The sequence below is a fragment of the Streptomyces sp. NPDC006309 genome (assembly GCF_040613095.1).
Lineage (GTDB): Bacteria > Actinomycetota > Actinomycetes > Streptomycetales > Streptomycetaceae > Streptomyces.
In genome coordinates this window covers 173,015-224,479 of sequence record NZ_JBEXRO010000010.1, presented here as the reverse complement: position 1 = coordinate 224,479, position 51,465 = coordinate 173,015, and the positions used below count along the sequence as shown (strand labels likewise).

Here is a 51,465-nt window from a genome sequence, read left to right as displayed (position 1 = left end):
GGGAGGCGACGGACCGGGAGGCGACGGACCGGGAGGCGACGGACCGGGAGGCGACGGACCGGGAGGCGACGGACCGGGAGGCGACGGACCGGGAGGCGACGGACCGGGAGCACCAGGCGGCGGCGACTTCTCCCCCGGCGAGCATCTGCAGTAAGTAGGATCACGTCTGTAGTTGCGGGAATCGCCTTCATACCGGCGAGGGCGGCCATGACGATGTCGCCGATTCGGCTCCGCCTGAGGCGATGTGTTGCAGGGCGCGCCAGCGCTCCGGCAGCCGGAGGGCCGCTCCGAACAGGCCCTGCATGCTGGCACACGCACCACAAACCACGTGATCAGAGGCGTCCGCGCCCTCGGAGAATGCGCTGCCGCCGAGCTCAAGCAGCCGCTCCTCGGCGACACAAAGAACGTGATGGCCGGTGTGTTCTCCGCGGCGACCGTGCAGTAGAGCTGCCGAGCGCCCTGTTCCCAGGCGAAATCCAGGGCGGTACGGAGGAGTACGGTCCCGAGACCGTCGCGCCGGCGATGGCTCGGAATCAGAATCAGCGGGCTGATCTTGACAGTTCCCTGCCGTTTGACCGCGAGGTGCAGGACACCCAATCGCTGCGCTCGCGGAGAGCCGTCCGACCAGAGGACGAAAGTTCGCTGCGCCACTGAGAAATGGCCGTAGCTGTCGGTTCCCGCGGCGAGATGAGCGTCGAGGACCCTGTCCGCGTGCGCCTCGTGATCCCCGTCGTAGAAAGGGTCGAGACTTGACGCGAAAATGCTTCTCAAGAATTCCCGGTCGTCTTCGGTCGCGAGCGCTACGACGGGACCAGACGGACAGGGTGAGGCTTCGTCGCTGAATGCATTACTGGTGAGGATTGTCATCGAACATCAACCTTGTTTGGTCGGGCAATGTAAGACGCATTCGGGTGATCTCCGGGACGCGTGAGCGGCGCGTCAGGCGGGTCGTTCGCCCTGTTCGCGGCGGGGGTCCTGCTGTCACTGGAAGAGTCGGCCGTAGGCGGAGGCCTTCATGACGGGTCCTCCGTCACCAGTTCGAAGGCGTCCAGGACCCCGTTCATCCGGTCCTCCACGATCTGACGGGACGGGCCGACGATCTGCACGTAACCGGCGGAGGCGTGGGAGGCCCGCTGATCCGGCAGGTCGTCGCCGCTCGCCACGTTCATCCGGCCGCGCGAGGAGGCCGGTCCGCCGCCGGAGCCGCCGCGCAAGCAGGAGATCCGGATGCGTCTGCACGGCGGGCGTACCGGGGTGCGGGCCGTCACCTGTACGCAGTTGGAGCTGACCGGGCTGATGAAGCCCTTCTCCCTGGAGATCTTCTACGGCGAGCGGGTGGCGGTGCTCGGCTCCAACGGGTCGGGCAAGTCGCACTTCCTGCGGCTGCTGGCCGGGGAGGACGTGGCGCACACGGGCACGGTGAAGCTGGGCGCACGTGTGGTACCGGGGCATTTCGCCCAGACCCATGCGCATCCCGAACTGATCGGGCGCACCCTGGTGGACATCTTGTGGACCGAGCACACCCGGGACCGGGGCGCGGCCATGTCGGCGCTCCGCCGCTACGAACTGGACCGGCAGGGCGACCAGGCCTTCGACCGGCTCTCCGGCGGGCAGCAGGCGCGCTTCCAGATCCTGCTGCTGGAACTGCAGGGAACCACCGCCCTCCTGCTGGACGAGCCGACCGACAACCTGGACCTGGAGTCGGCGGAGGCATTGCAGGAGGGGCTGGAGGCGTACGAGGGGACGGTCCTGGCGGTCACCCACGACCGCTGGTTCGCCCGATCCTTCGACCGCTTCCTGGTGTTCGGCAGCGACGGCCGGGTACGGGAGACGCCGGAGCCGGTGTGGGACGAGCGCCGCGTGGAGCGAGCACGCTGACGGAGCGCGATGCGGCGCTGTTCAGTCGATGCGGAACTCGTTGCCCTCGATGTCCAGCATCGGGAGGCAGACTCGTTCTCCCCGTAAGCGTACAGCGTCTGCACGTGGGTCGCACCGAGCGCGACCAGTCGCGCGCACTCGGCTTCGAGCGCGGCGAGGCGCTCGTCCCCCACGAGCCCGGTGCCAACCCGGACATCGAGATGCACCCGGTTCTTGACGACCTTCCCCTCCGGGACGCGCTGGAAGTACAGGCGCGGGCCCACGCCCGAGGGATCACTGCAGGCGGACCATGCGTCCCGCTTCTCAGCAGGCAGGGTGCGGTCGTGCTCCTCCCAGGTGGTGAACCCCTTGGGTGGCGGCGGCATGACGTAGCCCAGCCCTTCGCACCAGAAGCGGGCGAGGCGCCCGGGTTCTGCGCAGTCAAAGGTGACTTGGAACGTCCTGATCTCTGGCATCGGCGCACCGTACCGCGTACCACGGGGACCCTGCCGCTCGTTGTCCCGGGCGGATCCGTCCGCCACGGCTGAGCGGGGCCGGCGCCGCCGGTTTCCGTGAAGGGGCCGCCCCGGGTTCGTCCGGGGCGGCCCCTTCTCTTGGAGAGAGGCTGGCAGAAATACAAGGTCCACGAGACGACCGAGGCGGTCGTCGGCGCGGTCACCGGCTCCCTCTCGCCCGCATGTCCCGGTGACCGTGATCAAGGCCACGGACTCGCACGTCACCTGAAGTTTCGCGCGCTGAGGCAGGGAATACGCACAGGAGCGCCACATCGGCCCCACACGGTCTTTCGAAGGCGCCGTTAGCGTTACATGCTCGATCCCTCGTGCAAAACCGTCAGGAAGAAGCGGATGGACTACTGCTCCTCGTGCCGTCGGCACCTCAATGGAGCCCTGGTGTGCCCGGGTTGCGGCGCTTACGCCCCGGACATAGCGCCGTTGACCTCAGGCGGCCGCACCGTCCCGGCCCCGGCCGCCATAGCGCTCTGGCCGGAGGCGGCGGCGACAGCGGGAGCCGACGCGTACGGCGCCTGCGACGACGCCGGCAGTGTTTTCGAGGACGTCGGCGGTGATGTCGAGGGCGCCGCCAGTGAGGCCGAGGGGCCCTCACCCTCACCGCAGGGGCGGGCTGGCCGGCGCCGACAGCGGGCCCGCTGGAAGAAGAACCAGCGTCGAGCCGTGGTCGCGACCGCCGTCGCGCTCGTCGGCGGCGGTCTGACCGTGGCCTCGATGGAGGGCAGTTCCGGCCATCGCGCCCAGGCGTCGACTGCCGACAACCTCTCGAGCATGGGGACCGATGAGCAGTCGGTGGATCAGACCGCCGAGCTCCCGCCGGCCGGCACGGGCAAGCACCGCAAGCCATCCTCCACGAACTCCCGGTCCTCCACGACCGGCACCTCGCAGCGGCGTTCCGAGGCCGTCGCGACCCACACGGACTCGGCGAGGGCGCGGCAGCCGGTGGCCGCTGCCTCACAGACGAGGTCGGGGGCTGCCGCACAGCCGGCCGCGTCCGTACCATCCGCCGACACCCGTTCCGCGCACACGACGACTGCCGGCACCGATACGTCGGCGGCCCAGTCGTCCGAGCCGACGGCCACCGGCGGCACGAGGTCGGGAACCCCTCCAACTTCAAGCGGGTCGGGAACTTCAGGCACGTCAAGCACGTCGGATGCGTCGTCTCCAGGATCTTCGGGGACGTCCCAGTCGAACTCCGCACCGGCGGCGACCTCCCCGTCGGGGATCTGTGTGCTCGGGCTGATCTGCGTGAGCTGATCCCCCTCCCAGGTCAACTGGTCACTTCCGCACGAACTGGCCCGGACAGTGAGCGGGCGTCGTCCCGCGCACTGTCCAGCCCCAACGACTCCCAGCGGACGGTGGCGCAAGGCTCCCACCCGGCGATGGTCTGCCAGAAGGCCTCGCCAAGGGAGCCGAGGCTCGGACGTCCGCGGCGACTTTCTCGAGCTACCCCCGCGGGCGGGACAACGGAACAGGTGCCGTGTATGCGAACTGAGCTGCCGAGCTACCGCGGTCTGAGGGGGAACCCGTCCACCAACCTGGTGTTTTCGACGTAGAACGAGTGGGTTCGGCCCAGCTGGCCGTACGCGGCCCTCGGTCGCAACCGCATACCGCATGCTCGCCGAGGACGCCGACGGCATGGCCTGAACATCACACACAGCTACTTTGCAGGTCTGTCCGAGATAGGAGTCCGGGGCCGCCCTGGCGGTGTTCGCCGGCGCTGTCGTGACGACTCTTGTGCGTCCGGACTCACGCGGTGCCGTCGGCCTTCGTGCGTTGTCATGCGCCGACGAGACCACGGAAAGCGGAGAGCAGATCAGTGAGAGGATTGCGAGGGTGACGGCAAGAACCAGTGACATCGAAAAGGCAGCCGATGTGCTGCGCGCCGGAGGCCTGGTGGCCTTCCCGACCGAAACCGTCTACGGCCTGGGCGCCAACGCCGAGGATCCCGCCGCGGTCGCGCGTATCTTCCAGGTCAAGGGGCGCCCGCCCTCCCACCCCCTGATCGTCCACATCGGCGGTGCGGAGCAGCTGGGCGACTGGGTCGAGGACGTGCCCGCGACCGCGCGCCTGCTGGCCGAACGCTTCTGGCCGGGGCCGCTGACGCTGGTCCTGCGGCGCGGTCGCCGGGTGCCCCTGGAGGCGACGGGCGGCCTTGAGACGGTGGCCGTGCGCGTGCCCGACCACCCCGTCGCACTCGCGCTGCTGTCGGCCTTCGGCGGCGGTGTGACGGCCCCGTCCGCCAACCGCTTTGGCTCGGTCAGCCCCACCACGGCGGACCACGTCCGTGCCGAGCTCGGCGATGCCGTCGACTTGGTACTGGACGGCGGGCCCTGCGAGGTCGGCATCGAATCGACCATCGTCGACGTCACGGGCGATGCCCCGAGCATCCTTCGGCCCGGCGGGGTGACGCGCGAGGACCTCGAAGCGGCGCTGGGGTATCCGCTTGCGATCCCTACGGCGAGCCGGGTCCGGGTTCCGGGCCAGCATCCGTCCCACTACGCGCCGCGGGCGCGGGTCGTCCTCGTCGAGCCCGAGAAGGTCGTCGTCGAAGCGGAACTCGCGCAGGAGCTGGGGCACCAGGTCGGCGTCTGTCTTCCTGCCACCTTCGCCGACGCTCCGGTGAAGGCGCACGCGGTGGTGGCGGTCCCCGGTTCGATGGCCGCCTACGCGCGCGGGCTGTACGGGTTCCTGCGCGAGCTCGACCAGCAAGGGTGCGGCCTCATCGTCGCGTCCTTGCCGGTCGAGGAGGGGCTGGGACTCGCGATCGCCAACCGGCTCCGCCGCGCCGCCGGACCCCGGCCCTCCGCCACTGGCAACGCCCCTCGACAGTGATCACGATTCCCCACCCGTGGCACCCCTTGCAGTCCGCGGCATGGGTCAGGTCGGCGCGAGGTACGGGACAGGCAGCGGTGACCGGCTCCGTAGTGGGCCATGCGCGGCCTGACGCGGCTGTGCGACAGCCAGCGGAGCTCCGGTCACGATGCGGAGTCGGCGGTGACGTCGAGGCCGCGGGTGGTGACCAGGTGGGCGCTGCCGTCGGACAGCCGGTAGGACAGGCCCACCACGGCGGTCTGTCCGGTCTTCACCTGGTCGGCGAGCACCCGGGAGCGCTCCAGCAGCAGGTCGACGGTGTGCCGGGTGTGCTCGGCGATGATGTTGCTGTCCTGGGTGAGGCCGGCGGAGCGGGCGGCCAGCACGCTGGGCGTGACCCGCTCGATGACATCCCGTACGTACCCGGGCGCGGCCACCCCGTCCTCCACGGCGGCGCGGGTGGCCGCGACCGCACCGCATGAGTCGTGGCCGAGGACCACTACCAAAGGGCAGTTCAGCACGCTCGCCCCGTACTCGATGCTGCCCAGTACCTCCGGCCCGGTGACGTGGCCCGCGGTGCGGACGACGAACAGGTCACCGAGCCCTTGGTCGAAGATGATCTCTGCGGCCAGGCGGGAGTCGGAGCAGCCGAACAGCACCGCGAAGGGGTTCTGGGCCTGTGCGGTCTCGGAGCGGCGTGCGGCGTCCTGGTTGGGGTGCTCCGGTGTTCCTGAGACGAACCGCTGGTTGCCGGCCAGCAGCATCTCAAAGGCTTGCGCGGGAGTCAGTATCGGGGTGTCAGTCATGGCCGCAGACTACGACCAGGCCCAGGTCACCGCGCCAGGAGGGGTGAGCCCCGACGCTGCCCGCCGGCAGTCCCAGACGCCGGGCGAGGGCGGCCTCAGCCCGGACCCTCAACGCGCGGCGGAGCCACTCACCCCGGTGCAGCTGTACGCGCTGCCCGTTGATCCGCTCCACAGCGGGACCTCCTCGCTGATCAGCCCCTGGCCGACCAACGACCACCGCCCATCGAGGGTGCGATCCCCGCCACCCGAACGTACGACACACTTCCGGCGTACTCCGGCTGACCTTTCAGGGCTTCAAGATCATCCGTTGGCCCATTTGTTTCACAGCTGTGCCGTAGCGGGCAGGAACCGCACCAGCGAAGATGCCCACCGTGACCACGGACCAGAAGCTCGCTCCCCTCCGCTCGACACACTCAACACCCGTGGTGTTCGGCGCGGGAGCGGCCATCGGCGTGCTGGGCGGGATGATCGGGCTCGGCGGCGCGGAGTTCCGCCTGCCGCTGCTGATCAGCCTTTTCGGGTTTGCCGCGCTCTCAGCCGTCATCTTGAACAAGGCGATGAGCCTGGTCGTGGTCTTGGAGGCGGCTGCGAGATCGGCTCGCTCGCCAGCGAACTCGCCGACAGCGATCAGTCGGCGCGGGCCAGCCTCGTCTCTGCCTTCGAGCGGTGGGAAGGCCCCATCAGGTCGGGACTCGCACGCATGCAGGCACGCGGCGAGCTGAGCGAGCGCGCCGATACCGCCGCGCATTCGTCACTACGCCACGGCGGCTTGGTCCGACACGAACGTCTTTTGCCCGTGGCGTTCCCGATGCTCTTGTGGCCCGAATCACCCGCGCGTCGGTAGCGACGTCGCGCGGGCGCGCGAAGCATTGACGCGGCAGCCCAGAGGCGGCATCCCCCGAACGGTCGGGATCGGAAACCCATCCGTGCACCCTGACTGCGACGTATTACTGGAGGACAGGCCGCTGAACCGGCGGCTTCTCAACCAGCCGAGGGAAGGAGGCGAGCCCGTGATGACGGATGAGGAGTTCGAGAAGCTGATTGCGCAAGCCCGTCAGGAAGCGGAGCGAACCAGGCTGCCCTCATCCCAGGCGGAGGACACGCCGTACGCGATGCTCGCCCGGCACGCCGAGTTCGGAGCCTGCGCGCATTGAAGGTCCCGCGGGCGGTGAAAACCTCACATGAGGTGTGGCCCATGCGGGTGACAGGGGTCCGCCGGAGCAATCCGTGCAGGTCCGGCAGACGGATCAGCATACGAGGGCCGCGAACGGCGCGGCCCAGGGCTGTCGCAAGCAGCGGCAGCTCAACGTATCTGTCTGTGAGGTAGTTCCATGCTTCGTGCGATCAAAAGCGTCTCTCTGCTGGTCGCTGTCGGCGGCGCCGTACTGGGCGGCTCCGTTGTGGCGGCAGCCGACAGCGGAGCGCAAGCGGTCGCAGCGCACTCACCCGGTGTGCTGTCCGGCAACGTTGTGCAGGTTCCCGTCCATGTGCCGGTCAACGTCTGTGGCAACACGGTCAATGTGATCGGGCTGCTCAACCCGGCATTCGGGAACGCGTGCGTCAACGGCTCCCAGCACGCAGGTGTCCGGAAGTAGTCGTTCAGCCGCCGTCCGCCTCCGGGCGGGCGGCGGCCATTGCGTGGCACGTGCGGGACGGTCGTGCGGTTTGGCGACCAATCCGCCCGGCTGCCGGTGACAGATTCTCTTCGTGTGCTCTCACGGCCGGCTGTGGCATTGACGACCCAGGTCACCAGGCCCTTGAGGACCCAGCGGAGGGAGGGGCATGCCGGACTCGGATCGCCCGGAGAACCCCCAGATCCGGGCCGATGGCACGAGAGAGGTCTGGCACACAGCCGAGTGCCCTGAGCTGGCTGTGCGCCGCATCCTCACAGACGACAGGATGTGCCGCGCGGCAGAAGCCCGGGTGCAGGGGCTGGAGGCTTTCTCCGCAGCCGTGCAGCGCCTGCATACGGCAGTGATCAGCTTCGGCGGCGATCCCGCTGCCCGTACCGTTCGTCACCGCCATGTTGGAGTTCGTCGAGGGCCAGGCGCAGAACACCGGCCGACCGGTCCCTGTGACCCGGTGGGCGGAGATTTTGGACGAGTCCTTTGCCGGTTCCTCGGCGTGATCGCTCCGAGTCCGTGCCGGGTCGGCGCACCTCGCGTCTTCTCAGGCAGGAAGCGACATCAGTACCAGCGGTGAGGACGTCGGCTTGAAGAGCCGCGCGGCCGTCATGGCCAGGATCCGTTGTCCGACACGAGCGAGAACCCCGGCGGGGGTTCTCGCTCCGTGGCGCTCGAGGTCGAGCTGGCCTTTGAGGGTGTCGTTCACCGACTCGATGAGCTGGCGGATGGGCTTGAGCAGGTGTTCGCCGGTCCGGGGCTTGAGGTTGCGATAGCTCGGCCGCAGCAGGGTCAGGCCGTGCTCGGCCTCTGGTGATCGTCTCCGACTCGCCGGGACTCATAAAGGCCATCTGAGCAAGGCGTTCGCCAAGGTGACCGAGGCAAACTCCTGACCCCACGGTCGCGCCGACAGCCCCGCCAGAGCATGACGCTCGCAGGGCTGTGCGCTGTCCATTCTGGCGGCAGTTCGGCTCGCGCTCTACTGTGCCTGCTGGGAGGCTGTTACCTCAAAGGCAGTCTGAGAGCGGCTTTGGGGACACCGTTCAGCAAACCGTGTACTCGCCGCGCCCTGGGCCGCGCGGGCTCACAGTCCGCGTGGAGGCTGTGTGAAAAAAATGATCATGGCGGGCAGCCAGCGGTTAACCTCGCCAAATGAAACTTTTGTTTGGACGAAGAAGCCGCCTCGCCCAGCTGACACTCGGGGCGACCGTAGCCGCCTCCTTCCTGCTCCCCGTCCAGCCCGCCCAGGCCGCCTCCGGCCTGGACCCGTTCGCCGCGAACTTCACCCTCACGCGCGTGGACGGGGACAAGACCAGCCTCATCAACTCGGCCGAGACCTCCGGAGTCACCAAGGCGTCCGTCACCGACGTCCTGGGCACCCGTACGGGACGCCCGGGCCTCTGCCACGCCACCGGCCTCAACGCCGCCCTCAAGCCCGACGGCTACTGCTGGGACGACGAGGACGACAGGTCCAACTACGCCGATGATGCCGGCGGTTGGATGCCACAGGGCTTCGCCGGCTCGCATGCTGCCACCCCTGACGGGCTCTACCAGGGGCGTTCTCTGACCGCCACCTCCTGGTACCACGGCACATACGTCAGCGGCCGCACTCCGTCGACCATCGAGGACTATGCGAGGGTCTCGATCGCGGAGTCGGCCGGCGGCCAGGTCAAGTACGGCCACATCGCGCTCGTGGAACCGATCAGTGGCAACTTCAAGTCGCTCCAGTACCCCTCGCACTCGGACGGCGTCGCCTGGTACGGCAACCGGCTGTTCGTCGCCAACGGCGCGGAACTGCAGGTCTTCGATCTGACGCGTATATGGCGCATGACCGACACCACGAGTGCCTCCACCGGTCTGGCCGCGGGCAAGGCCTCCGCCCGCTACCACCTCTGGGCCATGCCGCTCGTCGCGCGTTACAGCACCGTCAGCACCGCCCAGGTCGACAAGCTCTCCACGGCGTACGTCAACAACAGCCCCCGCGCCTGCGGCCCGTCCGTCGGAAGCGAGCTGTGCCTGAGCAGCCTGAGCATCGACAGCTCCGGTGCGACGCCGGTCCTGGTCTCGGCGGAGAACCGGAACGGCGCGGGTGCGCGCATCGTCCGCTGGCCCCTGTCGGCCCTCGGGACCGGTCTGCCCACCAAGGTGGCCTCGGAGACCACGGGCTACACCTCTCCCGTGTGGGGAATCCAGGGCACGGCCACCGACGGCACCAGCTACTACATGAGCGGTACCTGCCCGACGTACTGGCCGGGCGGCACCGAGCTCTACTCCTGCATCCACGTGGCCAGGCCCGGTGAGGCGCCGCACGTCCTGACCCAGGCGCCCCAGCTGACCCAGGGCCTGTCGTGGGACCCCCATGCCAAACGGCTCTGGGGTGCCAACGAGGCACTGGTGGACTCCAGCGGACCGCGCCGGGTCGTCTTCAACGTCGACCCCGAAGCCGGTAAGCCCGTGGACGGCTGGAGCTGGCTCACCAACTTCCACCAGGCGGGTTCGGTCTGCGCGACGCCGCAGGGCAACGCCACCGCCAACGGCACCCCGATCACCGTATGGACCTGCACCGGGTCCGACAGCCAGCGGTGGAAGTACGAGAACGGTCTGATCGTCCACAAGGCGAGCGGCAAGTGCATGACGCCCGAGGCCAACGGCGCGAACACCAACGGCACGCTGCTGACCCTGTGGACCTGCAACCCCGCCAGCGACGTCCAGCGGTTCTCCCCGGCGGCGGACGGCGTCGCCGTCAACGCCTACGGCAAGGCCATCACGCCCAAGGGCAACTCCCTGGGCAACGGCGTCTGGCTGACCCTGTGGACCCAGGGCAGCCCCACGCCCGACGTCCAGGACTGGGCGGTCAAGGGCTTCTAGGTGTATTGATCACGAGCGTGTCTCCGTCTTCTGTCCACAGGCTGGCGGGCCGACCCTGCTGGGGACGTCGCCGTGATCGGCACAGCGACCGTACGTCAGGAGCTGCCTGTGTCCCCCACCGTTCCCTCGCTGCCCCCGCACCTGATCCAGCTCGGCTTCGACTACATCCTGGCGGTGGAGGCCGGAGACGGCGTCCAGGCCGCGCGGCTCGCGCCCGAGGTGGAACAATTGCCGGGACTGCTGCCGGGTATCGCGGAACGGATCGTCTTCCCCGTGACCGCGTTGTCCGACGACACCGATCCCTGCGCCTCCTGGACGAGGTCGGCGTCATCTACTCGATGGCGATCAGGGAGTTGGCCAGGTCCTCGCCGACGCACCGACGGACGTCGTCCGGGCTCTGCAGGCGCTGCGCGATGAGCAAGTGGAGCGGGCCCGTGCACTGGTGGAGACCGTGGTGGCTCTGCACCGCTGACCGCGCCACCGAGCGGGTGGGTGCGCACCGGTGCGGTGGTGCGCACCCACCCGGTGCGCACCGAGTCCATCTGGTGCGCACCACGATGCGCACCACCGTCCATCCGGTGTGCATCCACTCGGTGGGCGGTGCGCACCGGTGCGGCCGGCAGCGCGGGAGTGGTGCGCATCGGGTGGGGACGATGCGGTGGCGTGGGCTGGTTGAAGGCGGCGCGTTTCTCCTTGACCTGAGCTGAGGTCAAGGACAAACGCGGGGGCGCGCACCAGGTTGGCTTCGTTCACTTTTAGGGGCAGCGTTTGTCGACCGGTTCCGGAGTCAGTTGTTGATCAGCGGGCTCGTGTATGCCGAGCGGAAATGACGGCATGGTCGAACGCGGGCCGTCAGCCGTCCGTACAGGGTGCTGTCAGACGGCGCACTGTGGTCAGCCGTGTCATCACGCTGTGTAAGCCATACCTCGGGCGTAGAAGGTGCTCACCCGATAGGCGTATGGAGCTCGTTCTAGCAGTTGACGCCGCGCTGCTGCGGTCGATGCGATGGTCAGGGCATGGTCGGTGCGACAGGGACGACGAACTGGAGCCGTTGTACGGGGTGTCGAAATCGGCAAAGCCGACCTCACACACCCGACCCCCTCCATATGGTCGGCCGCGGCACCGGCAGCGGGCTGACGTGACCGCGACGGACGGGCGCGCTATGCGCTCCCGCTGAGGCAGGCACCCTGGGCGGTGCCCGCCTCCTGCTCGAGGTGCCTAGAGTTTGATAGCCGGTGTGCGGTAAACCTTGCCGTTGCTCATCTGCCAGCCAGTGGCGTGATCACGGAAGCCCTTCGGGCACTGGTACGACTTCGAGAAGGTGTCATAGCCGGGAATCGTGCCGTCCTTGAGGACCTTCGCGTCCTGACCGCCGGAGCCGGCGCACGTGACACCGAACTGGCCCTTGGCGGACCTGGAGGTCGTATTCGAGAACTTGACCGTGACCTTGGCGCCACTGTGGCTGATGCACCGCTTGGTCAGCTTGCCACTGCAATGCCAGCTGGTGGCGGCGTCCGCCGACGGGGAGGCCAGCCCGACGAGCGAGATCGTGGTCAGCGCCGCGAGGGCGAGATGGGCAACTTTCTTCATGCGCGCTACTCCTGGAGAGCTGGTCAGATGATTGCGCCAACCCGGAAGCGCAGAACATGCCGTCCCCCGATCGGCTGTGCCAGCTCATCAGGGCGACCGACGGGCCGTCAAGAGCGCTTCGTCCCATAAGAGGCCAGTTGGGCGCTCCCTCAATGGATCTCCCCGAACCTTCCACATCGGCGCAGGGTGGCGGCACCGCTCCCTCTGCCCCTGGCATGCTGCTGCCTGCCCGATCGCCAAACGCGACCAGTGGCCACTGCGCAGCTACCGCATGCACCGGGCCTAAAGCCGACCTGACCACCGACCAGGACACCAGACTGGATCCGCCAGTACGGCATCACTGTCCGGGAGCGGTCCTCGTCCGCCCGGACGGCTTCGTCGCCTGGCGCAGCAACACTGGTCCCAGGGCGGATCCCTGGGGGTACTTGACGCTGGTCTTCACGGCTCTGCCGGCACCGACGGAGACGTCCACCTGGATGCCGGAGGCATTGACGAGCGTGGCCTTGCCGACGGTGAAGCTCTCGCCCCACTTGAGCTTGCTCGACTTGAGGCCCATGGAATGCTTGATCTCGAAGCTGGCAGAGCCGACAGGCCTGCCGTTGAGGAGCAGATTCACGCGGGCGGCGACGTCGAGGCACATACTGGTGCGGGTGATGGTGATGTAACCGATCCGGCAACTCGCCCCGGAGGCGTTGACCTGGCGGTCTTGACGGAGCCCAGCTGCGCTACGCGCAGGGTGCGCTTCACCGGTGTCGGCTCGGCCGCGGCCTCACCCGCCATGCTCCCGGCCAGTACACAGCCTGCGAATGCACCTGCTAACAGCCGCTTTGTTGCCTGGTTCAAGGAAACGGTCCCCCGTCCCTGCCGCTATTCACGGCTGCACCGTGTTGCAAACCGCTGCGGCGGCAGGCATCGACACCCTACTGTGACCCTTCTCGGTAAGCACCCACAGCAGGTGTCCCGACTCCAGTCGCGTCTCCACCCGAACCAGGCCGAGTCCCTCAACGCGTTCAGAGGTGTCCCTGGTGATCCGGTCATGCCGGTCCGTGGGGCGCAACATCCGCCAGAGCTGATCAGCGGTGGCCCACTGGAAGATCCCCAGAGCCCTCAGCACTTCCTTCCGTCGCACTCCGGTCGGCTTCCAGACCTGTGTCGACCTAGGAGGGTTGTCGAACGCGTCGCGGGACCTTGACTTCCGGGGCTGACCTGCGGATACGCGCCGGGCGGGCGAAGTGGCCGTGGAGGGGGGATGGAGGGGCCCGTGGAGGGTGCCTACGAGGCCACGGCCCGGCGGTGCATCCAGGCTCTGAAGGAGTCGGACGAGCGCCTTCGTTTGCGCCCCGAAGAGCTGATGCTCTGGGACTGGCAGGTGACCTACTTCGAGGCCGAGAAGGGCAACGAGAACGGCGGCGGCACGGTTCTGCTCGGGGTTGCCTGGTACGACCGGGCGTTTTTCGACGACCGGCGCGACGCCTGGTTCGGCGTGATGCACCAGCGCATCCACAAGGACCTGGGCATCCCGATGGACGACATCACCGTTGAGCACTGGGCGGTGCTGGACGCCTGACCGGTGACGGCCGCGCCCCCGCCCCTCCCTGGCCGGAGGGGCGGGGCGCGGCGTGCGTCGGCTAGTCGCGGGCAAGCTCCTTGCCCGCGACCGGCGCCAGCGGGCTGCGGTGGCGGCCCAGCCGCCAGGCCGCCATCGAACCCGCACCGGCGACGAGCACCAGACTGAGACCGGCGAGAGGGAAGGCGGATACCGGATCAGCTCCGGCAAGGCCGGGGACGAACAGCATGGACACCGTCCCCGCCGTGCGGATCACCGTCAGATCCACGCTCATCAGCCGCAGCCGCGCGGCCGGAGGGAAGGCAGACAGGTGCGTCGACAGAGCCACCTGAAGAAACGGGTTCACCGCGCCGAGCAGCACCGACACCGCCAGCAGCACAGGAAGACTGCCGGCGAGCGCGACAGAGGCGAGGATTAGCCCCGAGACGGCCCAGGTGGCGCAGTAGAACACCGGCAGACTGCCCGGCATCCGGACGTTGCCCGCAACGGTGTTGGCGGCCAGCGACCCCGCCCCCGTGGCGGCCAGCACCGCCCCGTACGCCGCCGCTCCAGCATGCAGGTGCGCGGCCAGGAACGCGGGCAGCACCAAGGCGACGGAATGGGCGAAGATCCCGGCCCCGTGCACGCCGATGGCCGCCGCAGTCTCCGGCCGGGTCCGCAGCAGAACCCGCGCCCGCGGCCGGATCTTCCCCTCCTGGGCCTTCGTCGGAACGGCGGCCACGCGTGCCCCGGACAGGACAGCCAGCGCCACCCCCGACACCACGAACGTTGCGGCGTCCAGCCAGAACAGTCCCTGACGGGGCACCACCGCAAGCAGGACCCCGGCCACCCCCGGACCAGCGATGCGGGCAATCCGGCCGGTCAGATCCATCAGCCCGTTCACGGCCTGCACGTCATCAGGCTCGACCAGTTCGGGCACGAGCGCACCAAGATTCGGATCGAACAACGCGCCGCCCACGCCGAGCAGCACCGCACAGGCCAACATCCCCGCCAGACCGAAGGTGTCCCACACCAGGGGGAGCACGCCTACCAGGACGGCCCGCACGACATCCACGACGGCAAGACGCCCCAGCGCCGCGAAGCGGGCAACCAGGCTCCGTCCGAGCGTGCCAAGCACGATGTACGGCACGGATTCCGCGACCGCGCCCCATCCCATAGCCGCCGCGCCGGACTGCTTCCACGCAAGCCACATGATCGCCATCGCATAAAGGCGGTCACCGAAGACGGAACACGTCTGCGCGCCCCACAGGAGCATGACCGGCCCGCGCCGCAACAGCCGCACGTAACTCAAGATCAATCCTGGCCCAGGAAACACGAAACCCGGCAGTCACACCGGCCGCCGGGACGTTCGCCAACCCTACGGCAACTCCAAGATCAGCTGCCGCGGAGGAACCAAAAGGAGTCAGTCATGCCCCGGCCCGGGCCCGGGAACCAGCCCTCTTGCCCGCCACAAGCCGTGAAAGCCCTCTGCGGGCCGGTCATGTTGACGCCGGTCACAACCGGCGCGGATCGGCTGTATGGAAGGCCACCGGCCCAGACGCAACGGCCGCGGTCAAAGCCGGATACGGCGACGACGCCCCCACCACCGCCTGGAGTTCCGCAGGCCCTGACCCCAGCACGACGATGTCCCCGCCAACAACCGGCGGGGGCGTCATTGCGCGACCGCGCCGGTTCGCAGGTAGGTCTAGGAGGTAAGGCGGCGAGCACCCACGATGAGGCGATCGATGTGCCCACCGCATCCGATGCTCCGTCACCCTCTTTACGCTCAGCGGGTGGAAGAGGCGGGAGTGGCGGCCACTCCCGTGCGGTGTACCGGTGCGGTCGGCGGAAGTGCGGTTCATCAGGCGCACCGGCGCGCCTGATGAACCGCACCATCACCGCACCGCGCGCCGGATGTCCTGCACTCCCCCACCGGATGGAGCGCACCGAGTGGTGTCCACCCGATGCGCTCCAGCGTGGTCTCCACTCTCCGGGTGGACTCACTCCCACCCATCCAGCGGTCCACGCACATGGCGCGCGGTGGAGTCCACCGGCTCCACGCGGGCGCGGACCTTGCGGTGGGAGGCGTTGTGTTCCTCCTTCCAGGCCGGGAGCTCGGCCTGGCGTTTCTCGCGGCGGTGCGGGATGACCAGGCCAGTGCCCCGATAGCCGCCGTCCGCGATGACCGTGGTCTTGCCAACCGCGTCTTTCGCGCCGGACAGCTCCCACGCCTTGCAGTCGTTGCGGTTGCCGGGCAGCGGCCGGCCGACAGCGACGACGAGCCGGGTCTCGGCGTCGATGACGACCTGGTGGTTGGTGGAGTACCAATAGTTCTTCAACTGCTCGGCGATGGTGTGGTCGCGGGTGGAAACCAGGGTGCCGTCCACGATCAGCACAGTGTCCTTGCGGAACCGCTTGCGCTGCTGGAGCGCGAGCGCAGGGCCGAGATGGTCGATGATGCGGTCCGCGGCCGACTTCGACACCCCGAACAGCGGAGCCAGCTGGCGCAGGGTCAGGTTGGTCCGCCAGTACACCGCGGCCAGCAGGACCCGGTCTTCCAGCGGCAGGCTCCACGGCCGGCCCCTGCGGACCGGGTCCGCACCCTCGCGTCGCAGAGCGGTGATCAGCTTGCCGACCTGTCGCGGGCTCAGCCCGGTGAACGGGGCTGTTCAGGACGACTCTGACGCCGTGATCACACCAGACACGGCAAGATCATCTCTCCCCGGACCAGCAGTTACGGGAGAGCCCTTAGGTCGCCTTGCGGAATCCGATGACCGTTAACGGCATCAATGAACACATCAGCGTTCTCAACGCCCATCATCCATACTGGTCGCCACCCATAACCCTTGACTTTCTGGGCAAGGAGTACCGCGCCTTGCACAGTGTGACCGGTGTATTTGCGCGCTAGTTTCGATGCCTCGTTCTTTGAAACGGTGCTCTCGGGTAGCTTGGGGTCCTTTACGGCGCGAGCGCAGAAGTTCAGGATGCGGCCGCCTGAGGTCACCATCACGTTCAGCCGGGCCGATGGAGCCGGGGCCGAACTTCTTCCGGATGCGGTCCGCGGCGGCCGCCTGACCTATGAGCCCCGGGCGACGGCGCCACCGTCGCGTCCCTGGTCCACCTCGAGGCGCTGCTCGCCTCCCACACCGGCGCCCTGAGCCGGCTGAAGACGTGCAGGAACCCGGCCTGCGGCGAGGCGTTCTACGACCGGTCACGCAACGGCACCCGCGTCTGGCACGACATGAAGACCTGCGGCAACGCCCTGAATCTCCGCGCCTCCCGCGCCCGCCGACAGCACTCCCCCGAGCCGGAGCCCCACGCAGCCGGGTGAGGTGGGAGTACGGGCCGACCGCCGAGGCGGCCTGGCGAAGGCCGTGGCCGGCGTCCACGCCGCCTACCGGCCCATCCTCCCGCCGCCCGGCACCCGGCCGGCCGGACGCACCAGCTGACCCGGCCATGCCGGTACTTCATGACCTGTCGCTCTTCCGGGCTCATCCGGACGGGAGGTCAGGGCCTGCCGCTGCGACGGACCGGACGATCACGCCCTCTGCTGGAACGGATCCGTGTTCCTCGCACCGGTCCGAGCCGACCTCGGTGCAGGCCGGACCAGGTCCTCGCCGAGCGGTCGTGGTGAGTGGCGTCCGAAAGCCATCAAGGCAGGCGGTGAGGGTAAGGGGTAGTGACCGAGACCGCTCGCAAGGAACGCAGGTGCCCCGCCATGTCCCAGACACAGGACGTCGTCGAGCTCATCCTTCAGGACCACCGTCGCATGGAGGACCTGTTCCGCTTGATGCGCAGCGTCGAAGCCGACCGCGCCGCCGCACTCGAGGAGTTTGCCGACCTTCTGATCGCCCATGCGCTGGCCGAGGAGGCCAAGGTCTACCCCGCCCTGAAGAGGTACAAGAACATCGACGACGAAGAGGTCGAGCACGGCGAGCACGAGCACGACGAGGGCAACCAGGCCCTTCTGGCCCTCCTGGAGGTGGAGGAAGTCGGGTCCGACGAGTGGGACTCCAAGCTGGAGGAACTGGTGGAGGCCGTCACCCACCACGCCGACGAGGAGGAACGCACCATCCTCAACGGTGCGCGCGAGAACGTGGCCATGGAGCGGCGTGAGGAGCTGGGAGCGGCGTTCCTGGAGGAGCGCGAGCGTCAGCTGAAGGCCGGCTGCGGCTCAGTCGACAACGTGCGCCGCATCGTCGAGTCCTGACCGCATCCCAGCAAGACCCGGGAACCGATGTCCCCGGCGACCACCGCGCAGACCTGGGTCCAGGCTCCCAGCGGGGCGCCGCGGCGACGGCGAAGCGGCGACCGGGGCGCGGCCGCCTGCCGCCTGCGGGGTCGCGGTGAGTGGCGGGTGGCCGTGCCCAGCGGTGAAGGTGGAGGTGACCGTCGGGCACTGGGAGAAGCCCGTGACCGGCGCCCCTTTCGGGCCTCGGGTCCGGCGCCCTTCTCGCGATCGGGCCCGCACACAGGGACGCCGGCACGGTCGGGCGACTCGAAACCCGGGATCGGGGAACCGGAACTGGTGCCCTGACCCACGAGAGGAAGCCGGGTGCCCGGACGCCCGGCTTTCTCACCGGAAGAAGGACCACGATGGCGCACGAAGAGGACGACGGGCAGGACCTGCCGGACACCCCGGGTGTGCGCAGCGACGGCGACGGCGTCACACGCCGCCGTCCGCTGCGCGAGCGGCACGTCGAGGAGACGGTCGAGGTCGCGGTGCCGGTCCGCACGGCCTACAACCAGTGGACGCAGTTCAAGACCTTCCCGCGCTTCTCGGCCGTAGTGCGCGACGTCGAGCAGCTCAGGCCCACCGTCACCGCGTGGACCATCGGCTACGGCCCCCTGCGCCACCGTTTCTCGGTCGAGATCGTGGAACAGGACCCCGACGCCTACCTGGCCTGGCGCGGCCTGGAGCAGCACCCCACCCACCAGGGCGAGATCGAATTCAGGCCGACGGAGTCCGGCGGCACCGCGATCACGGTCCGCATGCTCCTCCAGCCGCACGGGGCCGCGAAGGTCCTCACCCGCTCCTCCAGGGTCACGGAGCTGACCGCCCGGCTGGTGCGGGGGGAACTGGTGAACTTCAAGCACTTCATCGAAGGGCTCGGTCAGGAGGGCGGCGCCTGGCGCGGCACGATCCGCAACGGCCGTGTTCAGCACGACACCCCGGAACCGCCCAGGAGCCGTGTCGCCCAGTGGCCCGTCGGCTGACCCGCGAACCGCACACGGCAAGAGAAAGGCCAAGCGATGCAGAACCCGCCCGGTGAGGAGCCGGAGACCTCCCTCTCCGTGACACCGCCGAAGAAGTGGGCGGCCGGGGTCCCCGCCGTCGTGCACGCGCTGGAGTACTCCCTGGAGCAGACCTCCCCGCGGAAGACCGGGGTCGACCTGCTCACCATGAACCAGGTGGGCGGGATCGACTGCCCCGGCTGCGCGTGGGCGGACCCCGCCCCGGGCCGGCGCCATCGCAACGAGTACTGCGAGAACGGCGCCAAGCACATCAATGACGAAGCCACGACGCGCCGGATCACCGCCGACTTCTTCCGCGAGCACAGCGTGTCCGATCTGGCCGCCCGTTCCGACATGTGGCTCAACCAGCAGGGCCGGCTCACCGAGCCGATGATCAAACGGCCCGGATCGGACCACTACGAGCCCATCGGCTGGAACGATGCCCTGGGCGTCCTCGCGCAGGAACTCCGGGGGCTGGACTCGCCCGACGAGGCGGTCTTCTACACCTCCGGCCGGGCCAGTAACGAAGCCGCCTTCGTCTTCCAGCTCTTCGCCCGCGCCTTCGGCACCAACAACCTGCCCGACTGCAGCAACATGTGTCACGAGTCCAGCGGCTTCGCCCTGAACGAGACGCTCGGCGTCGGCAAGGGCACCGTCAGTCTCGACGACCTCCACCACGCGGACCTGATCTTCCTGGTGGGGCAGAACCCGGGCAGCAATCACCCGCGGCAGCTCTCGGCGCTGGAGGAGGCCAAGCGCAACGGCGGCCGCATCGTGGCGGTGAACCCGTTGCCGGAGGCGGGGCTGCGACGCTTCAAGAACCCGCAGAAGCCGAGCGGGGTCGTGGGGCGGGGCACCCAGATCGCCGACCGCTTCCTGCACATCAAGCCCGGCGGGGATCTCGCCCTGTTCCAGGCACTGAACCGGCTGCTGCTGGAGGCGGAGGACGCGCGTCCCGGCACCGTCCTGGACCACGACTTCATCAGCGCCCACACCTCCGGTTTCGAGGAGTTCGCCCGGCACGCCCGCACCACCGACTGGGACGACGTGCGCGCGGCGACGGGACTGACCCGTGAGGAGATCGAGAAGGTCCGCGACGAGGTCCTGCGCAGCGAACGCGTCATCGTGTGCTGGGCGATGGGCATCACCCAGCACAAGCACGGCGTGCCCACCATCCGGGAGATCGTCAACTTCCTGATGCTGCGCGGCAACCTGGGGCGTGCCGGCACGGGCGCCTGCCCGGTGCGCGGCCACAGCAATGTCCAGGGCGACCGCACCATGGGTATCTGGGAACAGATGCCGGACACCTTCCTGGACGCCCTGGAGAAGGAGTTCGGCTTCGACCCGCCGCGCCCGCACGGCCTGGACTCGGTGAAGTCGATCAAGGCGATGCTGGAGGGCCGCGTCAAGGTCTTCCTCGCTCTGGCCGGGAACTTCGTGCGCGCAGCGCCCGACAGCGAGGTCACCGAGAAGGCGATGCGTTCGTGCCGGCTGACCGCCCACATCTCCACCAAGCTCAACCGCTCGCACACCGTCTGCGGCGACACGGCCCTGATCCTGCCGACGCTGGGGCGCACCGAGCGTGATGTCCAGGCCGACGGCGAGCAGTTCGTCACCGTCGAGAACTCCATGAGCGAAGTGCACACCTCCCAGGGCCGGCTCGAACCGGCCTCGCGCATGCTGCTGAGCGAGGTCGCCATCCTGTGTCGGCTCGCCCGGCTGAGCCTCGACGGCGAGAAGGACATCCCCTGGGACAGGTTCGAGGGCGACTACAACACCATCCGCGACAGCATCTCCCGGATCGTGCCGGGCTTCCACGACTTCAACGCCCGGGTGACCCGTCCGGGAGGCTTCCAGCTGCCCAACCCGGTCAACGAGGGCGTGTTCAGGACCGAGACCGGCAAGGCCCGGTTCACCTGCAACCAGCGGGTGGTCCCCCTGGCCCCCGAGGGACACCTGCTGCTCCAGACCCTGCGCTCGCACGACCAGTGGAACACCGTTCCGTACACCGACAACGACCGCTACCGCGGCATCCACGGCAGCCGCCTCGTCGTCCTCGTCAACCCGGCCGATCTGTCCGAACTCGGCCTCGCCCAGGGTGATCGGGTGGACCTGGTGAGCGTCTGGGACGACGGCACCGAGCGCCGGGCCGAGAACTTCGAGGTCGTGTCCTACCCCGCGGCCAAGGGTTCGGCCGCCGCCTACTATCCGGAGACGAACGTCCTGGTGCCGCTCGACAGCGTCGCCGACATGAGTAACCAGCCCACGTCGAAGGGCATCGTCGTCCGCCTCGAACCCACGGGAGACCGATCCCGGCCGGCACCCGTCTGACCGGGACCGACGACGCCGTACCCCGGCGGGGCCCACACACGGAAGCGGTGACGTGCCGGCGGCCGGAGTCAGGGGCGTTCGTACAGCTGGAGCAGGCCGCCCGCACAGAAGCATCCGGCGCCGAGGAGAGTGCCCCAGTCGGCGGTGTCGGCGTTGACCAGGCTGCCGGTGGTGGGGCGGGTGTAGGCGGCGAGTGCCGAGATCATGAAGAGGACGGAGCCGAGCTGGTTCACGCCGGCGATCCACCAGCCGAGGCTGCGGCGGCGCAGGCAGGGCCGTCCGCGGTGGCAGATCTCGACGAAGGCGAGGTGGCCGGAGATCAGGAACAGCAGGCAGCCGATCACGTCCGGTGCCCAGATGAGCCGGTTGGTCTGCTGGACGCTCAGCCCCTGTAGGAAGGAGTCCAGCAGGTCGACGGCGAACACCAGCGTTCCGGCGAAGAGGACGAAGGTGCTCAGCCAGTCGACCCGCGCCGGCTCGTAGCTCCACCAGCGCCAGTCGCGGGTGACCAGGCGGCCTTCGCCGCCGGGTTCGTGGCGGGGAGCGTTGACGACCTGCAACAGGCAGACGTAGCCGCCGGTGTTGAAGAACAGGCCGCCGGCGAAGTAGACCGAGGCGCAGGTGGTGGCGTCGCCGGAGCCGAACTGGGCGACAGCGGCACCGGCCGCGAAGAGCGCGCCGCCGAGGACGAAGGCGGTTGCGGCGATGGCGTTGAGCCGGCGCAGCCGGCCGAGCGTGAGGTCGTCGGCGCTGATGTTCCGGCCGGCCGGTGCTCCGGCCGGCCGGACTGCGAGGACGCCGCGGCGCCGGGCGGGCCGCGACTCCCACACGGCGGTGCCCCCGCCGGGCGGCTGCCAGGTGAGCCTGGTGGTGAAGGGCCCGGCGCCCTCGGCGCGCGGCTCGGCAGATGTCATGCGGGCGACATGGCGGCGTTGCCGTCCTCTTCCCCGGGGCTGATCAGGGAAGACGGAGCACCGTCCGGGGTGCTTCGATCTGCGGTGCGGCCGGGGCAGCCTCGTGAGTCGCTCATGGCATTTCCTGGTTCGTCGGGCCGATGGGGCAGCCGACTTCGCGCACCCCTTCAAACATGCATCGACTGTGCCAGAGCAAACCGCACATAACGGCTGTTTCATGTGCGTCGGTCCGTGCGCGTCCACTGCTCTTGCCCGCCCGTGCGGTGGTGGGCGGTTCGTTCACGGCAGCAGGCGCTGTTCCTTCGCGACGGCTACGGCGCCCGCGCGGTTGTCCACCCCGAGTTTGTCGTAGATCCGGCGCAGGTGGGTCTTGACCGTGGCCTCGCCGATGAACAGGGCCCGGGCGATGATCGCGGTTGCCCAGGCCGCGGGCGAGCTGAGCCAGGATGTCGCGTTCGCGGCCGGTGAGGGAGACCCGCGGAGTGCGCAGGCCGGCCATGACCCGGATGGCGACGGGCGCAGAGAGCGCCGGACGGCCCTGGGCGGCGGAGTGGATCGCGCCGAAGAGCTCCTCCGGGCGTTCGGCCTCGAGCAGGTAGCCGGTCGCGCCGGCCTCGGTGGCACGGGTGATGTCGGCCTCCGTGTCGTAGGTGGTCAGCACCAGGACGTGGCCGTGGACGTGGTCCTGGTACGCCTCCTCGAGCGTGGCGGCCTGCCAGCCACGTTCACGGAAGCCCGTTTCGGTGAACCGCAGCAGCGTGCCGTTCCCGGCGGGAACGAGTTCGAAGGTCACCAGCAGCGAGTTGCCGGGACCAGCGGTCTCCCCGTCGTCGGCGACCCACCGGAAGGCGAACCGCCGCGGCGGGTCGGCCTCCACCACGGTCAGCACTTCGACCTCGGCCTGCGGGCCGTGCCCGAAGCGCACCGTGCCGGTGCTCCCCGGTGTCGACGTCGCGAGTTCGGCCTCGTCCGGCCACCACTCCCGCAGGTGCTCCGGCCTGCTGATCACGTCGTACACCACCTCGGGCGTCGCCTCGATGCTGATCTCCCGCGAGATGCTGCCGTATGCCATGACACCGGCCTCTCCTCGTGCAACCTTTGGTTGCATATGGCTCTAGGACGGGTGCACGAAATGAGCAACCTTTCGTTGCGCGTGGCCCGCCGCCCCCGGCCGGCGCGCAGCAGGGCGTGGCTCAGTTGGCGATGCCCACGGTCTGCCCGATCGAGTCGGGCTCGTCGAGGATGCGCAGCATGTGGTGGGCGACATCGGCGCGCGCGGCCTTGGTGCCGCCCCGGATGTTGCGCCCGTACGCCGTCCGGTAGTCACCGGTGAGGGGCTTGTCGGTCAGCTGCGGCGGGCGCGAGATGGTCCAGTCCAGACCGCTGGCGCGGACGATGTCCTCCGTCAGGGCGAGGTCGGCGTAGTGCGCGCTGAACAGGGTGCGCGCGAAGCGGCTGCCCAGGTGGCGCATGAAGAACCCGTCGCCCGGGTCGTGCTTCGGCGGGTTCGGCCGCCCCGGCGACGGCACGGTGCCGATGGGTGCGGCGCTGACGACCACGAGGCGCCGCACACCGGTCGCCTGCATCGCGGCCACGACAGCTGCCGTGCCCCGTGAGGTGATGCCCGCCTGCGACCTCGGCTTGCGCGGTCCGAGTCCGGAGAGGACGGCGTCCTGCCCCGCGACGGCCGACGCGAGCACTTGCGGGTCTGCCGAGGCCAGGTCGGTGGTGACCACACGCACCTCACCTCCTCGCCGGGGCAGTTTCGCGGGGTCGCGCACGACGGCGGTGACATCGTGCCCGCCGTCGACGGCCTGCTCCAGGAGATGGCGGCCGATCCCGCCGGTCGCCGCGAAGATCGTGAGTTTCACTTGTTGTTCCTCTTCCCAGTTGTCGGTCGTCGGTTCCGGACGAGGGCAGCCCGGCTGCGGACCCGACGGAGCACTGCCGGGTCACGGCTGTACGGGAGTTGCCGACGGCCTGGCTACTTGCTTGCCGGTCCCCCACCGGGACGCGACCGTCCGGGCGGCTCGGGCACGTCTTCCCGGCCGCTCGGCGTGAGGTGCCGGAGCTTCTCGGGATTGGTCACGAAGTAGATGCCGCAGACCTGCCGGCTGTCCGGGGCCAGGTCGACGACCAGGACGGCGAAGAGGGAGTCGCCGTGGAACAGCAGGGCCGAGGGGTCGCCGTTGACCCGCTGGTACCGGATGTCCAGGGCGCTGGGGGCGCGGCTGGTGCCCTTGGCCAGCAGCCGGGCGACCTTGTCCCGGCCCTGCACCGGTCGCAGGCCCGCGGCCGGGGCCTTGCCCCCGCCGTCGGCCCACAACGTCACGTCCGGGGCGAGGAGTTCCAGCAGCATCCGCAGGTCGCCGCCGGACACGGCTGCCGCGAACCTCTCGGTGACCTGTTGGCGCAGGTGCGGGTCGGCCCGGTAGCGGGGGCGCCGGGCCTGGACGTGCCGGCTTGCCCGGTGGGCGAGTTGGCGGACCGCGCTCGGACTGCGGCCGAGAATGGCGGCGGTCTCGGGATGGGCGTAGCCGAACACCTCGTGCAGCACGAACACCGCGCGCTCCAGCGGAGTGAGGGTCTCCAGGACGACCAGCAGCGCCATGGACACCGACTCCGCGAGTTCGGCCGCGTCCGCGGCGTCACCGGCGTCCCCGTGCACGGGGACGCCGGTGCGGGGCGTGACCAGCGGTTCGGGCAGCCACGGGCCGACGTACGTCTCACGGCTGCGACTGATGGCGGCATGGCGGGCCAGCGCCTTGTTCACCGCGATCCGCACCAGGTAGGCGCGCGGGTGGCCGATCCGGTCCGCGTCGCGTGTCCGGCTCCTCGCTGCCCACGACACCCACGTGTCCTGGAGCACGTCCTCGGTGTCGGCGACACTGCCGAGCATGTTGTAGACGATGGAGAACAACAGCTCCCGGTGCTCGACGAACGTCCGGGTGACTGTGTCCTCACCGTCTTCACCGTCCTCACCGTCTTCGCGGGCGCCGTCGGCCGACGTGGGGTCGGACATCGTGGGACCTCCTGCCGTGTGTGCCTCCTTGGAGCCGCGGGAGCCCCGGGGTGTGACATCCCGCGGCCAGTATGTGACCCACGCCACGTCCGGCGACAGCGGAGACCCGCCGAGGACGCGCATGGTCCGGCGTCACCGGCGCCCCGGTGCGGAGGTTTCCGGGGAGACTCGAACACAATGTGACGTGGGACACATTCGCTTGCCGGGTGTCACGCTCCCGCTCCGCTCCTGCTCTCAGGTTCGACCGCCCGCGAGGGCATGGAGGGAACCGAGATGCGGATGTCGTCCATGCGGCGGCGTGCCTGGAGGAGCCCGGTCCGACGACCGGCACGGCCACCCGCCTGCTGCGCCGGCCCGCTCCCGGGGAGGGCGGCGCACGCCCGTCGGTCCGGCCACGTCCGCCCGGTTGTCACCGCCGCCTGTCATCACCGCCGCCCGCCGTCAGGAACCAGGGAACTACCAGGAAGCAGGAAAAGACCATGGAACGGATCGAGCTGACCGCGGGGCCGATCGAGTACGAGGACACCGGCGGCGACGGCCCCGTCCTGGTCCTGCTGCACGGGATGATGATGGACGCCACGCTGTGGGACACGACGGTTGCCGATCTCGCCGCGGACCACCGGTGCCTGGTACCGACGTTGCCCCTCGGCGCGCACCGGCACCCCATGCGTCCGGACGCCGACCTGTCGCTCCCCGGTGTGGCGCGGCTGGTCACGGAGTTCATCGACCGCCTCGGCCTCGGCGGCGCCACTGTCGTGGGTAACGACACCGGCGGGGCGCTCGTGCAGCTGCTCATGTGCGACAGTGCCGAGCGGATCGGTCGCGCGGTGCTCGTGTCCTGCGAGGCGTTCGACAACTTCCCGCCCGGGCTGACCGGCAGGACACTGATGGCCACCGGCAAGCTGCCGCCCCCGCTGTTCGGGCTGTTCATGCAGCAGATGCGGCTGCGGGTGCTGCGCCGGCTGCCGATCGCGTTCGGCCGGCTGACCAAGCGCGGGGACGCCGCCACCGCCCGGTGGACGGCACCGGTCAGGCAGCGTCCCGCCATTCGCCGCGACACCGTACGGATGCTGCGGGCGGCGGCGGCCGACACCCGCTTCCTGCTGTCGGCGGCCGAACACCTGCCGGACTTCCAAAACCCCGCACTCGTGGTCTGGGCGAGCGAGGACCGCGTGATGCCGCCCGCGCACGGCCACCGCCTCGTGGAACTCCTCCCGGATGCGCGACTGGTCCAGGTGGAGGACAGCTACACCCTCGTCCCGCTGGACCGGCCGGTGGAACTCGCCCGCGTCCTCCGCGAGTTCACCCACGCACCCGCAACGTCCGGCACCTTCGGGTCCGGCTGAGCCGATCCCGTGCCCGGGGCTGTCGGCCCCGCGCACATCGGACTCATCCTGGATCAAGTCCGCCAAAAGCCGACGCCAGCCTCGAAACCCTGGCACGCAAGACCGGCACCGACCTCCAGCACATCGTTGGTGTCCCGGCCGACGCTGATTCCCCGACCGTCGCTTCATCCCCCGCTACGCCGGAGCATGCGGCGCCGGCTTTCGAGTCCTTCTACGCGAGAGCGGCGACCAGGGCCAGGCCACGGCCGCCCTCCGCCTCCTCGCCCCAGGGCCGCAAGATCGGCTTTGGAGGTGTCGGGGCGTCTGGCCAGCGCCTCGACGACCGGGACCGACGCGGTGGGCGCGCATCGCACCCTCAGGAACCACAGCACCCCGCCCAACGCGGTCGGGTCGACCCCGCAGAGCACCCGCACCGCCCCGGCCGACCGCAACCGGGCGTACCGACGGGCGATGGTGCGATCCGCCGACCCGGGTCGGACGGGAGGGGGCGGAGTTGACGGGTACGGCGATGGCGGTGCCGGTGGCCGCACCGCGCAAGCGGCGGCGATGCACCGGAGGTTCCTCCTGCGATGGCGCTGGGGTGGTCTTGCGTCGAGGCGCGAACCCTAGGGCCGTGGCGGTGCGGCCGGTCACGCTCTCCAAGGCCTTGCGTTGGCGTGCTTGGGGCCAGTCGTTCTCACGTGATAGCCACCGGAAAACCGTGCGTTCCGATGTGGTGCCGGACCTGCCGGTGAGGTCCCTGATGGCATCGTTCACCGCTTTTGCCAACTGAGCGGCGGAGATGGCACCACCACGTCACCCTCGTCACCTGCGCCCAGACCTTCCTCACACTGCGGCGGCTCGACCCGAAAACCCGAATGCCGGCCTGCCCCTCTACCAGGTCCTCGACCCACTCCCATCCCTCGGAGTCGCACACCGGCGGCTCTCCGGTGGAATCGACGCAGGACGTCGCACGGGGCGCCCCCGACCCCACCGCGACCAGCCCGCGGTGGCGCCTGGTCAACGGGCTGGGTGACGGTAACGGACACGTCCGGGCACCGGCTCAGTCCATCCGTGAACGCCACCTGCTCCACGGTGGGGGCGGAGGACCTTCCGGAGGTGGAGTTACCGGTGCAGCAGGCGTGTATCGGCGAGGGCGTGCAGATCGGTGAGGGGACCGTCATGGTCGCCGACGACTTCGTACTCGCTGACGGTGCGGTGGCCGGCCCGGGCTGCGACCTGCGGTCCGCCCGCCTTGAGATGGGGCCGGGCGCGCAGGTGGGTGCGGGCAGCAGAGTGCTGGTGGCGGACGAGGTGACGCTGGGCGCCTGGGTGGTGGACGCGGGCGTGGACGTGGTGTGCCGGCAGTGGTCGGTGGGTGAGGGCAGCTACATCGGCCGGCGGCTGCGCATCGGCGCCGGGACGGCGGTGGAAGAGCGGTCGGTGGTGCGGGTCGGGCACCGGTGCCCTCGGCAACGACGTGGGAGTCAGCGCCGAGGTGGCGATCTTCACGCAGGGCCATCACGCCGGGCATGTAGAGACCGTCCAAGTCGGCCGGGGTCAGGGCGCGGACGTCGCGGACCTGGAAGCCGTCCGGGTGGGGGCGCGGCGAGGTGACCGACAGGTCATCGACCGCGGTGACGGCGTGCCCGGCGCGGCGCAGCGTCTCGGTGAGGGCGCAGCCGACGAAGCCGGCGGCTCCGGTGATCAGCAGTCGCACAGCATGGTTCCCCAAGGCTGTTGCGCGTGATGCCCTAACGAACTTGTTCGTAACGAACATGTTCGTCTAGAGTGGTGGCATGCCCCCCACATCACGCTCCCGCCGCGAACGCCCCGCCAAGCCGCCCCTGACCAGGGAGGGCATCGTCGCCACCGCCGTCGCGATCTTGCGCACGGAGGGGCTACGCAAGGTGACGATGCGGCGGCTAGCGCAGGAACTGGACACCGGCCCCGCCTCGCTGTACGTCTACGTCCGCGACACCAACGAGCTGCATGCGGCTGTCCTGGACGAACTCCTCGGCACGGTCGGCCTCACGCCGGCCGAAGACGGCTGGCGGAAGCGGCTGGAGAGGGTGCTCACCGCCTACACCAGGATGTTGCTGGAACACCCGTCCCTGGCCCGCTCAGCGTTGATCGCGCGGCCCAGCGGACCGAACTATCTGCGTCTCATCGAGATTCTGCTCGAACTGCTCGAGGCTGGCGGGGTGCCGCGCGCCCAGGCGGCGTGGGGCGTGGATCTGCTGCTGCAACACGCCACGGCAACCGCTGCCGAGCACGCCGGCGAGGAGCCCCTGGGCGACTGGCAGGTACTGGCCCAGGCTCTGCGCGACGCACCCGCCACCACCCACCCGCACATCGCCGCCGACCCCGGCGCGCTGCTCTCCGGCACCCCCGAGGCCCGCCTGTCGTGGGCCTTCCAGACCCTGATCAACGGCATCGAGCAGACCGCCGTGCCGACCGAAGGCCAGGAGGCCCTATGACCATCGTCCCCCTTCCTCACCACCCCGTCGCCGTCGTCGGTGCCGGCCTTGGCGGACTCACCCTCGCCCGTGTACTGCACGTGCACGGCATCAAGGCCGCACTGTTCGACTTGGACGTCTCACCGGAGGCCCGGACACAGGGCGGCATGCTCGACATCCACGACAACTCTGGCCAGGAGGCGTTGCGGGCCGCCGGTCTGCACGAGGAGTTCCTGACGCGCGTTCATGCCGGCGGACAAGCGGTACGGGTCCTCGACCAGGACGGCATCGTCCGGTTCGCGGCGGCCGACGACGGCACTCACGTGCGGCCCGAGATAGAGCGGGGCGAGCTGCGCGAGCTGCTGCTGGACTCACTGCCTGCGGGGAGGGTTCGCTGGGGCGCCAAGGTCACGGACGCGCAACCGCTGGGCGGCGGCCGGCACCGGGTGACGCTCGCGGACGGCACTGCGTTCACCACGGACCTCCTGGTCGGCGCGGACGGCGCATGGTCACGCGTCCGGTCGCTCCTCTCCTCCGCCCGACCGGCTTACACGGGTGTGTCGTTCGTCGAAGCGGACTTGCTGGAAGCGGATCTGCGGCACCCGACGAGCGCGGAGGTGGTCGGCGGCGGCATGCTGTTCGCGCTCGGCGCGGGCCATGGCTTCCTCGCGCATCGCGAGACCGACGGCAGCCTGCACATCTACGCGGCTGTCGAGGCACCGGAGGACTGGCTGGACGGCATCGACTTCACCAATACCGAAGCGGCGAAGACGGTCGTACTGAAGGAGTTTGACGGCTGGGCCGAGAGCCTACGGGCGTTGATCGCCGATGCGGACGGGGCACTTGTACCCCGCCTGATCCACGCCCTGCCGCCCGGTCACCGATGGGGCCGCATCCCCGGCGTCACGCTCCTCGGCGACGCCGCCCATCTGATGTCCCCGTTCGCGGGCGAGGGCGCCAACCTGGCGCTGCTCGATGGCGCCGAACTGGGCCTGGCTGTGGCCGCGCACCCCGGGGACACCGAGGCCGCCCTGGCCGCCTACGAAGCGAAAATGTTCCCACGCGCCCAGGCCTCCGCAACGCGGTCCGCTGTCAACCAGTCCTCGCTGTTCCGCGCGGATGCCCCACAGGGGCTGCTCGACATATTCGCCAGTACACCACACTGACCGGTTGAGCTTCTTGCCGACCTCGAGACCCCGCAAGGCGCGGGCCACGGTGGCGTCCCCTTCACCGGCTGCGAGTCCACGACCGCCGCGGTCGGCTCCGGGCTGCGGCCCTCAGCTCCGCAGACGGCCTCGCGCAGTTCAGGTCGTGCAGCTCGGCCCGCCACTCCCGCACCCCGCCCAGCGGGCGAAGAAGGCGTAGGGTCCTTCGGTTTGGACCAGCGGGCGGACAGAGGAAGATGGCCCGCGATGTGGAGTCCGGCCAGGTAGACGGCGGCGGCCTTTTCGTAGCGGGTGGCGATACCTCGCCACTGCTTGAGGCGGTTGATGCACCGCTCGACGGTGTTGCGCTGCTTGTAGGTCTCCCGGTCGAACGCCGCTGGCCTGCCGCCTCGGCTGCCCCGGCGGAGCCGGTGGCTGCGCTGGTCCGCCGGGACGGGCATCGCGATCGCTTTCCCCGCCAACGTTGTCAGCAGTATTGGTCTATACCTTGACTGGTACACACCAACTCGTCGAATATGGCTCCCACACCCCGCCCAAGGCGCCCGGACGGCATGGCCGCCCCCTGGGACAGCGTGCGCAAGGCACTGCCTCGCCTCCGGTGCAGCCTGGCCCGGCAAAGGAGTTGCTCAATGTCGAAGCGCCGCCTGTCCGCACTCATGGCCGCGATCGTGATCGGAGCCACCGCTCCGGCGCTGCTGCCGGCCACCGGCGCCTCTGCCGCGTCCTGCTCCAGCTACCCGAGCTGGACGGCCGGCAAGGCTTACGTCACCGGCGACATCGTCCGCTACACCGACGGCAAGACGTACATCGCCGAACACGACAATCCGGGTTACGACCCCACCATCAGCACCTGGTACTGGGACCCGTACGCCTGCGACGCCGGCCCGACCGACCCCTCCGGCAGCTTCGTCGTGAGCGAGGCGCAGTTCAACCAGATGTTCCCCAACCGGAACCCCTTCTACACCTACAGCGGTCTCAAGGCCGCGCTCAGCGCCTACCCGGGCTTCGCGAACACCGGCAGCGACACCACCAAGAAGCAAGAGGCTGCGGCCTTCCTCGCCAACGTCAGTCACGAGACCGGCGGCTTGGTCTACGTGGTGGAGCAGAATACCGCCAACTACCCACACTACTGCGACTGGAGCCAGCCGTACGGCTGCCCGGCCGGCCAGTCCGCCTACTACGGCCGCGGGCCCATCCAGCTCAGCTGGAACTTCAACTACAAGGCCGCGGGCGACGCACTCGGCATCGACCTGCTCCACAACCCGAACCTGGTGCAGACCGACGCTTCGGTCGCCTGGAAGACGGGGCTCTGGTACTGGAACACCCAGACCGGACCGGGCTCGATGACTCCGCACAACGCGATGGTCAACGGTGCCGGATTCGGCCAGACCATCCGCAGCATCAACGGCTCCCTGGAGTGCGACGGCAAGAACCCCGCGCAGGTGCAGAGCCGCGTGGACGCCTACCAGCGGTTCGTGCAGATCCTGGGCACCTCCGCGGGCGCCAACCTCTACTGCTGAAGCGCGGCCCGCGCCCCGGGCGGGCCCGGCGGCCCGCCCGGGGCGCGGAGCGGCGGGCATGCCCGCAGCGGTGCCCGACGCGACGATCGTGAGCGCGCTGTTGGAGTGCTGGGGGTTGCCGGCGCGGATGCGTGCGCGCTCGTCGAGGGCTGGGGTCAGGTGGCGGCGGTGGCTTTGTCGAGCGAGGCGAGGGCTGCGGCGGCCTCGGCCTGGCGGGGGCTCCTCAACGCGGTCAGGGCGTGATGGGCGTCGAGCAGCGTCTGCCGGGCCTCCCGGTGACCCGTGGCGGTGAGCACCTGGCCCAGGTCGAGCCGCGCCGCCTCCGCCCAGGCCGGCATCTGCGCGTCCTCGAAGGCGGCCAGGGCCTGCCGCAGAGGCGGTTCGGCCTCGTGCCACCGTTCCAGGGCCGCCAGGTCGTTGCCGATCTGCTGCTGGGCGACCGCGTGGTACAACGCGATCAGCTCCTGCGTCCGGCCTGGTACCCCCACGCGGCAGATCCGCTCGCTGCGGCGGTGGATGTCCAGGGCTTCTGCCGCCCGGCCGGCCTGCCGCAGCAGGGTACCGAGGGAGTTGAGTATCGTCAGCTCGGCCAGCCGGGACTGCGGGGTGTCCTGCTGGGCGAGGCGCCGGGCCGCCTCGTGCAGGCGCGCGTGGGCTTCCTGCGTCCGCCCCAGCCGGTGGAGCGCGCCGGCGCTGTAGCCGAGTGCCCAGCCCTCCTGGAGCCCGTCCCCGCACTCGCGGGCCGCCACGAGCGCGGCTTCGGCGCTCTCCAGGGCACTATGAGGGTCGTGGAGGCATAGGTTGTAGGCCCAGGCGAGACAGTTGAGGTGGACCGCCTCCTCCCGTCTGCTGCCCAGGGCGCGGGCGGAGTCGGCGGAGCGCTGGAACACCTCCACCCACTGCTCCCAGTGCTGGTTGCGGTCGGAGAACCAGTGCATCGCCTCCGCCGTGTCCAGGACCTGCCGGTGCCGGCCGGCGTCATGGGCCCGGCGCAGGGCGGCCAGCCATTGGGCCTGCTCGGCCTCCAGCCACGCCCGCGCCTCTTCCTGACCGGCGGGCGCTCCCTCCGGGTCCGGGTCGCCGTGCGGCGCGGTCCCGTCACGGTGGACGTCGAAGTGCAGGGCGGCGGCGGTGGCCCGGCGCAGCATCCAGTTCGCGGCCCGGTCGAGGGCGGCGTCGCGGGCCTCGGGGCCGTCCTCGGCCGTGACCTGCTCGGCCGCGTACAGCTTGAGGAGGTCGTGGAAGCGGTAGCGCTCCGTGGCGGGCTCGCTGTGAAGAAGTCCGGCGTCGGTCAGCTCCTCCGCACAGGCGAGAGCCTCGTCGCAGGACAGACCGGCCAGGAGCGCGCCGGTCTCGGGGCTGAAGTCCGCTCCGGCGGCCAGCGCGGCGCGACGCAGGAAAATCCGCGCCTGGGGGCGCAGTTGCCGGTACGACAGCGCGAAGGCCGCGCGCACCCGCAGGCTTCCGGCCTGAAGGCCGTCCAGCCGCCGGCCCTCGGCGGTGAGGCGGGCAACGAGCTTGCCCAGCCGTTCGTGGGGCCGGCTCAGGAGCCGCTGGCCGGCGATCCGGACGGCCAGCGGCAGGTGCCCGCACAGGTCGGAGAGGTCGCGTGCGGCCTGTGCCTCCGCCTGCACCCGTTCCGGGCCGATGATGCGGGTCAGGAGTTCCACCGCCTCCTCGCGCCGCAGCAGGGCCAGATCGGCGCGGTGGACGGATTCCAGGCCCGCCAGGGCATGGCGGCTGGTGACCATGGTCAGTGACGCGCCGGTGCCGGGCAGCAGCGGGATGACCTGGGACTCGTCCGCGGCGTTGTCCAGCAGCAGGAGCAGCCGTCGCCCGCCGGACAGGGACCGCCACAGACCGGCACGGTCGTCGGTGCCGGAAGGTATCGCCGCCTCCGCGACGCCCACCGCGCCCAGCAGTCGGGCCAGCGCCTCCCTGGGGGTGGTCGGCTCGGGATCCATGCCGTGCAGGTGCAGGGCGAACTGCCCGTCCGGGAAGTGCGGGGCGAGACGGTGCGCGGCGTGCACCGCGAACGCGGTCTTGCCCAGCCCGGGCTGCCCGGTGACCACGGTGACCACCGGCCTGCCCCGCTCGGCGTCCCGCGCCAGGTCCACCAACCGGGCCAGGGCTGGGCCGCGGGCGGTGAAGTCCTCGATGTCGCGCGGCAGGGCCAGGGTACCGGCGGCGGCCGGGCCGGTGGCCGTCCCGGGCCGCGGGCGGCCGAGGGCAGCGGCCCCCTCCAGGGCCGCGGCCTCGTCGTCGTCCAGCCTCAGTGCCTCGGACAGAGCCTGGACGGTACGGCGCTGCGGCCCCCGGGTACGCCCGCGTTCCATGTCCGCAAGCGCCCTGACACTCACCCCGGCCGTATGGGACAGCGCCTCCTGGCTGAGCCCGGCACGAGCCCGCAGGCCGCGCAGTCGTTGCCCGAAGTCCCCTGTGGAGGACGTGCCGTGCCGCACCGTCGATGCCCCCGATCATCCGGCTCGTCCGGATGCGAGCTCCGGCAGAAGTATGGCCGATCTTGGTTCTGCCGGGAGAACCGCCTGGGCGACGCAGACCGGAAGTGATCGACTGACGGCAGACGCGGACACCCCGGGCACACCCTGCTGTCCGGCCACCGGCCGGACCGGGGCAACTCACAACCGCGGCACATGACCAGGACTCTTTTTCGACCGGCGGCGCCGGGCGACGGCTCCGCACCACTCACGGGGGGACTCTCCTTGAACACCATCAACTCCTTGCGGCACCGTTCCACGCTGCTCGCCGTCGCGGGCACGGTTCTCGCCCTGTCCCTCACCGCCTGCCAGGGCGACACGGACGGTACGTCGGCGTCCGCGGCGACCTCCTCGGCCGCCGCTTCGGCGACCTCCTCGGCGACGGGGGCGGGGAACGGCAAGGACAACAGCGCCTCCGGCTCGCCGGGTTCGGCGGACTCGGCCGGTTCCACCGGTTCGACGGGCTCCACCGGCGCCGGCGGCTCCGCGGGGGCGACCGGCTCGTCCGGCGAGCACGCCTCCGCCTCCACCCCGGTCTGCACGGCACGGGACATCACTGTCACCGCCGCCCGGCAGGACGGCCCGCCCTACACCCACCTCGTCCTCACCGCGAAGAACACCTCCCGCCGCTCCTGCCGGCTGGCGGGCTTCCCGCACGTGCAGTTCCTGGAGAGCCACAAGCAGGACGTGCCGGCCGTTGCCAAGAGCAAGCCGGCCACGCCGGTCGTGATCACGCCGGGCGCCCCGGCCTACGCCCTGGTGAAGCTGTCGGACGGCGGTGTCGACGAGGACGCGGAGCCGGTGACGGCGTTCTCCATCACCCTGGAGGGCGACTCCACGGTCATCGCCGTCACCGCGCCCGGCAGCGGCGGCATCGCCGTCGACCCGGCGAAGGCCCTCACCGGCTACTGGACCCCAGAACTGCGCAACGGCGCGGACGACTTCTGAGCCCCGCCGTACGGCATGACGGCCCCGCGCGGGCCGTCAGCCATCGGCGCTGATCTCTGCTGCGGCCAACTCCCCCTGTAGCGGACCTCCTGCTCGGCTTCCTCTGCCGAGCCCGGCCCCAGCTGCGTGGCGTCGTGGGTGGTGATGCCGTGCTGGGACAGGGCGCCGCGGTTGGTGACCCGCAGGCGACGCGCCGTGGCTCCCCGACGGATCGTCTCCCGGTCCGCCGCGGGGCGGCCCGCCGGTCGCCCTGAGGCTGTTGATCGAACGCTGGTGCGACGGTCAGGGCGGGTGCGGCAGCAGGCGGGCCGGCCGGGCCGGCTGCGCCATCGCGCTGGGCGTGCCTTCGGGCGCGCGAGGCACTGGCCCTCTGCACGGACTCGTTCAGCGCAGGCTGAACACCTGATGCGGCTGTTCGGATTCGGGGCCTGCACAAGCGGAGTGCAGAGCGCCACCCGTTGCCTGGTCGGCGGCAACAGCACGGTAGTCCGGCGGGTGGACGGAGACGGACATCAGGCGCCGGTGCCCGGGGGGCCGTGACAGGCGAGGCAGGGATGAGTTCGTCGGTCCCGCTCGGTGCGGCTGGCCCCCCGGTCGGTCCGCAGGGCGGCGTGTCCTTCCGGCCCCTTCAATAGCCGCGCGGACCGTCAGCGACACCGAATTGACGGGAGTGACCTACAGGTCGTTGCAACCGCTACAAAGTCCCCGCTGCACTCGTTCAACGCAGAGGGGGGATTCCTTTGCGCGCACGTCTTGTTGCCCCGGCCATCGCTGTCGCTCTCACCGGTGTTCTGTTCAGCGCACCGACCGTGTCCGCGGCCACGCTGCCGTCCACGAACACCGCTCACCACTGCGTCCACCACACCACCGGGCTGTGTAGCTGGACGCACCACCAAAAGCCCAAGGACAAGTACGAGACCGCCAAGCGCAAGGATGCGTCCCTGTCCTACTCGCGGCACTCGCAAGGGACGTGTTCCCACCACCACGGCGTCCGCTACGTTCAAGTAGACCCGCCCCCGATGGTGGCCGCCTTCCACCTCCGGCTCACCGCGCCGGTGCCAGCGACGCACTGTGTCGTTCCGCCCCTGGGTTTGCCGGCACCGTCAGGGGTCATGCGCACAGCAGTACCTCAGACCGGCAACCGAGGAAGGTGAGCGACATGGCCGCCAGCGAGAAGGCCAGGGCCAAGGCCGAACAGGCAGTGGGCAAGGCCGCTCAGGCAGCCGGACATGCCGTGGGCAATCACAAGCTGATTGCCAAAGGCCACGCGGCCGAGGCCGCGGGTAACGCCCGCGAGGCCAAAGAGGCGCTGAAGGACACCGGCCGGCGCTGACGAACGTGGGGGGTGACCGGTAACCGGCCACCCCGCACGCATGTCCTCCCTCTTTCCGTGAAGACCGCAGCCGCACCGACCGTGACCATGCGGTCTGGATCCCCGGCCCGCTCCCGCCGCCCGCAGTAGGGATCAGCGGGGCCGTCAACCGGTGCCAGGCCCTGCTGGAGCGGTCCCCGTCCCGACCTCACCATGCAGCCGGTAGCGGCCGGCCCATCGTCCGGCGGTGTGTGGCTGACTTGGAAGCGCTCCGCAGCTCGCCGCAGCGGCCAGTCGTCGTCCACAACACACCGGGCCGGCCGCAGTCTGCCGGTCGGGGTCAACGGGGCAGCGGTAGAGCAGGGCCGGGAGCAGCCGGGCGACGGTGGACTTGCCCACGGCCACCGAGCCGGCCACGCCTATGACGAACGGGGTGCCGGACTGGGAGCCCTTCTCACCGAGGAACGTGTTCAAGGCCCCTCTCGGGCCGCCCGTGGCGCCGACGTAGAGGTTGAGGAGCCGGGAGAGCGGGAGGTGGATGTTCCGCACCTCGTCCAGGTCCATGACGTCGCCCAGACCGTGCAGCTTCTCCACCTCCTCGGCGGTGAGCGCCAGGGGCGTCTTGTCGCGCAGCGCGAGTGAGGTCGACGTAGGGATTCGCCTCCGGCCTGTGCCGGTGGGCGCTCCGGGGCATCGGGGAGACCGGTGAAACCACAGTTCATCGTGAACGGACTCCGAACGGGGCGGCGGGATGGGGCACGTCAGGTGAGCCTCGCGCACGGCTCGGAGAACCGGACGGCGTTCGTCCCCAGCGACGGTCCTGGGGACGAACGCCGTCCGTGCCGCTATGGCTGCTCGACCCGGTACTCCACTTCTGACATGAGGAACTCGCCGTAGTGCATCGCCAAGCCCAGTACGCGTGGTCGCGCGTACTGATCCGGGGGAGTCTCGCGCCGGACCGGTGCCCGGGCCCGGTCAGGCCACCGAGCCAGTTCGTCGATCTTCAGATCGAGATCGCTCGGGCGACCGACGTCCCAGGTCACCTCCCACTCGACGCGGTGCCGGGCCCATCCGTATGCTCCGAGGTATGGCTGTGCCCGAGCGGGACGTGTCGGACGACGGACCCGCCACCGCCGTCGGACCTTCCCTACGGGTCGCCTCCCCAGCGGGGAAGTGGGTCCTGCTGACGACCGTCCTCGGGTCCAGCATGGCCCTGCTGGACTCGACGGTCGTCAACGTCGCCCTGCCGGCCATCGGCCGTGACCTGGACGCGAGCCTCGCCGCGCTCCAGTGGACCGTCAACGGCTACATGCTCTCGCTGGCCGGGCTGATCCTGCTCGGCGGCTCGCTCGGCGACCGCTTCGGACGCCGGAGGATCTTCGTCGTCGGCGTGGTCTGGTTCGCCGCCGCGTCGCTGATGTGCGGGCTCGCGCCGAACGTCGGCATCCTCATCGCGGCCCGCGTGCTCCAGGGCGTCGGCGGGGCGCTGCTCACCCCCGGTTCCCTGGCGATCATCCAGGCCTCCTTCCACCCCGCCGACCGGGCCCGGGCCGTCGGCCTGTGGTCGGGCCTCGGGGGCGTCGGGGCCGCCGTCGGACCGTTCCTCGGCGGCTGGCTGGTGGACGGGCCGGGCTGGCGCTGGGTCTTCCTGCTGAACATCCCCGCCGCGCTGGTCTGCGTGCCCGTCGCCCTGCGGCACGTCCCGGAGTCCTCCGGTCCCTTCGACGCGAGCAACGCCGACAGCGGGCGAGCCGCGCCACGCCGCCGCTTCGACGTCCTCGGGGCCGTTCTCGGCGCGGCGGCCCTCGCGCTGGTGACGTACGCCCTGATCGGGGCCCGGAGCAGCTCCGTGCTCGTGCCGGTGACGGCGGTCGTGGGTGTGGCGGCGGGCGTGGCCTTCGTGCGGGTCGAGCGGCGGCGGCCCGATCCGATGATGCCGCCGGACATCTTCGCGTCGCGCCAGTTCACGGCCGTGAACCTGGTGACGCTGTGCGTCTACGCGGCTTTCGGCGGCTTCTTCTTCCTGACCGCGCTCCAGCTCCAGGTGGTGGCGGGCTACTCTGCGCTCGAAGCCGGTACGGCCCTGCTGCCGGCCACGGCCCTGATGCTGCTGTTCTCCGCCCGCTCCGGCGAACTCGCCCAGCGGATCGGACCGCGCATCCCGCTCACGGTCGGCCCCCTGCTGTGCGCGACCGCCATGCTGCTGATGCTGCGGGTCGGCAAGGACGCCTCGTACGTCGCGGACGTGCTGCCCGCGCTGGTGGTGATGGGCCTCGGCATGGTCACCCTGGTCGCGCCGCTGACCGCGACCGTGCTGGCCTCGGTGGACACCGGGCGGGCCGGGCTGGCGAGCGGCATCAACAACGCGGCGGCCCGCGCCGCCGGTCTCGTCGCCGTGGCCGCGCTGCCCGTGCTCACCGGGATGGGCTCGGAGGCGTACCGCTCGGCGGACGCCTTCGACGCCGCGTTCCGGCGGGCGATGCCGCTCTGCGCGGGCGTGCTGGTGGTCGGCGCGGTGCTCGCCTTCACGACGGTGCGCCGCCCCGCCCCGGACTGCCGGCGCCCCGAGTGCCGTACCCACGGCTCGATCCTGGCGCCGCCGCTGGAACCCCGCCGCACCAGTCACGGCACCCTGGGCCCCACGGGCCCGGACACCCCCGGCACGGGCCCGACACCCTGACCGCGTCCGGGTCCACGCAGGGCCCCTGACCGTGCCCCGCGCGGAAAGGTGCCGCTGCCGCTCCGCCGGGCGGTGGACCGGGTGCGGGCATGCGCCGGACTGGAATCCGTGACCGAACCAGCGATCGGCCCCGCGGCGGCGCTTGACGACCTCCAGGGCGACTGCCTGCCCGTCGAGGAGGTGATGCTCGACGGGGAGTTCTTCGATCGTTTCCGCGTTGCGTCCGGTGACGGCGACCCCGAACACGACCAGTGGGACGATGCGACCGGCGTCGGGGGAAGAGTCTCCCAGTAGGGGTGCCACCACAGCCGCACGGACAGGCGGGGGTGGCGTCCCTGCCAGAAAACAACCGGCTGGTGCAGTACGAGGCACCGCCGACCCCGTCCCCACGTCCGAAGCGGGGAGCCGACCCGGGCCGCTCGGACGGAGGACATTCGGGCCCGGCTCCAGGCGGTGACGGCGGCGGGACACGCAGCCCGCTGCGGCCCGAGGGCTGTTGCCCTGGCCAATGGGCCGTGCGTCACCCAGGTCACCGGCCGGCTGTGGGTCGACAACCCCCGACGGCCAGTCACCGGAGTGCGAAGGGCTCCGGTGACCCACCTGAACGACCGTGAACGGAACTGAATGAGACGGAATGAGAGACGGGCGCGGCGGTCGTTGTCGGTACCGCCTCGCACTGGGCCGTATGCAGCTGTTTGACCAACGAAATGAGATTGCCGTGCCGGGTGTCGCGAGCGGACCAGGTCATCGACCTGTGATCATGGGGCCTTCGTTAAGGGCGATCGACGCGGAGCTCCGGGCCGCAGGGGCCGGAGTGTGCCGCTGCCATGTGGTGCTCGCGGTAACGCGCTGTAGGTGATGTGATGGACTGGTTGACCTCGCTGCCGGCGGTGGTGCTGGTTGTGGGCGGGCTCCTGCTTGCCTTACTGGTCGCGGCCGTGGCGCGGGTCGGCGTCCGGGCGCTCGTACCGGTCGAGGAACGGGATCGGGTGCCGCAGATCGCCACGCCCCTGATGCCGACACTCGGCGCTGCCTTCGCGATCTTCGCGGCACTCACATTGGCCAGCGAGGCCGGCTACCTGCGCGCAGCCGAGGGGTTGGTGAGCGAAGAGGCGGTCGCGGCCTCCCGCCTGGCATGGGCGGCGACCAGTCCGCGAGTCCGGTCGGAGCCGATCCATGCGGCACTGCTGGACTACTTGAAGACCACGCGTGCCAAAGAGTGGGAGGCCTCAGCAGCGGCGTCCGGTGACGACCCCACCATCGCTCGCGCGATCGCACAGCTGGAGCACAGTGTGCGCGCCGAGGCGGCCCGGCCCGAGGTGGGAACCACGGCAGGCACGGAGCTGGTGGCTTCCATGGACGCTGTCACCAGCAGTCGTCGCGCCCGCGTTGCGGCCGCCTCGCGCGAGGTTCCCGCGCTCTACATCGTCACGCTCGTGGTCAGCGGAGTGGCCTTGATCGTGAATTCCGGCGCACTGGTCTTCCGCAGCAGCCTGCGAACATCACTGCTGATCGTAGGTGTCGCAAGTGTGGTCGGGCTGAGCCTGGCGCTGCTCTTCGCACTCAGCGCACCCTGGAGCGGGCCGTTCATCGTCAGTGGACATCCACTCGACGTCATCATCGGAAACTTGAAGTCCGGCTTCTTCAACGGCGCGCCGTAGGCGCTGGTGGCGTTCCAGGCGGCTTGCGTCTGCACCAGGTCGTCGGGGAAGTCCTTCGCATTCATAACGGCATTGGATCGCTTGTTCGAACGAATTCAGTGTCACTTCGGACGCACCCCCTCACGGAGGCGGCGGCAGTGCCGACGAAGCCGGTGCGGCCGGGCGGGTGAACGCCTACCGCGTCCTCGTGGGAGCACGCGGCACGACCGTGCGCACCCGCCTGCACCAATAGGCGCCAGAAGGGCCGGCAGATGGCGTAGCACAGCCGGCTCGAGCTAGGACTTGTCCGGCCGATCATGTGACTACTCCGCGTCCGTGTCGTTGATGTGGACACGGGGCGGGGTGATCTGAGTGATGCCGAGTGGGAACGGCTGCGGCCGTTCCTACCGGTCAGCAACAGACGTGGTGGCAGGTGGCGGAACCACCGGCAGGTGATCGACGGGATTCTGCACCGGGTGCGAACCGGAGTTCAGTGGCGTGATCTGCCCGAACGGTTCGGACCTTGGAAGACGGTCTATGAACGCCACCGCCTGTGGTCGGCCGACGGAACCTGGGAACGACTGCTCCAGCAGATCCAGGCCGAGGCCGACGCTGCGGGTGGTCGACCGGGAAATCTCGGTCGACTCGACCATCGTTCGCGCGCACCGGCACGCGGCCGGCGCCCGCACCGACCCGCCGCCGGCTCCCGGCTCAAAGGGAGACACAGAGGCAGAACACCAGGGCGAAACTCCATGGCAGAGCCTCGTCGCCCGCCTGGTGGAGGTGGTGCTGGAGGCGAGGGCCTGGGGCGCTCACGGGGCGGGTGCACGACCAAGCTCCACCTGAGTGCGGACGGCCGCTGCCGCCCGCTTTCCCTGGTTGTCACATCAGGGCAGCGGGCGGACTGCACGCAGTTCGAGCCCGTGTCGGAGAAGATCCGCGTCCCTCGGACCGGGTCGGGCAGGCCACGCAAGAAGCCCGGCAGCCTCGCGGCGGACAAGGCGTACAGCAACGGCCCCTGCCGTGAGTACCTGCGGCAGCGGGGTGTCCGGCACACGATTCCGGAGAGGACTGACAGCCAGGCCAGGCCGCCCGCCTGCGCAAAGGCTCACGCGGCGGACGGCCACCCGGCTTCGACGAAGAGCGGTACAAGAAACGCAACACCGTCGAACAGGCGATCAACCGGCTCGAACACGCCAGAGCCGTGGCCACCCGCTACGACACGCGCGGCTACGTCTTCCTCGGGACCGCGACTGCAGCCGCCCTCGCGATTCGGCTCCGCACATGATCGGCCGGACAAGTCCTAGAACGGCGTCAGGGTCAGCCGGATCCCAGTGGGTGCGGTGTCCTGGATGTAGGACGCGAAGTCGGCGACGTCGTCGAAGGCGAAGCCGTAGGCCTTGCCGTCCTGTGTCGCCGCGTGAACGGCCTTCGCGTAGTGGTTCGTCAGGTCGGTCCGGTAGAAGGCCGATGCGTCGGTGACCGGCTGGGCGGGGTTGCTGAGCAGGGTGGAGCGGTTGAAGCCGGCGCCCAGGACGGCGGCGACAGGACCGGTGGTGCCGTCGTTCGGGGCGGCGAGGTTGCCGTCGCAGAACAGGACGTCGCGGGTGGACGGTTTGCCGAAGGCGACCGGGGCCGGGCCGTCGAAGGTGAACTTGTCGGCGCGGACCCGGCCGGTGAAGGTGCCCGCGTTGGTGGTGACCGTGAGCTCCTTACCGGTGTAGGTGCTCCACACCTGGTCGATGTACGGGGCGAAGTAGTCCTTGGCGAACAGGCCCGCGTCGAGCCCGTGGCCGGGAGCGATGACGCGAAGGTCGTCGACGACCAGGGGGGCGAACTCCGCGACCTGCTTGACGGCGCTGAACACCGCGGCCCGGCCGCCGTCGCGCAGGGTGCCCGTGGTCTGGTCCTTGGCTCCCGTGAGCCGGATGCTCATCGGCACGCTGAACATGTCGACCATGGTCGTGTTGCAGAACATGCCCGAGGCGTTGTGAGTGAACTCGGCGCAGTCGTGCAGGACGCGGTAGTTGGGGTCGGAGGTCACCCAGCCGGCGGGATACTGCAGTGCCGCATTGCCGTTCCCGTCCGCGACGGCCTTGAACTTCAGTTTCTCGCCGAGCGACACGTAGATGCGGCCGGACATGCGGGGCAGCGTGAGGCCGGCCTCCCCGCTCGCGGGCAGGGAAAGGGCGTAGTCGGTGAAGCCGTCCGCGCCGTTGTCGGACAGCGATATCGGGGCCAGGGTGCCGTCAGGGGTGACCCGGACCTGCTTGCCGTCCTGGTTGCCGACGATGTAGACGTGCACCGAGGCGTTGTCGAACGAGCCGCTGTTGTTGACGATCGTCAGCGGGAGCGCCCCTGCCGCTGCGGCCTTCGTGCTGTTCTCCGTCGTACCGGCGAGGGCGTGAGGAGCCAGGGCCGCCGCGGCGGGCGCGGCTATCGCCGCTCCGCCCAGGGCGATGAGCAGCTTGCGGCGGCTGAGACTGCGCTGGTGACGTGGTGCCATGTTCTTGCGCCTTTCCTTGGTGCGTGTGCCTCGTGGAGGCGAGTGTGGGGTGGGGTGGGGTGGGGTGGGCCGTCTGCCGTGCGGGGTCAGCCCACGGTCCACTTCTGGTTGACGGTGCCGCCGCAGGTCCAGATCTGCAGCCGGGTGCCGTCGGCCGGCGAACCGTCCTTGGCGTCCAGGCACTTGTTCGCCCCGGCGTTGGTCAGGTCGTGGGCCGAGGTGTAGGTCCACTGCTGGGCCCTGCTGCCGTTGCAGCCGTAGAGCTGGACGAGGGCGCCGTCCTCGGTGGAACCGCCGCGCACGTCGAGGCACTTGCCCAGGGCGCGGACCGTGCCGTCACCGCCCAGCGTCCACTTCTGGGCGTCGACGCCGTCGCAGTCGTGCAGTTGGATCGGCGTCCCGTCCGCGGCGGAAGCGCCGGCAACGTCGACGCACATTCCGCCGATGCCCTTGATGGCGCCGCCGGCGCCGGTCGAGCCGGTCGAGCCGGTCGAGCCGCCGGCGTCGGAGGTCGAGACGTGGACGTAGTCGACGGTCATCGTCTGCGGGAAAGAAGTGGCCGAGTCGGGGCTGCCGGGCCAGTCGCCGCCGACGGCGAGGTTCAGGATGAGGAAGAACGGATGGTCGTAGACCCACTTCTTGCCACCGAGGTCGGACGGCGTGCGGGTCTCGTAGGCGTGGCCGTCCACCGACCAGGTGATCGCCGCCGGGCTCCAGTCGACGGCGAAGACGTGGAAGTCGTCGGCGAAGGCCTTGCCGTCCGGAAGGGTGTACGCGGCGCCGAGCCCGCCGGAGCCGGAGTAGCCGGGGCCGTGGATGGTGCCGTGGACCATGCCGGGCTCGTTGCCGACGTTCTCCATGACGTCGATCTCCCCGCTGTCGGGCCAGCCCGCGCTGGGGAGGTTGTCGCCGAGCATCCAGAAGGCCGGCCACATCCCCCGGCCGCGGGGAATCTTGATACGGGACTCGAAGTGGCCGTACGCCTGGGTGAAGCCGCGGGCCGTGTTGAGGCGGGCCGATGTGTACTGGCACGTCCCGTTCCAGCACTGCAGCCCGGAGTCGGTGTTCTTGCGCGCTGTGATCACCAGGTGGCCCTGGCCGTCGAGGGCGGCGTTCTGGCTGCCCGGTGTGTAGTACTGCAGCTCGTGGTTGCCATTGCCCGAACCGCCGGTTTCGAGCGTCCACTTGGTGGGGTCGGGAGCGCTTCCCGCACTGCCGTCGAAGTCGTCGGACCAGGTCACCGCGGTGGGTGCGGCGCTGGCCCGGTTCGCCCCGGAGCCGGTCGTCGTGATGAGGAGGACGGTGACGAGTGCGGCGGCGACCAGTGAGACCAGTCCGCCGAGCGTCCACCGCCGAGCGCGATGAGCTGCCATGGCTGGGATGACACCTTGTCTGTGGGGGGATCAGGTGGTTCCGCCCGTACGGCGACCGCGAACGAGGAGGCGGATCGTTCCGCTTGAGAGCGCTCTCTCAGCTGCGGTGAACCGTTGGGGGGATCCCGATGGTACGCACGGCCGTTGCCTCGGCCAACTTGTGCAGAGTGCCATCAAAACCCGTTGAGCTGCGGTTACTTGAGGAACGAGCCGAGACTCAAGAACGCTTAAGAAGCGTTTAAGCCTCACTTAAGGCGAGCGACTCTCCGGGACCACCCGCCGGAATGGTCAATTCCGTTGATGTGGCGGCATTCGCGCACAAGGGCCGCGGCCAGCCCGCAGACGGGGCCGACAGCGCAATTGAGACAGGAGACGCTTCGTCCGGTACGGGGAAGCGACCGGCTCGGCCGGCCCGCGCTCCCAGCCTGGCTCGTTGCACGAAACCGGCCACTCCGCGGCGAGGTGGAGCGCGGCCCGGTAGGTGATGGCATGTGTGTCGGACGCTGACTGCGCACGGAGAAACTCCGACACGAGCCACAGATCGGGCGTCGCATGGTGGGGGCCAAGCGGGGCGCGTAGTTCGCGGCCCGCGGTGTACGTGCGCGGGTGTCGGAGAGGCGGCCGCCCGTGGCTCGTCCGACAACAGCCGAGGGGGATCATCCATCGGCAATGGCACCGCGCGTTCCACGCCGTTGATCACGATGCTCCTACGTGATCGTCTGAACCACCGTGCCACGCTGTGCTCGCGGGAAGGTTCTTCTGCCCGGGCCGCCTCAGGGAGGAACACCTCGGCTGTGTAGAACGGGAGCCGTCCGTACCGGTCCACGAAGCGGAGTTCACCGTCGACCTCGGTGAGAGCGGATACCTCATCAGCTTCACCGAGCACGACGACTACCCGGACGAGATGCCCTACGGCCGGCGCTGCGACCTGGCCGGCGTCCTCCATGCGCCCTCCAGACGCCCATCGGCGACCGCGTCGAGTTCCGGTTCAACGACTCCATCGCCACCCTGGACGACCGGGAGGACAGGGTGGACATCATCTTCGACAGCGGCGCCCGCCGCTCCTTCGACCTGGTCATAGGCACCGACGGACTGCACTCCCACACCCGCCGCCTCGCCTTCGGCCCCGAGGAGAAACCGCCCTACGACGCCTTCCGGAGCCCCGAGGCGCGGCGGGAGTTGGTCGCCTCCCGTCTCCCCGAGCGGAGCCGGCACGTCCCCCGGCCGGTGGCCGCGATGCGGGAGGCGGACGACCTGTTCTTCGACGTGGTCAGCCAGATCCACCTGCCCACCGGGTCGTCGGGCCGCGTGGCACTCGCGGGCGACGCGGTCCACGCCACCTCGTTCCTGTCGGGCCAGGGCTCCAGCGTCTCCCTGGTCGGCGCCTACGTGCTGGCCGGTGAGCCGGCCGCGCGGGCGGACCACACAGAGGCGTTCGCTGCGTACGAGCGCCTCATGCGCGACTTCGTGGAGACGAACCAGGCACTCGCCACCACCGGCGGCACCTTCGTGACCCCCACCACCCATGAGGCGCTGGACGCCCGCAACGCGGCCCGCAGGACGCCGCCACGCTCACCGGGGGCGAGGGCCGCGCCGCCAACACCGGTCTGGTGATACTGCCGGATTACAGCCACCTGGGGGTAGGACTCAGCGGGCCACCAGGCTCGACTCCCTTACCACCAGCTCCGGTTGGAGCACGACCCGGCGGTGGGTGTGGCCGTCGGAGGACTCGGACTCCGTCTCCTCCAGCAGGAGTTCGGTGGCCAGCGCGCCCATGGTGACGGCGGGCTGGCGTACCGAGGTGAGCGGGACCGCCGAGGCGGCGGCGAACTCGATGTCGTCGTAACCGACGATCGCCATGTCCTCCGGCACCTTGACGCCCGCCGTGTACAGGGTCTGGAGGACCCCGAGGGCCAGCAGGTCGTTGGCGCAGAACACCGCCGTGGGGCGCTCGGCGAGGCCCAGCAGGCGGGCGCCCGCGTCACGGCCGGCGGCCACGTCGAGGCGGTCGGTGGGCAGTTCGCGCAGCGTCTCGGGGGCCAGCCCGGCCTGGGTGAGGGCGAGGTGGGCACCTTCGCGGCGGTCCCTGACCTGCTTGAGCTGGGACGGCCCGCTGACGTAGGCGATCGAGCGGTGCCCGGTGTCCACGAGGTGACGCACGGCGAGGGCGCCGCCCGCCACGTCGTCCACGGAGACCGAGCACTCGGTGGTGCCCTCGGCGACCCGGTCGACCAGGACGAAAGGGATGCGGTGACGGCGGAAGGCGTCGATGTTGCGGCCCGTGGCGTCGGCCGGGGTCAACAGGACGCCGCGCACCCGGTGTTCGGCGAAGAGGGAGAGGTATGCGGCCTCCTCGGCGGGACTCTGGCCGCTGTTGCAGACCATGACGCCGATCCCCGCCTCCCGCGCCGCCCGTTCGGCACCGCGCGCGACGTCCACGAAGAACGGATTGCCCATGTCGAGGACGAGCAGCGAGATGATGCGGCTGCGCCCGGCCCGCAGTTGGCGGGCGCTCTCGCTACGTACGTAGCCGAGCCGGTCGATCACGGCCTGGACCCGCAGCCGGGTCTCCTCGGTGACCGTCTCCGGGCGGTTGATGACGTTGGAGACGGTGCCCACCGAGACCCCCGCGTGCCGGGCCACGTCCTTGATGCCGACTCTGCCTGCCATGCGCGCCTGTGCTCCGTTCCGCCGTCCCCCGCCCCGCGCCCAGCCTATGCCGGGTCAGAACCTGTACCGGTCGATGTTGCCCTTGTCGAAGACGGTGGGTGCACCGAGGTCGACGACGCCCTTGTCACCGATGGTGAAGCTGCCGAGGCCGCCGGCCCTGAACGTCTCGCCCCGCTGCCCGGTGATCTGCCCCGAGGAGAGGGCGACGGCGGCGTGCGCGGCGAGGGCGCCGAGCTTGGCGGGGTCCCAGAGCTCGAAGGCGTCGACGGTGCCGTTCTTCACGTACCGGCGCAGGTCGTTGGGGGTGCCGAGGCCGGTCAGCCGGACCTTCCCCTTGTACTTCGAGCCGGAGAGGTACTGGGCGGCGGCCTTGATGCCGACGGTGGTCGGGGAGATGACCCCGGCGAGCCGGGGGTGTTCCTGGAGGAGGCCCTGCGTCTGCTGGAAGGACTGCTGGGCGTCGTCGTTGCCGTAGGCCGTCTCGACCAGCTTCATGTTCTTGTAACGGGGCTTCTTCAGCTCGTCCTTCATGAAGCCGATCCAGGTGTTCTGGTTGGTCGCGGTCTGTGCGGCGGAGAGGATCGCTATCTCGCCCTTGAAGCCGAGCTGCTTGCCGAGGAGCTGGACCTGGGAGCGGCCGAGGGCCTCGGCGCTCGCCTGGGAGACGAAGACGTCCCGGCAGCCCGCGTTGGTGTCGGAGTCGTAGGTGACGACCTTGATGCCGTTCCTCATGGCCTGCTCGAGCGCGGTGCACAGGGCGCCGGGGTCCTGGGCGGACACGGCGATGCCGTCGACCTGCTGCTGGGTGAGGGTGTTGACGTAGGAGACCTGGCCGGAGGTGTCGGTGGCGCTGCTCGGGCCGGCCTCCTTGTAGGAGGAGCCGAGTTCACCGAGCGCCTGCCGGCCGCCCTTGTCGGCGACGGTGAAGTAGGGGTTGTTGACCTGCTTGGGCAGGAAGGCGACGGTGAGGCCCTTCTTGGTGGGGGCGTTCGGGTCGGCCTTGGCGTGGGAGTGCCTGGCGCCGGCGTCGTCGTCCGCCACGGATTTCTTGGTGGTGCCACCGCAGGCGGCCAGGGTGAGGGCGAGCGAGACGGTGGCGGCGAGCGCGGCGCACGCCTGGCGGATTCCGGGAGTGGACATCGCGGGTGGGTCCCTTCAGGAGGCGTGCGGCTGGACTGAGTTGGCGCGGACGGCCCGTGCGGCGGTGATTCGGTGGGCGAGGCGCGGGCCGAGCACGGAGACGACGAGCAGGACGCCGGTGACGACGATCTGCGACTGGGCGGAGACGTTGAGCAGGCTCATCACGTTCTGGAGGGCGCCGAGCAGGAAGACCCCTGCGATGGCGCCGCCCAGGGTGCCCCGGCCGCCGTCGAAGCTGATCCCGCCGAGCAGCACGGCGGCGACGACGGAGAGTTCGAGCCCGGTGGCGTTGTCGTAGCGGGCGCTGGCGTAGTGCAGGGCCCAGAAGATCCCGGTGGCGGACGCCAGCAGGCCGGTGGCGGTGAACAGCCACAGCTTGTGCCGCCTGACCCGTATACCGGCGAACCGGGCCGCCTCCTCGCCCGCGCCGATGGCGAACAGGGACCGACCGAAGGGGGCGGCGTGCAGGACGAGGACGGCGACGACGAGCAGGACGAGGAAGGGCGGCAGGGCGTACGGGATGAAAGTGCCGCCGATGCGGCCCGCGGCGAAGTCGAGGTACTGGGCGGGGAAGTCGGTGACCGCGTCGGAGCCCAGGACGATCTGCGCGACGCCCCGGTAGGCGGCCATGGTGCCGATGGTGACGGCCAGGGACGGCAGGCCGAGCCGGGTCACCAGGAGGCCGTTGACCAGCCCGCAGACCACGCCGAGCAGCAGGCACAGTGGGATGATGGTCTCGAGCGCCATCCCGGCGTTCCACAGCGCGCCCATCACCGCACCGGACAGCCCGGCCGTGGAGGCCACCGAGAGGTCGATCTCGCCGGAGACCACGAGCAGCGTCATCGGCAGGGCGATGAGCGCGACCGGCAGGGTGTTGCCGATCAGGAACGACAGGTTGAGGGCGTTGCCGAAGCCGTCGACGAAGGAGAAGGACAGCAGGAGCAGGACGAGCAGGAGGGCGCCGACGACCGTGTCCCAGCGGACGGCGCGCGCGAGGGGCGAGTCAGTCATGGCGGATGTCCCTCCGGTTCGGCGCGGACCTTTTCTTGAGGGCGCGGGCCACGCGCAGCGCCACGATCCGGTCGACGGTGACGGCGAGGACGAGCAGGACGCCGTTGATGGCCAGGACCCACACGGAGCTGACGCCGAGGGCGGGCAGCACGCTGCCCACGGTGGTGAGCAGCAGGGCGCCGAGCGCCGCGCCGTACACGCTGCCGGAGCCGCCGGTGAAGGCGACGCCGCCGACCACCACGGCGCTGACGACGGTCAGTTCGTAGCCGCTGCCGGTGGAGCTGTCGACGTTGCCGAAGCGGGCCAGATAGAGGGCTCCGGCGAGTCCGGTGAGGGCCCCGCAGGCGACGTAGGCGGCGAGGACGCGCCGTCGTACGGGGATGCCGGCGAGCCGTGCCGCCTCCGGGTTGGAGCCGAGCGCGTACAGCTCGCGGCCGCCGCCGAAGTTGCGCAGGTAGTAGGCGGTGGCGATGAGCACGGCGAGGGCGATCAGGGCGAGGTACGGCACCGCGGACAGACCGCCGGAGCCGAAGTCGGTGAAGCCGTAGGGCAGGTCGGATGCGGTGATCTGGCGGGGGCCGACCCAGATGGAGTCGATGCCCCGGACGATGTAGAGGGTGCCGAGGGTGACGACGAGGGCCGGGACCCGGCCGAGGCTGACGAGGACGCCGTTCAGCAGCCCGCAGCCCACGCCGAGGGTGACGGCGAGCAGTACTGCGGCCGGGGCGCCGCCGCCCGCTTGCAGCACGTCCCCGGCGGTGAAGGCGGTCAGGCCCAGCACGGAGCCGACGGACAGGTCGACGTTGCGGGTGATGACCACCAGTGCCTGGCCGGAGGCGACGAGCACCAGGATCGTCGCGTTGAGCAGGAGGTCCTTGACGCCCTGCTCGGAGAGGAACTCCCGGTTGTCCGCCTGGGTGACCGCGATCATCACCACGAGGACGAGGAGGATGGCCAGTTCTCGGAGCTTGAGGACGCGGTCCAGCAGCCGGGTCGTCCCGGCCGTGCCCGGCTCGACGGCGGATGCCGGGGTGTGTCCGGTGACGGTCATCGCACCCTCCCGGTGGCCGCCGCGAGCACGGATTCCTCGGTGGCGTCCGCGCGGGGCAGCTCGGCGGTCAGCCGCCCCTCGTGCATGACGAGGACGCGGTCGGCGATGCCGAGGATCTCCGGCAGGTCAGAGGAGATCATCAGTACGGCGACCCCGTCGGCGGCGAGCCCGGACAGCAGCCGGTGCACCTCGGCCTTGGTGCCGATGTCGATGCCCCGCGTGGGTTCGTCCACGATCAGCACCCGGGGCCCGGTGGCGAGCCACTTGGCGAGGACGACCTTCTGCTGGTTGCCGCCGGACAGGGTGCCCACGGCGTCCGTGATCCGGGCGTACTTGACCTTCAGCCGCACCGCCCAGTCCAGGGCCCGGCTCCGCTCGGCACCCCGGTCCATCAGCCCGGCCCGTACGGTCGTCCGCAGCCCGGTCAGACCGATGTTGCGCTCGATGGACATGTCCATCACCAGGCCCTGGGCGCGCCGGTCCTCGGGCACCAGGACGAGCCCGGCGGCCATGGCGGCGCTCGGGGAGCCGTTGGTGAGCGCCTTGCCGCAGACCTCGGCCGTCCCGGCGTCCCACTTGTCGACGCCGAAGACGGCTCGTGCGACCTCGCTGCGCCCGGCCCCGACCAGACCGGCGAGGCCCACGATCTCGCCGCTGCGCACCTCGAAGGACACGTCGGTGAAGACGCCTTCGCGGGTCAACCGCCGGACTTCGAGAGCAACTTCACCGGGCTCGGCGGGTTCCTTCGGGTACAGCTCGCCGAGGTCCCGGCCCACCATGCGGCGCACCAGGGCGTCCTCGGTGAGGTCCCCGGCCGGCTCGCCTGCGACGACCTCGCCGTCCCTGAGGGTGGTGACGTACTGGCAGAGGTCGAAGATCTCCTCCAGTCGGTGCGAGACGAACAGGATGGCGCAGCCCTGGTCGCGCAGGGCGCGTACGACGCCGAAGATGCGGGCCGTCTCGCTGCCGGTGAGGGCGGCGGTCGGCTCGTCCATGATGAGGACGCGGGCGTCGAAGGAGAGCGCCTTGGC

The 51,465-nt window shown here is 70.2% G+C and carries 39 protein-coding genes and 11 pseudogenes (1 of these 50 running past the window's edge); 22 read left to right on the top strand and 28 right to left on the bottom strand.

The window, feature by feature from the left end:
* Nucleotides 1-867: GNAT family N-acetyltransferase (locus tag ABZ117_RS16445; RefSeq protein WP_356821283.1), on the bottom strand; the 867-nt coding region annotated here is incomplete at its 3' end.
* A gap of 146 nt (nt 868-1,013) precedes the next feature.
* Nucleotides 1,014-1,214: a hypothetical protein gene (locus tag ABZ117_RS16440; protein WP_356821273.1), complete on the bottom strand. Its 201-nt coding sequence runs from the start codon at nt 1,212-1,214 to the stop codon at nt 1,014-1,016.
* On the opposite strand from ABZ117_RS16440, the pseudogene ABZ117_RS16435 reads away from it, so the two are divergent.
* Nucleotides 1,180-1,878, top strand: a pseudogene (locus ABZ117_RS16435) (ATP-binding cassette domain-containing protein); the annotation flags it as partial. The gene ABZ117_RS16440 and the pseudogene ABZ117_RS16435 overlap by 35 nt on opposite strands.
* A gap of 21 nt (nt 1,879-1,899) precedes the next feature.
* Here the strand turns inward: ABZ117_RS16435 and ABZ117_RS16430 are convergent.
* Nucleotides 1,900-2,333, bottom strand: a pseudogene (locus tag ABZ117_RS16430) (VOC family protein).
* A gap of 851 nt (nt 2,334-3,184) precedes the next feature.
* Nucleotides 3,185-3,661 (bottom strand): hypothetical protein, encoded by a 477-nt coding sequence (locus ABZ117_RS16425; RefSeq protein WP_356821271.1) that lies wholly within the window; start codon nt 3,659-3,661, stop codon nt 3,185-3,187.
* Between the two features lie 562 nt (nt 3,662-4,223).
* Between ABZ117_RS16425 and ABZ117_RS16420 the strand changes: the two genes are divergently transcribed.
* Entirely contained in the window at nt 4,224-5,222 is a 999-nt protein-coding gene (locus tag ABZ117_RS16420) for an L-threonylcarbamoyladenylate synthase (protein WP_356821269.1), read from the top strand.
* 143 nt (nt 5,223-5,365) lie between these two features.
* Here ABZ117_RS16420 and ABZ117_RS16415 read toward each other — a convergent pair whose 3' ends face one another.
* Complete coding sequence (locus tag ABZ117_RS16415; protein WP_356821267.1) at nt 5,366-6,007, bottom strand: carbonic anhydrase; 642 nt, start codon at nt 6,005-6,007, stop codon at nt 5,366-5,368.
* Nucleotides 6,008-6,293: 286 nt separating this feature from the next.
* Nucleotides 6,294-6,755, bottom strand: coding sequence for a hypothetical protein (locus ABZ117_RS16410; protein WP_356821265.1), 462 nt, complete (start codon nt 6,753-6,755; stop codon nt 6,294-6,296).
* A gap of 265 nt (nt 6,756-7,020) precedes the next feature.
* Here ABZ117_RS16410 and ABZ117_RS16405 point away from each other — a divergent pair, with 265 nt between their 5' ends.
* Both ABZ117_RS16405 and ABZ117_RS16400 read left to right on the top strand, forming a co-directional pair.
* The gene (locus tag ABZ117_RS16405; RefSeq protein ID WP_356821263.1) at nt 7,021-7,161 is read left to right on the top strand and encodes a hypothetical protein; all 141 of its coding nucleotides are present in this window, start codon (nt 7,021-7,023) and stop codon (nt 7,159-7,161) included.
* A gap of 177 nt (nt 7,162-7,338) precedes the next feature.
* Nucleotides 7,339-7,602, top strand: a complete 264-nt coding sequence (locus ABZ117_RS16400) for a chaplin (protein ID WP_356821261.1) — start codon at nt 7,339-7,341, stop codon at nt 7,600-7,602.
* Between the two features lie 574 nt (nt 7,603-8,176).
* On the opposite strand, the pseudogene ABZ117_RS16395 reads toward ABZ117_RS16400, so the two are convergent.
* Nucleotides 8,177-8,437 (bottom strand): annotated as a pseudogene (locus ABZ117_RS16395) (IS982 family transposase); the annotation flags it as partial.
* A 344-nt stretch (nt 8,438-8,781) separates the two neighbouring features.
* Between ABZ117_RS16395 and ABZ117_RS16390 the strand changes: the two are divergent.
* Nucleotides 8,782-10,497 (top strand): RICIN domain-containing protein, encoded by a 1,716-nt coding sequence (locus tag ABZ117_RS16390; protein WP_356821260.1) that lies wholly within the window; start codon nt 8,782-8,784, stop codon nt 10,495-10,497.
* Between the two features lie 1,218 nt (nt 10,498-11,715).
* Here ABZ117_RS16390 and ABZ117_RS16385 read toward each other — a convergent pair.
* Nucleotides 11,716-12,087 carry a hypothetical protein gene (locus tag ABZ117_RS16385; RefSeq protein ID WP_356821258.1) on the bottom strand — a complete coding sequence of 124 codons (372 nt, stop codon included), beginning with the start codon at nt 12,085-12,087 and terminating at the stop codon, nt 11,716-11,718.
* A 56-nt stretch (nt 12,088-12,143) separates the two neighbouring features.
* Here ABZ117_RS16385 and ABZ117_RS16380 point away from each other — a divergent pair, with 56 nt between their 5' ends.
* Nucleotides 12,144-12,752 carry a hypothetical protein gene (locus tag ABZ117_RS16380; RefSeq protein ID WP_356821256.1) on the top strand — a complete coding sequence of 203 codons (609 nt, stop codon included), beginning with the start codon at nt 12,144-12,146 and terminating at the stop codon, nt 12,750-12,752.
* 584 nt (nt 12,753-13,336) lie between these two features.
* Entirely contained in the window at nt 13,337-13,654 is a 318-nt protein-coding gene (locus ABZ117_RS16375) for a hypothetical protein (RefSeq protein WP_356821255.1), read from the top strand.
* Between the two features lie 61 nt (nt 13,655-13,715).
* On the opposite strand, the gene ABZ117_RS16370 is transcribed toward ABZ117_RS16375, so the two are convergent.
* Nucleotides 13,716-14,936 (bottom strand): MFS transporter, encoded by a 1,221-nt coding sequence (locus ABZ117_RS16370; RefSeq protein ID WP_356821281.1) that lies wholly within the window; start codon nt 14,934-14,936, stop codon nt 13,716-13,718.
* A 751-nt stretch (nt 14,937-15,687) separates the two neighbouring features.
* Nucleotides 15,688-16,284, bottom strand: a pseudogene (locus tag ABZ117_RS16365) (transposase family protein); the annotation flags it as partial.
* Between the two features lie 461 nt (nt 16,285-16,745).
* Between ABZ117_RS16365 and ABZ117_RS16360 the strand changes: the two are divergent.
* From ABZ117_RS16360 to ABZ117_RS16345, 4 genes are all read left to right on the top strand, one after another.
* Nucleotides 16,746-16,964, top strand: coding sequence for a CGNR zinc finger domain-containing protein (locus ABZ117_RS16360; protein WP_356821280.1), 219 nt, complete (start codon nt 16,746-16,748; stop codon nt 16,962-16,964).
* A 387-nt stretch (nt 16,965-17,351) separates the two neighbouring features.
* Nucleotides 17,352-17,843 carry a hemerythrin domain-containing protein gene (locus ABZ117_RS16355; RefSeq protein ID WP_356821253.1) on the top strand — a complete coding sequence of 164 codons (492 nt, stop codon included), beginning with the start codon at nt 17,352-17,354 and terminating at the stop codon, nt 17,841-17,843.
* 386 nt (nt 17,844-18,229) lie between these two features.
* Nucleotides 18,230-18,850, top strand: a complete 621-nt coding sequence (locus tag ABZ117_RS16350) for an SRPBCC family protein (protein WP_356821251.1) — start codon at nt 18,230-18,232, stop codon at nt 18,848-18,850.
* Nucleotides 18,851-18,886: 36 nt separating this feature from the next.
* A complete protein-coding gene (locus ABZ117_RS16345; RefSeq protein ID WP_356821249.1) occupies nt 18,887-21,199 on the top strand; it encodes an FdhF/YdeP family oxidoreductase in 2,313 nt (770 codons plus the stop codon).
* Between the two features lie 68 nt (nt 21,200-21,267).
* Here the strand turns inward: ABZ117_RS16345 and ABZ117_RS16340 are convergent, their stop codons facing one another.
* The 5 genes and pseudogenes from ABZ117_RS16340 to sigJ all read right to left on the bottom strand — a co-directional run bounded on the left by ABZ117_RS16340 (nt 21,268) and on the right by sigJ (nt 25,135).
* Nucleotides 21,268-22,113 carry a hypothetical protein gene (locus tag ABZ117_RS16340; RefSeq protein ID WP_356821247.1) on the bottom strand — a complete coding sequence of 282 codons (846 nt, stop codon included), beginning with the start codon at nt 22,111-22,113 and terminating at the stop codon, nt 21,268-21,270.
* Between the two features lie 279 nt (nt 22,114-22,392).
* Nucleotides 22,393-22,783: pseudogene (locus ABZ117_RS16335) on the bottom strand (response regulator transcription factor); the annotation flags it as partial.
* 57 nt (nt 22,784-22,840) lie between these two features.
* Nucleotides 22,841-23,185, bottom strand: a pseudogene (locus ABZ117_RS16330) (SRPBCC domain-containing protein); the annotation flags it as partial.
* A gap of 121 nt (nt 23,186-23,306) precedes the next feature.
* Nucleotides 23,307-23,984, bottom strand: a complete 678-nt coding sequence (locus tag ABZ117_RS16325; RefSeq protein ID WP_356821245.1) for an NAD(P)H-binding protein — start codon at nt 23,982-23,984, stop codon at nt 23,307-23,309.
* 113 nt (nt 23,985-24,097) lie between these two features.
* Entirely contained in the window at nt 24,098-25,135 is a 1,038-nt protein-coding gene (sigJ, locus tag ABZ117_RS16320; RefSeq protein ID WP_356821244.1) for an RNA polymerase sigma factor SigJ, read from the bottom strand.
* A gap of 479 nt (nt 25,136-25,614) precedes the next feature.
* On the opposite strand from sigJ, the gene ABZ117_RS16315 reads away from it, so the two are divergent.
* A complete protein-coding gene (locus ABZ117_RS16315; RefSeq protein WP_356821242.1) occupies nt 25,615-26,481 on the top strand; it encodes an alpha/beta hydrolase in 867 nt (288 codons plus the stop codon).
* A 1,104-nt stretch (nt 26,482-27,585) separates the two neighbouring features.
* On the opposite strand, the gene ABZ117_RS16310 is transcribed toward ABZ117_RS16315, so the two are convergent.
* Nucleotides 27,586-27,972, bottom strand: coding sequence for a hypothetical protein (locus tag ABZ117_RS16310; protein WP_356821290.1), 387 nt, complete (start codon nt 27,970-27,972; stop codon nt 27,586-27,588).
* 115 nt (nt 27,973-28,087) lie between these two features.
* A pseudogene (locus ABZ117_RS16305) lies at nt 28,088-28,240 on the bottom strand (NAD-dependent epimerase/dehydratase family protein); the annotation flags it as partial.
* A 19-nt stretch (nt 28,241-28,259) separates the two neighbouring features.
* Between ABZ117_RS16305 and ABZ117_RS16300 the strand changes: the two are divergent.
* The gene (locus ABZ117_RS16300) at nt 28,260-28,940 is read left to right on the top strand and encodes a TetR/AcrR family transcriptional regulator (RefSeq protein WP_356821240.1); all 681 of its coding nucleotides are present in this window, start codon (nt 28,260-28,262) and stop codon (nt 28,938-28,940) included.
* Nucleotides 28,937-30,085: an NAD(P)/FAD-dependent oxidoreductase gene (locus tag ABZ117_RS16295; RefSeq protein ID WP_356821238.1), complete on the top strand. Its 1,149-nt coding sequence runs from the start codon at nt 28,937-28,939 to the stop codon at nt 30,083-30,085. The genes ABZ117_RS16300 and ABZ117_RS16295 overlap by 4 nt, the downstream gene beginning before the upstream one ends.
* A 257-nt stretch (nt 30,086-30,342) precedes the next feature.
* On the opposite strand, the pseudogene ABZ117_RS16290 reads toward ABZ117_RS16295, so the two are convergent.
* Nucleotides 30,343-30,468: pseudogene (locus tag ABZ117_RS16290) on the bottom strand (IS5/IS1182 family transposase); the annotation flags it as partial.
* A gap of 246 nt (nt 30,469-30,714) precedes the next feature.
* Here ABZ117_RS16290 and ABZ117_RS16285 point away from each other — a divergent pair.
* Nucleotides 30,715-31,605 carry a glycoside hydrolase family 19 protein gene (locus ABZ117_RS16285; protein ID WP_356821236.1) on the top strand — a complete coding sequence of 297 codons (891 nt, stop codon included), beginning with the start codon at nt 30,715-30,717 and terminating at the stop codon, nt 31,603-31,605.
* Nucleotides 31,606-31,760: 155 nt separating this feature from the next.
* Here the strand turns inward: ABZ117_RS16285 and ABZ117_RS16280 are convergent, their stop codons facing one another.
* Complete coding sequence (locus ABZ117_RS16280; RefSeq protein WP_356821235.1) at nt 31,761-34,067, bottom strand: helix-turn-helix domain-containing protein; 2,307 nt, start codon at nt 34,065-34,067, stop codon at nt 31,761-31,763.
* A 261-nt stretch (nt 34,068-34,328) separates the two neighbouring features.
* Here ABZ117_RS16280 and ABZ117_RS16275 point away from each other — a divergent pair, with 261 nt between their 5' ends.
* Nucleotides 34,329-35,051 (top strand): DUF4232 domain-containing protein, encoded by a 723-nt coding sequence (locus ABZ117_RS16275; protein ID WP_356821233.1) that lies wholly within the window; start codon nt 34,329-34,331, stop codon nt 35,049-35,051.
* A gap of 1,159 nt (nt 35,052-36,210) precedes the next feature.
* Nucleotides 36,211-36,384, top strand: a complete 174-nt coding sequence (locus ABZ117_RS16270; RefSeq protein WP_356821232.1) for a CsbD family protein — start codon at nt 36,211-36,213, stop codon at nt 36,382-36,384.
* A 198-nt stretch (nt 36,385-36,582) separates the two neighbouring features.
* On the opposite strand, the pseudogene ABZ117_RS16265 reads toward ABZ117_RS16270, so the two are convergent.
* Nucleotides 36,583-36,707: pseudogene (locus ABZ117_RS16265) on the bottom strand (leucine zipper domain-containing protein); the annotation flags it as partial.
* Between the two features lie 13 nt (nt 36,708-36,720).
* Nucleotides 36,721-37,057 (bottom strand): annotated as a pseudogene (locus ABZ117_RS16260) (type I pantothenate kinase); the annotation flags it as partial.
* A gap of 393 nt (nt 37,058-37,450) precedes the next feature.
* On the opposite strand from ABZ117_RS16260, the gene ABZ117_RS16255 reads away from it, so the two are divergent.
* The 4 genes and pseudogenes from ABZ117_RS16255 to ABZ117_RS16240 all read left to right on the top strand — a co-directional run bounded on the left by ABZ117_RS16255 (nt 37,451) and on the right by ABZ117_RS16240 (nt 41,971).
* Entirely contained in the window at nt 37,451-39,043 is a 1,593-nt protein-coding gene (locus ABZ117_RS16255) for an MFS transporter (protein ID WP_356821231.1), read from the top strand.
* Nucleotides 39,044-39,151: 108 nt separating this feature from the next.
* Complete coding sequence (locus ABZ117_RS16250; protein WP_356821230.1) at nt 39,152-39,337, top strand: hypothetical protein; 186 nt, start codon at nt 39,152-39,154, stop codon at nt 39,335-39,337.
* A 569-nt stretch (nt 39,338-39,906) separates the two neighbouring features.
* Nucleotides 39,907-40,704 (top strand): hypothetical protein, encoded by a 798-nt coding sequence (locus ABZ117_RS16245; protein ID WP_356821228.1) that lies wholly within the window; start codon nt 39,907-39,909, stop codon nt 40,702-40,704.
* A gap of 326 nt (nt 40,705-41,030) precedes the next feature.
* Nucleotides 41,031-41,971: pseudogene (locus ABZ117_RS16240) on the top strand (IS5 family transposase).
* Nucleotides 41,972-41,986: 15 nt separating this feature from the next.
* Here the strand turns inward: ABZ117_RS16240 and ABZ117_RS16235 are convergent.
* Both ABZ117_RS16235 and ABZ117_RS16230 read right to left on the bottom strand, forming a co-directional pair.
* Nucleotides 41,987-43,189: a glycoside hydrolase family 64 protein gene (locus ABZ117_RS16235; RefSeq protein WP_356821227.1), complete on the bottom strand. Its 1,203-nt coding sequence runs from the start codon at nt 43,187-43,189 to the stop codon at nt 41,987-41,989.
* A gap of 86 nt (nt 43,190-43,275) precedes the next feature.
* Entirely contained in the window at nt 43,276-44,562 is a 1,287-nt protein-coding gene (locus tag ABZ117_RS16230; protein ID WP_356821225.1) for a family 16 glycosylhydrolase, read from the bottom strand.
* 1,029 nt (nt 44,563-45,591) lie between these two features.
* Between ABZ117_RS16230 and ABZ117_RS16225 the strand changes: the two genes are divergently transcribed.
* Nucleotides 45,592-46,176 (top strand): hypothetical protein, encoded by a 585-nt coding sequence (locus ABZ117_RS16225; RefSeq protein WP_356821224.1) that lies wholly within the window; start codon nt 45,592-45,594, stop codon nt 46,174-46,176.
* 33 nt (nt 46,177-46,209) lie between these two features.
* On the opposite strand, the gene ABZ117_RS16220 is transcribed toward ABZ117_RS16225, so the two are convergent.
* The 5 genes in view from ABZ117_RS16220 to ABZ117_RS16200 are tightly spaced (at most 54 nt apart) and all read right to left on the bottom strand, a layout consistent with a single transcriptional unit that may run on beyond the window.
* Nucleotides 46,210-47,232, bottom strand: a complete 1,023-nt coding sequence (locus ABZ117_RS16220) for a LacI family DNA-binding transcriptional regulator (protein ID WP_356821222.1) — start codon at nt 47,230-47,232, stop codon at nt 46,210-46,212.
* 54 nt (nt 47,233-47,286) lie between these two features.
* The gene (gene rhaS / locus ABZ117_RS16215) at nt 47,287-48,372 is read right to left on the bottom strand and encodes a rhamnose ABC transporter substrate-binding protein (RefSeq protein WP_356821220.1); all 1,086 of its coding nucleotides are present in this window, start codon (nt 48,370-48,372) and stop codon (nt 47,287-47,289) included.
* A 15-nt stretch (nt 48,373-48,387) separates the two neighbouring features.
* A complete protein-coding gene (locus ABZ117_RS16210) occupies nt 48,388-49,383 on the bottom strand; it encodes an ABC transporter permease (protein ID WP_356821218.1) in 996 nt (331 codons plus the stop codon).
* Nucleotides 49,376-50,434 carry an ABC transporter permease gene (locus ABZ117_RS16205; protein WP_356821216.1) on the bottom strand — a complete coding sequence of 353 codons (1,059 nt, stop codon included), beginning with the start codon at nt 50,432-50,434 and terminating at the stop codon, nt 49,376-49,378. The genes ABZ117_RS16210 and ABZ117_RS16205 overlap by 8 nt, the downstream gene beginning before the upstream one ends.
* On the bottom strand, nt 50,431-51,465 hold the 3' portion of the coding sequence (locus ABZ117_RS16200) for a sugar ABC transporter ATP-binding protein (protein WP_356821214.1). 462 nt of this gene lie beyond the right edge of the window; 1,035 of the gene's 1,497 nt are visible here — the last part of the coding sequence; the start codon falls outside the window, past its right edge; its stop codon occupies nt 50,431-50,433. Before ABZ117_RS16200 ends, ABZ117_RS16205 begins: the two co-directional genes overlap by 4 nt.

What these genes read in the sequence shown, in the direction of transcription:
- ABZ117_RS16245 (WP_356821228.1), top strand. Translation starts at nt 39,907, where the DNA reads ATGGACTGGTTGACCTCGCTGCCGGCGGTGGTGCTGGTTGTGGGCGGG.
- ABZ117_RS16375 (WP_356821255.1), top strand. Translation starts at nt 13,337, where the DNA reads ATGGAGGGGCCCGTGGAGGGTGCCTACGAGGCCACGGCCCGGCGGTGC.
- ABZ117_RS16270 (WP_356821232.1), top strand. Translation starts at nt 36,211, where the DNA reads ATGGCCGCCAGCGAGAAGGCCAGGGCCAAGGCCGAACAGGCAGTGGGC.
- sigJ (WP_356821244.1), bottom strand. Translation starts at nt 25,135, where the DNA reads ATGTCCGACCCCACGTCGGCCGACGGCGCCCGCGAAGACGGTGAGGAC.
- ABZ117_RS16230 (WP_356821225.1), bottom strand. Translation starts at nt 44,562, where the DNA reads ATGGCAGCTCATCGCGCTCGGCGGTGGACGCTCGGCGGACTGGTCTCA.
- ABZ117_RS16350 (WP_356821251.1), top strand. Translation starts at nt 18,230, where the DNA reads ATGGCGCACGAAGAGGACGACGGGCAGGACCTGCCGGACACCCCGGGT.
- ABZ117_RS16345 (WP_356821249.1), top strand. Translation starts at nt 18,887, where the DNA reads ATGCAGAACCCGCCCGGTGAGGAGCCGGAGACCTCCCTCTCCGTGACA.
- ABZ117_RS16315 (WP_356821242.1), top strand. Translation starts at nt 25,615, where the DNA reads ATGGAACGGATCGAGCTGACCGCGGGGCCGATCGAGTACGAGGACACC.
- ABZ117_RS16400 (WP_356821261.1), top strand. Translation starts at nt 7,339, where the DNA reads ATGCTTCGTGCGATCAAAAGCGTCTCTCTGCTGGTCGCTGTCGGCGGC.
- ABZ117_RS16285 (WP_356821236.1), top strand. Translation starts at nt 30,715, where the DNA reads ATGTCGAAGCGCCGCCTGTCCGCACTCATGGCCGCGATCGTGATCGGA.
- ABZ117_RS16210 (WP_356821218.1), bottom strand. Translation starts at nt 49,383, where the DNA reads ATGACTGACTCGCCCCTCGCGCGCGCCGTCCGCTGGGACACGGTCGTC.
- ABZ117_RS16405 (WP_356821263.1), top strand. Translation starts at nt 7,021, where the DNA reads ATGACGGATGAGGAGTTCGAGAAGCTGATTGCGCAAGCCCGTCAGGAA.
- ABZ117_RS16415 (WP_356821267.1), bottom strand. Translation starts at nt 6,007, where the DNA reads ATGACTGACACCCCGATACTGACTCCCGCGCAAGCCTTTGAGATGCTG.
- ABZ117_RS16390 (WP_356821260.1), top strand. Translation starts at nt 8,782, where the DNA reads ATGAAACTTTTGTTTGGACGAAGAAGCCGCCTCGCCCAGCTGACACTC.
- ABZ117_RS16385 (WP_356821258.1), bottom strand. Translation starts at nt 12,087, where the DNA reads ATGAAGAAAGTTGCCCATCTCGCCCTCGCGGCGCTGACCACGATCTCG.
- ABZ117_RS16340 (WP_356821247.1), bottom strand. Translation starts at nt 22,113, where the DNA reads ATGACATCTGCCGAGCCGCGCGCCGAGGGCGCCGGGCCCTTCACCACC.
- ABZ117_RS16380 (WP_356821256.1), top strand. Translation starts at nt 12,144, where the DNA reads ATGCCGTCCCCCGATCGGCTGTGCCAGCTCATCAGGGCGACCGACGGG.
- rhaS (WP_356821220.1), bottom strand. Translation starts at nt 48,372, where the DNA reads ATGTCCACTCCCGGAATCCGCCAGGCGTGCGCCGCGCTCGCCGCCACC.
- ABZ117_RS16235 (WP_356821227.1), bottom strand. Translation starts at nt 43,189, where the DNA reads ATGGCACCACGTCACCAGCGCAGTCTCAGCCGCCGCAAGCTGCTCATC.
- ABZ117_RS16300 (WP_356821240.1), top strand. Translation starts at nt 28,260, where the DNA reads ATGCCCCCCACATCACGCTCCCGCCGCGAACGCCCCGCCAAGCCGCCC.
- ABZ117_RS16220 (WP_356821222.1), bottom strand. Translation starts at nt 47,232, where the DNA reads ATGGCAGGCAGAGTCGGCATCAAGGACGTGGCCCGGCACGCGGGGGTC.
- ABZ117_RS16410 (WP_356821265.1), bottom strand. Translation starts at nt 6,755, where the DNA reads ATGCGCGGCGGTATCGGCGCGCTCGCTCAGCTCGCCGCGTGCCTGCAT.
- ABZ117_RS16255 (WP_356821231.1), top strand. Translation starts at nt 37,451, where the DNA reads ATGGCTGTGCCCGAGCGGGACGTGTCGGACGACGGACCCGCCACCGCC.
- ABZ117_RS16355 (WP_356821253.1), top strand. Translation starts at nt 17,352, where the DNA reads ATGTCCCAGACACAGGACGTCGTCGAGCTCATCCTTCAGGACCACCGT.
- ABZ117_RS16205 (WP_356821216.1), bottom strand. Translation starts at nt 50,434, where the DNA reads ATGACCGTCACCGGACACACCCCGGCATCCGCCGTCGAGCCGGGCACG.
- ABZ117_RS16295 (WP_356821238.1), top strand. Translation starts at nt 28,937, where the DNA reads ATGACCATCGTCCCCCTTCCTCACCACCCCGTCGCCGTCGTCGGTGCC.